Annotated in this window: 46 protein-coding genes, 9 pseudogenes and 1 riboswitch (2 of these 56 only partly in view); of the genes and pseudogenes, 43 read left to right on the top strand and 12 right to left on the bottom strand. The window is 35.2% G+C overall.

Features of this window, described 5'->3' with window-relative positions; genetic code table 11:
- The 7 genes and pseudogenes from ACU8YW_RS15810 to ACU8YW_RS15780 form a co-directional block, all read left to right on the top strand.
- On the top strand, positions 1-972 hold the 3' portion of the coding sequence (locus ACU8YW_RS15810; RefSeq protein WP_088063959.1) for a DHA2 family efflux MFS transporter permease subunit. Its footprint begins 507 nt before the window's first position; only the last 972 of its 1,479 coding nucleotides appear in the window; its start codon lies off the left edge, out of view; its stop codon occupies positions 970-972.
- A gap of 506 nt (positions 973-1,478) precedes the next feature.
- Entirely contained in the window at positions 1,479-4,676 is a 3,198-nt protein-coding gene (cypD, locus tag ACU8YW_RS15805; RefSeq protein ID WP_088063958.1) for a bifunctional P-450/NADPH--P450 reductase, read from the top strand.
- An 806-nt stretch (positions 4,677-5,482) separates the two neighbouring features.
- Positions 5,483-5,989, top strand: a complete 507-nt coding sequence (locus ACU8YW_RS15800) for a GNAT family N-acetyltransferase (protein ID WP_088063957.1) — start codon at positions 5,483-5,485, stop codon at positions 5,987-5,989.
- A gap of 4 nt (positions 5,990-5,993) precedes the next feature.
- Positions 5,994-6,359, top strand: a pseudogene (locus ACU8YW_RS15795) (zinc ribbon domain-containing protein); the annotation flags it as partial.
- A 279-nt stretch (positions 6,360-6,638) separates the two neighbouring features.
- Positions 6,639-6,857, top strand: a pseudogene (locus ACU8YW_RS15790) (hypothetical protein); the annotation flags it as partial.
- Positions 6,858-6,917: 60 nt separating this feature from the next.
- Positions 6,918-7,223: a monooxygenase gene (locus ACU8YW_RS15785; protein ID WP_073515595.1), complete on the top strand. Its 306-nt coding sequence runs from the start codon at positions 6,918-6,920 to the stop codon at positions 7,221-7,223.
- A gap of 401 nt (positions 7,224-7,624) precedes the next feature.
- A complete protein-coding gene (locus ACU8YW_RS15780; protein WP_073515594.1) occupies positions 7,625-7,996 on the top strand; it encodes a DUF1304 domain-containing protein in 372 nt (123 codons plus the stop codon).
- Positions 7,997-8,111: 115 nt separating this feature from the next.
- Here the strand turns inward: ACU8YW_RS15780 and ACU8YW_RS15775 are convergent.
- Together ACU8YW_RS15775 and ACU8YW_RS15770 are read right to left on the bottom strand one after the other, a co-directional pair.
- Positions 8,112-8,433: pseudogene (locus ACU8YW_RS15775) on the bottom strand (hypothetical protein).
- Positions 8,434-8,560: 127 nt separating this feature from the next.
- Positions 8,561-8,953 (bottom strand): VOC family protein, encoded by a 393-nt coding sequence (locus tag ACU8YW_RS15770; protein ID WP_088063956.1) that lies wholly within the window; start codon positions 8,951-8,953, stop codon positions 8,561-8,563.
- A gap of 111 nt (positions 8,954-9,064) precedes the next feature.
- On the opposite strand from ACU8YW_RS15770, the gene ACU8YW_RS15765 reads away from it, so the two are divergent.
- On the top strand, positions 9,065-11,374 hold the full coding sequence (locus ACU8YW_RS15765; RefSeq protein WP_215558931.1) for a DEAD/DEAH box helicase family protein: 2,310 nt from the start codon (positions 9,065-9,067) through the stop codon (positions 11,372-11,374).
- A 75-nt stretch (positions 11,375-11,449) separates the two neighbouring features.
- Positions 11,450-11,552, top strand: a riboswitch (SAM riboswitch).
- Between the two features lie 88 nt (positions 11,553-11,640).
- Positions 11,641-12,846 (top strand): M20 family metallopeptidase, encoded by a 1,206-nt coding sequence (locus ACU8YW_RS15760; RefSeq protein ID WP_088063955.1) that lies wholly within the window; start codon positions 11,641-11,643, stop codon positions 12,844-12,846.
- Positions 12,847-12,981: 135 nt separating this feature from the next.
- Here ACU8YW_RS15760 and ACU8YW_RS15755 read toward each other — a convergent pair.
- Positions 12,982-13,374 (bottom strand): annotated as a pseudogene (locus ACU8YW_RS15755) (Lrp/AsnC family transcriptional regulator).
- 91 nt (positions 13,375-13,465) lie between these two features.
- Between ACU8YW_RS15755 and ACU8YW_RS15750 the strand changes: the two are divergent.
- Positions 13,466-13,603 (top strand): annotated as a pseudogene (locus tag ACU8YW_RS15750) (IS6 family transposase); the annotation flags it as partial.
- A gap of 325 nt (positions 13,604-13,928) precedes the next feature.
- Here the strand turns inward: ACU8YW_RS15750 and ACU8YW_RS15745 are convergent.
- Complete coding sequence (locus tag ACU8YW_RS15745; protein WP_088063954.1) at positions 13,929-15,755, bottom strand: alpha/beta fold hydrolase; 1,827 nt, start codon at positions 15,753-15,755, stop codon at positions 13,929-13,931.
- A gap of 59 nt (positions 15,756-15,814) precedes the next feature.
- Positions 15,815-16,399 carry a TetR/AcrR family transcriptional regulator gene (locus ACU8YW_RS15740; RefSeq protein WP_223270628.1) on the bottom strand — a complete coding sequence of 195 codons (585 nt, stop codon included), beginning with the start codon at positions 16,397-16,399 and terminating at the stop codon, positions 15,815-15,817.
- 670 nt (positions 16,400-17,069) lie between these two features.
- Between ACU8YW_RS15740 and ACU8YW_RS15735 the strand changes: the two genes are divergently transcribed.
- The 18 genes and pseudogenes from ACU8YW_RS15735 (at position 17,070) to menA (ending at position 35,371) form a co-directional block, all read left to right on the top strand.
- A complete protein-coding gene (locus ACU8YW_RS15735; RefSeq protein WP_088063952.1) occupies positions 17,070-18,239 on the top strand; it encodes a serine hydrolase domain-containing protein in 1,170 nt (389 codons plus the stop codon).
- 908 nt (positions 18,240-19,147) lie between these two features.
- On the top strand, positions 19,148-20,314 hold the full coding sequence (locus tag ACU8YW_RS15730; RefSeq protein WP_088063951.1) for a serine hydrolase domain-containing protein: 1,167 nt from the start codon (positions 19,148-19,150) through the stop codon (positions 20,312-20,314).
- Between the two features lie 93 nt (positions 20,315-20,407).
- Positions 20,408-22,492 carry a serine hydrolase domain-containing protein gene (locus tag ACU8YW_RS15725; protein WP_088063950.1) on the top strand — a complete coding sequence of 695 codons (2,085 nt, stop codon included), beginning with the start codon at positions 20,408-20,410 and terminating at the stop codon, positions 22,490-22,492.
- A 228-nt stretch (positions 22,493-22,720) separates the two neighbouring features.
- Positions 22,721-22,891: pseudogene (locus tag ACU8YW_RS15720) on the top strand (hypothetical protein); the annotation flags it as partial.
- A gap of 966 nt (positions 22,892-23,857) precedes the next feature.
- Positions 23,858-24,478: a DsbA family protein gene (locus ACU8YW_RS15715; protein WP_060486498.1), complete on the top strand. Its 621-nt coding sequence runs from the start codon at positions 23,858-23,860 to the stop codon at positions 24,476-24,478.
- 294 nt (positions 24,479-24,772) lie between these two features.
- Positions 24,773-25,594: an MBL fold metallo-hydrolase gene (locus tag ACU8YW_RS15710; protein WP_060486499.1), complete on the top strand. Its 822-nt coding sequence runs from the start codon at positions 24,773-24,775 to the stop codon at positions 25,592-25,594.
- Positions 25,595-25,598: 4 nt separating this feature from the next.
- Entirely contained in the window at positions 25,599-25,991 is a 393-nt protein-coding gene (locus tag ACU8YW_RS15705) for a nuclear transport factor 2 family protein (protein WP_426933997.1), read from the top strand.
- Between the two features lie 141 nt (positions 25,992-26,132).
- Positions 26,133-26,657, top strand: a complete 525-nt coding sequence (locus ACU8YW_RS15700) for a nuclear transport factor 2 family protein (protein ID WP_087984491.1) — start codon at positions 26,133-26,135, stop codon at positions 26,655-26,657.
- A 372-nt stretch (positions 26,658-27,029) separates the two neighbouring features.
- Positions 27,030-27,335: an arsenical resistance operon transcriptional regulator ArsR gene (gene arsR, locus ACU8YW_RS15695; protein ID WP_000046014.1), complete on the top strand. Its 306-nt coding sequence runs from the start codon at positions 27,030-27,032 to the stop codon at positions 27,333-27,335.
- Between the two features lie 60 nt (positions 27,336-27,395).
- Positions 27,396-27,833, top strand: coding sequence for an ArsI/CadI family heavy metal resistance metalloenzyme (locus ACU8YW_RS15690; protein WP_087984492.1), 438 nt, complete (start codon positions 27,396-27,398; stop codon positions 27,831-27,833).
- Positions 27,834-27,851: 18 nt separating this feature from the next.
- Complete coding sequence (gene arsB, locus ACU8YW_RS15685) at positions 27,852-28,892, top strand: ACR3 family arsenite efflux transporter (protein WP_426933996.1); 1,041 nt, start codon at positions 27,852-27,854, stop codon at positions 28,890-28,892.
- Between the two features lie 25 nt (positions 28,893-28,917).
- Positions 28,918-29,322 carry an arsenate reductase (thioredoxin) gene (gene arsC / locus ACU8YW_RS15680; RefSeq protein WP_088063945.1) on the top strand — a complete coding sequence of 135 codons (405 nt, stop codon included), beginning with the start codon at positions 28,918-28,920 and terminating at the stop codon, positions 29,320-29,322.
- Positions 29,323-29,596: 274 nt separating this feature from the next.
- A complete protein-coding gene (locus tag ACU8YW_RS15675) occupies positions 29,597-30,580 on the top strand; it encodes a phosphotransferase enzyme family protein (RefSeq protein WP_426933995.1) in 984 nt (327 codons plus the stop codon).
- A gap of 55 nt (positions 30,581-30,635) precedes the next feature.
- Complete coding sequence (locus ACU8YW_RS15670) at positions 30,636-31,235, top strand: DJ-1/PfpI family protein (protein WP_088063944.1); 600 nt, start codon at positions 30,636-30,638, stop codon at positions 31,233-31,235.
- A 288-nt stretch (positions 31,236-31,523) separates the two neighbouring features.
- Positions 31,524-32,519, top strand: coding sequence for a CgeB family protein (locus ACU8YW_RS15665; RefSeq protein ID WP_088063943.1), 996 nt, complete (start codon positions 31,524-31,526; stop codon positions 32,517-32,519).
- A gap of 167 nt (positions 32,520-32,686) precedes the next feature.
- Complete coding sequence (locus ACU8YW_RS15660) at positions 32,687-33,571, top strand: alpha/beta fold hydrolase (protein WP_426933994.1); 885 nt, start codon at positions 32,687-32,689, stop codon at positions 33,569-33,571.
- A gap of 240 nt (positions 33,572-33,811) precedes the next feature.
- On the top strand, positions 33,812-34,087 hold the full coding sequence (locus ACU8YW_RS15655; protein ID WP_088610352.1) for a hypothetical protein: 276 nt from the start codon (positions 33,812-33,814) through the stop codon (positions 34,085-34,087).
- A gap of 372 nt (positions 34,088-34,459) precedes the next feature.
- Positions 34,460-35,371 carry a 1,4-dihydroxy-2-naphthoate polyprenyltransferase gene (gene menA / locus ACU8YW_RS15650; RefSeq protein ID WP_000536390.1) on the top strand — a complete coding sequence of 304 codons (912 nt, stop codon included), beginning with the start codon at positions 34,460-34,462 and terminating at the stop codon, positions 35,369-35,371.
- A 249-nt stretch (positions 35,372-35,620) separates the two neighbouring features.
- Here the strand turns inward: menA and ACU8YW_RS15645 are convergent.
- Positions 35,621-36,528, bottom strand: a pseudogene (locus tag ACU8YW_RS15645) (IS4 family transposase); the annotation flags it as partial.
- Positions 36,529-36,849: 321 nt separating this feature from the next.
- Between ACU8YW_RS15645 and ACU8YW_RS15640 the strand changes: the two are divergent.
- A complete protein-coding gene (locus tag ACU8YW_RS15640; RefSeq protein WP_426934599.1) occupies positions 36,850-37,746 on the top strand; it encodes an exosporium leader peptide-containing protein in 897 nt (298 codons plus the stop codon).
- Positions 37,747-37,994: 248 nt separating this feature from the next.
- Here ACU8YW_RS15640 and ACU8YW_RS15635 read toward each other — a convergent pair whose 3' ends face one another.
- Positions 37,995-38,195 carry a DUF1657 domain-containing protein gene (locus tag ACU8YW_RS15635; protein WP_000218931.1) on the bottom strand — a complete coding sequence of 67 codons (201 nt, stop codon included), beginning with the start codon at positions 38,193-38,195 and terminating at the stop codon, positions 37,995-37,997.
- Between the two features lie 211 nt (positions 38,196-38,406).
- Here ACU8YW_RS15635 and ACU8YW_RS15630 point away from each other — a divergent pair, with 211 nt between their 5' ends.
- The gene (locus ACU8YW_RS15630; RefSeq protein ID WP_097907762.1) at positions 38,407-39,633 is read left to right on the top strand and encodes a phospholipase D-like domain-containing protein; all 1,227 of its coding nucleotides are present in this window, start codon (positions 38,407-38,409) and stop codon (positions 39,631-39,633) included.
- Positions 39,621-39,930, top strand: a pseudogene (locus ACU8YW_RS15625) (MFS transporter); the annotation flags it as partial. The gene ACU8YW_RS15630 and the pseudogene ACU8YW_RS15625, both read left to right, overlap by 13 nt.
- Positions 39,931-40,022: 92 nt before the next feature.
- Here the strand turns inward: ACU8YW_RS15625 and rarD are convergent.
- From rarD to ACU8YW_RS15610, 3 genes and pseudogenes are all read right to left on the bottom strand, one after another.
- Positions 40,023-40,925, bottom strand: coding sequence for an EamA family transporter RarD (gene rarD / locus ACU8YW_RS15620; RefSeq protein ID WP_426934600.1), 903 nt, complete (start codon positions 40,923-40,925; stop codon positions 40,023-40,025).
- Positions 40,926-41,468: 543 nt separating this feature from the next.
- Positions 41,469-42,529 (bottom strand): annotated as a pseudogene (locus ACU8YW_RS15615) (IS4 family transposase).
- Between the two features lie 137 nt (positions 42,530-42,666).
- Positions 42,667-44,442 carry a M60 family metallopeptidase gene (locus tag ACU8YW_RS15610; RefSeq protein ID WP_088063916.1) on the bottom strand — a complete coding sequence of 592 codons (1,776 nt, stop codon included), beginning with the start codon at positions 44,440-44,442 and terminating at the stop codon, positions 42,667-42,669.
- A gap of 549 nt (positions 44,443-44,991) precedes the next feature.
- Between ACU8YW_RS15610 and ACU8YW_RS15605 the strand changes: the two genes are divergently transcribed.
- Both ACU8YW_RS15605 and ACU8YW_RS15600 read left to right on the top strand, forming a co-directional pair.
- A complete protein-coding gene (locus ACU8YW_RS15605) occupies positions 44,992-45,210 on the top strand; it encodes a hypothetical protein (RefSeq protein ID WP_000240392.1) in 219 nt (72 codons plus the stop codon).
- Between the two features lie 203 nt (positions 45,211-45,413).
- Entirely contained in the window at positions 45,414-46,421 is a 1,008-nt protein-coding gene (locus ACU8YW_RS15600; RefSeq protein ID WP_426934601.1) for an MBL fold metallo-hydrolase, read from the top strand.
- Between the two features lie 189 nt (positions 46,422-46,610).
- Here ACU8YW_RS15600 and ACU8YW_RS15595 read toward each other — a convergent pair whose 3' ends face one another.
- On the bottom strand, positions 46,611-46,910 hold the full coding sequence (locus ACU8YW_RS15595) for a hypothetical protein (protein WP_001191994.1): 300 nt from the start codon (positions 46,908-46,910) through the stop codon (positions 46,611-46,613).
- Between the two features lie 549 nt (positions 46,911-47,459).
- Here ACU8YW_RS15595 and ACU8YW_RS15590 point away from each other — a divergent pair.
- The 5 genes from ACU8YW_RS15590 (at position 47,460) to ACU8YW_RS15570 (ending at position 50,740) form a co-directional block, all read left to right on the top strand.
- Positions 47,460-48,368, top strand: a complete 909-nt coding sequence (locus ACU8YW_RS15590; protein ID WP_264461137.1) for an acyl-ACP desaturase — start codon at positions 47,460-47,462, stop codon at positions 48,366-48,368.
- 216 nt (positions 48,369-48,584) lie between these two features.
- Positions 48,585-49,046 (top strand): CarD family transcriptional regulator, encoded by a 462-nt coding sequence (locus ACU8YW_RS15585; RefSeq protein ID WP_000486301.1) that lies wholly within the window; start codon positions 48,585-48,587, stop codon positions 49,044-49,046.
- 546 nt (positions 49,047-49,592) lie between these two features.
- On the top strand, positions 49,593-49,739 hold the full coding sequence (locus tag ACU8YW_RS15580; RefSeq protein WP_000738548.1) for a BC1881 family protein: 147 nt from the start codon (positions 49,593-49,595) through the stop codon (positions 49,737-49,739).
- A gap of 295 nt (positions 49,740-50,034) precedes the next feature.
- A complete protein-coding gene (locus tag ACU8YW_RS15575; RefSeq protein WP_000340034.1) occupies positions 50,035-50,268 on the top strand; it encodes a hypothetical protein in 234 nt (77 codons plus the stop codon).
- A gap of 238 nt (positions 50,269-50,506) precedes the next feature.
- Positions 50,507-50,740: a YuzF family protein gene (locus tag ACU8YW_RS15570; protein WP_000120818.1), complete on the top strand. Its 234-nt coding sequence runs from the start codon at positions 50,507-50,509 to the stop codon at positions 50,738-50,740.
- A 41-nt stretch (positions 50,741-50,781) separates the two neighbouring features.
- Here the strand turns inward: ACU8YW_RS15570 and ACU8YW_RS15565 are convergent, their stop codons facing one another.
- Positions 50,782-51,057 carry a hypothetical protein gene (locus ACU8YW_RS15565; protein ID WP_001087713.1) on the bottom strand — a complete coding sequence of 92 codons (276 nt, stop codon included), beginning with the start codon at positions 51,055-51,057 and terminating at the stop codon, positions 50,782-50,784.
- Positions 51,058-51,448: 391 nt separating this feature from the next.
- On the opposite strand from ACU8YW_RS15565, the gene ACU8YW_RS15560 reads away from it, so the two are divergent.
- The 5 genes from ACU8YW_RS15560 to ACU8YW_RS15540 all read left to right on the top strand — a co-directional run.
- Positions 51,449-51,811, top strand: a complete 363-nt coding sequence (locus tag ACU8YW_RS15560; RefSeq protein WP_001968557.1) for a Na-translocating system protein MpsC family protein — start codon at positions 51,449-51,451, stop codon at positions 51,809-51,811.
- A gap of 618 nt (positions 51,812-52,429) precedes the next feature.
- Positions 52,430-53,962 carry an NADH dehydrogenase subunit 5 gene (locus ACU8YW_RS15555; protein ID WP_426934602.1) on the top strand — a complete coding sequence of 511 codons (1,533 nt, stop codon included), beginning with the start codon at positions 52,430-52,432 and terminating at the stop codon, positions 53,960-53,962.
- Positions 53,962-56,586, top strand: a complete 2,625-nt coding sequence (locus ACU8YW_RS15550; RefSeq protein ID WP_426934603.1) for a DUF2309 domain-containing protein — start codon at positions 53,962-53,964, stop codon at positions 56,584-56,586. The genes ACU8YW_RS15555 and ACU8YW_RS15550 overlap by 1 nt, the downstream gene beginning before the upstream one ends.
- Before the next feature lie 79 nt (positions 56,587-56,665).
- Complete coding sequence (locus ACU8YW_RS15545; RefSeq protein WP_088063912.1) at positions 56,666-57,178, top strand: carbonic anhydrase; 513 nt, start codon at positions 56,666-56,668, stop codon at positions 57,176-57,178.
- Between the two features lie 85 nt (positions 57,179-57,263).
- Positions 57,264-57,671, top strand: the beginning of a protein-coding gene (locus ACU8YW_RS15540; protein ID WP_098133163.1) for a cryptochrome/photolyase family protein. The gene runs 1,023 nt beyond the window's last position; the window shows 408 of its 1,431 coding nt (coding positions 1-408); its start codon is at positions 57,264-57,266; the stop codon falls past the right edge of the window.

The following is a 57,671-nucleotide window of genomic DNA, read 5'->3' as shown; positions in this document are numbered from 1 at the left end:
CTTTTTGAGATGATTTTACCGTTAGCAATCATTAGCTTACTGTTAGGGGTTTGGAAATCGGAGAATGTCATGAGACAAAACAAAAATGCAAAACTTGATTATCTCTCATTACTATTATCTTCTGTCGGTTTTGGCGGTTTGTTATATGGATTCAGTTCTGCAAGCTCCGACGGTTGGACGAATAAAGTTGTTTTAACAACCTTAATCATAGGCGCTATTGCCCTAATTACTTTCATTATCCGTCAATTAAAAATGAATGAACCGTTATTGGATTTACGTGTTTACAAGTACCCAATGTTCGCACTTGCGTCTGTAATTGCGATTGTTAATGCAGTGGCCATGTTTTCGGGTATGATTTTAACCCCAGCTTATGTACAAAACGTCCGCGGTATTTCACCGCTAAGCTCTGGGCTGATGATGCTTCCAGGTGCGGTAATAATGGGGATTATGTCACCAATTACAGGTAAACTATTTGATAAATATGGCCCTCGTATTCTTGGTATAGTAGGACTTTCCATTACAGCCGTTTCAACTTATATGCTAGCAAACCTGCAACTCGACTCTAGTCACACGCATATTATTCTTATTTACACACTGCGGATGTTTGGGATGGCGATGGTGATGATGCCACTTATGACAAATGGCCTTAATCAATTGCCAACTCGCTTAAATCCGCATGGTACAGCTGTTAATAATACAGCTCAACAAGTATCCGGTTCAATTGGTACTGCTATCCTTGTTACGATTATGAATTCGGTAACAAAAACAAAAGCTGAAAGTCTAATGGCTGATGTAGATCCAACAACCTTCACAGAAGCTACGAAGGCAATGTTAACTCAGAAGGCTTTATTATCTGGAATTCAATATTCATTCTATGTAGCGCTTGGCATGAATATTGTTGCACTACTATTAGTTTTTTTCGTTAAACGTGTAGATACAAGCGCGGAAGCTGTCGAGAGGTTAAATCGGTAGAGTAAAATAAAACCTTAGATCATGACTCCTATAAGTTTTTACTGTTTAGTTAGACTATGAAGAAATGCAAATTTCTGCTGCTAAGGCGCTGGTATTTAAATCTGGAAAAGAACCAGTGAAATAATTATATATAGTAAAAAGGATCTGATATTCATATCAGATCCTTTTTTCATTAGCAACACAGTATACTTACTTATCGTATTTGTTTGAATTGACATTAGAAACTACTGGTTTTCCCAATACTACAATCTTTAGCTCTCAATTTCTGATAAACATTATCATAATACGCTTCATTTTTATTTAGTATTTTTTCTGCAAGTTATACATGTAATAGCAACAAACAACTTAGATTAACAACCTTATAAGCAATATCATAATCGTGAATAGTTAGGGAAAAGATAAAATAAGGTAATCAATTACATATCTTTATCCCAGGCGATTCATTGCTATCTTCTTTTTATTGAATGGGATATTTTATTACATGTTTTTTTGAAAGGGTGTTTTTAATGGATAAAAAAGTATCTGCCATTCCTCAACCGAAAACATATGGATTGCTGGGGAATCTCCCATTAATCGATAAAGATAAACCGACCCTATCCTTTATCAAGATAGCGGAAGAGTATGGTCCCATTTTTCAAATTCAAACTTTAAGTGATACCATCATTGTCGTTTCTGGGCATGAACTGGTAGCAGAAGTCTGTGACGAAACAAGATTTGATAAAAGTATAGAGGGTGCTTTAGCGAAAGTTCGCGCCTTTGCTGGAGACGGATTATTTACAAGCGAGACTCATGAGCCTAACTGGAAAAAAGCTCATAATATTTTGATGCCTACATTCAGCCAACGAGCAATGAAAGATTATCATGCTATGATGGTCGATCTTGCCGTACAACTCGTTCAAAAATGGGCACGGCTTAATCCGAATGAAAGCGTAGATGTACCGGAGGATATGACTCGCCTTACATTGGATACAATTGGTCTATGTGGTTTTAATTATCGATTTAATAGCTTTTATCGTGAGACCCCTCATCCTTTTATTACTAGCATGAGCCGTGCTCTAGATGAGGCGATGCACCAATTACAGCGGCTGGATATAGAAGACAAACTCATGTGGAGAACGAAACGTCAATTTCAGCATGATATTCAATCTATGTTTTCTTTAGTGGATAATATTATTGCTGAACGTAAAAGTAGTGGAAATCAGGAAGAAAATGATTTACTTTCCCGTATGTTAAATGTGCAGGATCCGGAAACTGGTGAAAAATTAGATGATGAAAATATTCGTTTCCAAATTATCACTTTTTTAATAGCTGGGCATGAAACAACAAGTGGATTATTATCTTTTGCAATCTATTTTTTATTAAAGAATCCGGATAAATTGAAAAAAGCCTATGAAGAAGTAGATCGGGTTTTGACAGATCCTACTCCAACATACCAACAAGTTATGAAACTTAAGTATATACGGATGATTTTAAATGAATCGCTACGTCTATGGCCTACTGCTCCAGCATTCAGTCTCTATGCAAAAGAAGATACAGTGATTGGTGGGAAATATCCAATTAAGAAAGGAGAAGATCGTATTTCTGTTCTTATTCCACAGTTACATAGGGATAAAGACGCGTGGGGAGACAATGTGGAAGAATTCCAACCTGAACGATTTGAAGATCTGGATAAGGTTCCTCATCATGCTTATAAGCCATTTGGAAATGGTCAACGGGCATGTATCGGTATGCAGTTTGCACTTCATGAAGCTACACTTGTAATGGGAATGCTTCTTCAACATTTTGAATTCATTGATTATCAAGACTATCAGCTGGATGTAAAACAAACATTAACGTTAAAGCCTGGTGATTTTAAAATTAGGATTCTACCCCGAAATCAAACTATTAGCCATACTACTGTTCTTGCGCCTATAGAGGAGAAACTGAAAAACCATGAAACCAAGCAGCAAGTTCAGAAGACTCCTTCTATTATTGGGGCCGATAATCTTTCGCTTCTTGTTCTATATGGATCGGATACAGGGGTAGCAGAAGGTATTGCCAGAGAACTAGCAGATACAGCTAGTTTAGAAGGTGTTCAAACGGAAGTGGTAGCTCTTAACGATCGAATTGGAAGTCTGCCAAAAGAAGGGGCGGTTCTTATTGTAACTTCTTCTTATAATGGAAAACCACCAAGTAATGCAGGGCAGTTTGTGCAATGGTTGGAAGAATTAAAACCGGATGAGCTAAAAGGTGTTCAATACGCAGTTTTTGGTTGTGGAGATCATAATTGGGCTAGTACTTATCAGCGAATTCCAAGATACATTGATGAGCAAATGGCTCAAAAAGGAGCAACAAGATTTTCTACACGTGGAGAAGCGGATGCAAGTGGTGATTTCGAGGAACAGCTCGAGCAATGGAAACAAAGTATGTGGTCTGATGCGATGAAGGCATTTGGATTGGAACTTAACAAAAACATTGAGAGAGAACGCAGTACATTAAGTTTACAATTTGTTAGTCGTCTTGGAGGATCTCCTCTGGCGCGAACATATGAAGCAGTTTATGCGTCTATACTAGAAAATCGTGAACTTCAATCATCTAGCAGTGAAAGAAGCACGCGACATATTGAGATATCCTTGCCAGAAGGCGCTACGTATCAAGAAGGTGACCACCTTGGTGTGCTGCCAATTAATAGTGAGAAAAATGTCAACCGAATTTTAAAACGCTTTAGATTAAACGGAAAGGATCAAGTCATATTGAGCGCAAGTGGGCGCAGTGTAAATCACATACCTTTAGACAGTCCTGTTAGTTTATATGACCTTCTTAGTTATAGTGTTGAAGTGCAGGAAGCAGCCACTCGAGCACAAATACGAGAAATGGTGACATTCACAGCATGCCCTCCTCATAAAAAGGAATTGGAATCATTATTGGAAGAGGGAGTTTATCATGAACAAATATTAAAGAAACGTATGTCAATGTTGGATCTTCTTGAAAAGTATGAGGCTTGTGAAATCCGATTTGAACGCTTTTTAGAACTTCTTCCTGCGCTCAAACCGCGTTACTATTCTATTTCAAGCTCTCCACTCGTTGCACAGGATCGTCTGAGCATTACGGTTGGGGTTGTTAATGCACCTGCATGGAGTGGGGTAGGGACATATGAAGGAGTCGCTTCTAATTATTTAGCTCAGCGTCATAATAAAGATGAGATTATCTGTTTCATTCGAACGCCACAATCGAACTTTCAATTACCTGAAAATCCAGAAACGCCAATTATCATGGTTGGACCAGGTACTGGAATTGCACCATTCCGTGGATTCTTGCAAGCGCGTCGTGTTCAAAAGCAAAAAGGTATTAACTTAGGACAAGCACATCTATATTTTGGTTGTCGTCATCCTGAAAAGGATTATCTCTATCGTACAGAACTAGAAAATGATGAAAGAGATGGATTAATCTCGTTACACACAGCTTTTTCTCGCTTAGAAGGACATCCTAAAACATATGTACAGCATTTAATAAAACAAGATAGAATCAATTTAATTTCGTTATTAGATAATGGGGCGCATCTTTATATATGTGGTGATGGAAGTAAAATGGCTCCTGACGTAGAAGACACCCTTTGTCAAGCATATCAAAAAATTCATGAAGTCAGTGAACAAGAAGCAAGGAATTGGCTGGATCGTGTGCAAGATGAAGGGCGATATGGAAAAGATGTTTGGGCTGGAATCTAAATTCTTCTTAATTAGATAAGTACTATTTCATTCACGAACTTCTTTCGACTAAGTATAATTTTAAACAAAATAAACTGATTTATAAAAACCCTGTATTTTTTATTGAATATGGGGTTTTCTTATTTTTAAATAAAAGGGATGTATATGTTGATTCAAAATCCAATAATCTTTATGCTTTATATACACAACATGGTAGATTTGACTTAATAAAAAGGGGAACCATCAGGGAGAAGTAGACTTTAATTTAAACTCAACAAAATCTTCACACAAATCTGGGGGATATGATTTGAAAATGGGTTAAGAAAGGATTCATTTATGAATGAGTAAGTAAGAAAAGCAATCCAACATTTTTATGTAAATGGGGCTGTAAATGAATATTTACTTAGGTGTGAAAATGAAATTGAATTACCTAAAGAATTAACTGTATTTATTCATAATGCAGACATTCAAACAATGCCTGTCAACATTGATGATATTTGGCCAGCAGAAAAATATGTATTCGATTTTAAACCATATAAGAATGAAGTTAATAGTAAACGAAATTAAGAATAGTTAAGAAAAAGCTATTTCCACTCTTAATTGACGCAATTTTCTGAAATATACAAATGTTAATATTTGTTATATGATATATTTGTCAAAGTACTGTTCCTGTAGTTTCTATAATGAATCTGTAAGATAGTTTGTTTGTCTCATATATTCACCTTAAACTAAAAAGAACTTGCAGAGATTCCTACAAGTTCTTTTTAGTTTAAGGGTTGAATGTGGATTTGAAATAAAGAGACGATTTTTTGAGAGGAGAAAAGTAAATGTTTATAAGAGCAGAAAGATTATTAATACGAAATTTTGAGTTCAAAGATTGGCAAGCTGTCCATGAGTATACATCAGATAGCAATGTTATGAAATACATACCCGAAGGAGTTTTTACTGAAGAAGATACAAGAAACTTTGTAAATAGAAATATGGGTGAAAATGCAGAGAACTTTCCTGTGATACTGGTAGATGAAAATATTCTGATTGGTCATATTGTTTTTCATAAATATTTTGGTGAGCATACTTATGAGATTGGGTGGGTATTCAATCCTAAATATTTCAATAAAGGATATGCTTCTGAAGCAGCACAAGCTACATTAAAATATGGGTTTAAGGAAATGAAATTACATAGAATTATAGCTACATGTCAGCCACAAAATACCCCGTCATATCGAGTGATGGAGAAAATTGGAATGAGAAGAGAAGGATATTTCAGGAAGTGTATACCCCATGGAAATGAATGGTGGGATGAATATTATTACGCTATTTTAGAAGAAGAGTAGTGTCTCAGAACGCATTGTTCAAATCCCGTTTCATAAACTGATTGCAGCGATTGAGAATAAATGTATAAAAGAAGGTATACGATTTTTAAAACAAGAAGAAAGCTATACTTCAAAAGCTAGTTTTCTTGATAAAGATCCGGTTCCAGTTTGGACTAAGGATGATAAGACGTATTATCACTTTAGTGGCAAACGAATGACTCGTGGTCTGTACCAAAGTAAAGCAGGAACATGTATCCATGCTGATATTAATGGTGCGCTGAATACATTGCAAAAATCAAGAGTTGTAGAATTGGATGACAATCTCACAGTGAAAACGCCGATTCTATTAGAAGTGCAAAAACGTAAGGCTGTTGCTTCGCGCATAGCTTAGTGGGTGCGTCAACCATCCATGTGTACTCGACTTGTCGGGGCTTGTAGCACACGCCGGATTCATCTGAGTGGTGGCTTCTTCCATAAGGAAGAATTGCTCTTTTTCGAAAGGGTGGTGCAAGTGGGAAAACAATAGTTCGTTGCCAGTACCAACCAAAAACATACTTGGGGGTGCTACCATAAGGTGGCATGAATGCTAGAGCGTCAACTGTCTAGCGATAGATGAAAAGACCTAGCGTTCTAACTCAAGCCCCCACTGAAACGTGTCACCTCAGTGGAGGTAGTTGACCATAGAACTGTTGCCACATTAATAAATACTTTAATTGAACATGGGCTTTCGCTGGATAAAATAATCGAACCACAATCAAATTTGGCAGGGATAGAGAAAATGCCAGATTTAATAAACGAATCGCGAAGTCCATCTTTTATTATAATCAAGTCAAAAAAAATAATATTTAAAAATATATACCGCAATCTGGGAGCTTTTATTGAATTATGAAAACAGCCGTTAAACTGTATGCATTCGAATTGAAAATATTGAACTTAGGAGTGAGTGAAAATGGCATATTTATTACAAGTTGATTTCCCGTTTGAAGGTCCTTTTGGTGAAGAAATGGAAAAAGCATTTTGGGATTTAGCAAAAAGTATTAATGAAGAAGAAGGATTCCATTGGAAAATATGGACGGAGAATCAAGAAACGAAAGAAGCTGGAGGCATTTATGTATTTGAAAAAAAACAAGATGCTGAAAAATATGGAGAAATGCACAAAAACAGACTTCAAACATTTGGTGTTAAAGATATTAGAGTAAGAATTTTTACCATCAATGAAAAGTTAACGAAACTGAATCGTGGTTATAGTAAATAATAAGGGGAATTCAAAAAAAAGAAGGGGATAATCTCTTCTTTTTTTGAATTCTTCTTTACTAGGATTTCTAGAAATTTGAACTGTTGTTGTGAATGAATTTAAAGCTGCTGAAACAAAATAGACCCACTTGAGCAAAAAAACTTGCAAAACTAAAAAAAGAGATGTATATTAATTGACGCATCAATCATTGATATATCAACTGTTTTCAGTTAGAAAGAATTGGTGAGAAGTTTGAAGAATGCGTTGGTATTAGTCAATCTCGATTGGAATTGCTCGCTATGTACCAACTATGCTTCTATCTATCGATCAAGCAGCCGACGAAGGGAATCGTTTCCTAGTTGATAGAATTCACAGTTGAAATAATATAGAACTGATATTAAGGAGAGAGGGGGTAGAATGGTATGGAAATAATCGCAGCTATTTTAGTCGGGATTGTAGCATTAGAACATTTGTTTATCATGATCCTCGAAATGTTTTTTATTAATTCAAAAGTAGCGAAACGTGCTTTCAAATTACCGAAGCATTTAGAAGGAGATAAAAACGTAGCTGTTATGTTTGCAAACCAAGGGTTATATAATGGATTTTTAGCCGCTGGTCTCATTTGGGGACTTATAATTGGGTTTAACCCAATTGGTTATATGGTTCAATTATTTTTCGTGATTTGTGTGGTGATCGCAGCTATTTTTGGAGGTTTCACATCTAATAAATCAATTATTGTGAAACAAGGACTTCCAGCTATTTTAGCATTGGTCGCTCTTTTATCTATGATGTAGAAACAAAGTTTTTCAATAAAAGAAACAATCTTTCCTAAAAATGACTTTGCATACTCTTAACTTTCTAGGTATGTGGCGCTACCTCAGTAAGAAAAGAAATAGGAAAAACACCCTATTACATTTTATTAATATAATAAAATGTAATGACTAGATCCAAAATAATGATAATAATGAGAAGTAACAAGTGTATAAATGCATCAGTTTTACTGTGTAATAAAGACTTTATAAAGAAATCCCATTCTGTTTCATAGGGGGGACTCTATCCAATTCCGTTGCAGACCTAACACCATTCCATTTATGAAATAGACAATACTTAATAGAATTCTTCCAACAAATACGGCAACTACTTTTAAATTCCAATGCTTTATCTTGATTATATAAAGGATTGGAAAGAGTATAAGGATCCAAAAAATAATAATATAGATTGTATTAATCATTCTCTGCTCCTAACAAAATGATTGTTTTTTAATATAGGTGAGTTTTCGGATTGAAGATATGTTTCCTTGTTACTATTTAAAAACAAGGGCCGGAATTCCGGCTCTTTTTCTATCCTAAAGTCCCACTTTACCTCTCCGTTTCAAAAAACTCAATCCATTCTCCATCAGGACCAGCGAAGAATATGTAACGTGTTCCATCTGGTAATGTTTCAATTTCTTCTCCTAGTAAAAAGGTTACTTTGTGTTTCTTTAGTCTTTCGATTTCATCTTCTAATGAATCCACTTTAAAGCAAATGTGATGTACTTTTCCTTCTGCCGGAAGAGAAGAGTTGTAGCCTTCAATTAATTCAAGTATCGTTTCCTTCGATTCTTCCACACCTAAAAAAGCGAGTTTTAAGTCGGGATTCGGGTGACCCATACGTTTAATGAGCTGTAAGCCAACTACTTCTTCATAAAATGAAATAGATGCTTCTAAGTTTGCGACCATAAGACCGACGTGTTCAATTCTTCTAACTGGCATGTAGATCCCTTCTTTCTGAAAAATATATACAATATGTTATTGAAAATTAAGAAAATAAGCAAGATAAAAACCTTACAAATTTTAGCTTGTTATATGGTATAGTGAGAAAGTATGTTTGGGGAGAAGGAAGGAGATTATACGATGAATACACCTACTCAAACTCCTTCATTATCGGCAACGATGAAAGAGTGGCATTATGCATTAGCGTATGAAATTAAACATTGGAAAACGATAGGTGGTAGTAAAATTTCTATCATGAACGGTCGTTTTTTATATACAGATTATGAAAGTACAGTATACGTATTTCAGCTCATATCGGAAGTAAGCTTACCGGAAGGTTCACCAATTCGAATTGAGTTTGATGGTGAGGAAGCGACAGGAGAAGTATTATCTGTACATGGATTAGAAATAGAACTGAAATTAAATGATTATATACAAGGTGAAATACGAGAAGCTGTTTTATACAGTGAACCGTGGCAATTGTTAGAGCAACTACAAGAGCGATTGAAAGAGGCACATAAAGATAAGCTAAAACGTAATCGTATAAAGCGTCTTGTTGATGGGACGAGCAGTCCGAAACATATTGAGAAGATGAAAAATCCGAAAAATGAATTGGCATATCGTTCATTTTACAATCCGACAACGTATGTGTGGGGACCCCCTGGAACAGGGAAGTCTTACAATTTATCACGTATTATTTCGGCGCATTATCAAAAAGGAAAATCGGTACTTGTATTAGCTCATAGTAATGCGGCAGTAGACGTATTAATGAGTGAAGTAACGAAGCAAATTGAGAAGAAAAAGAAATGGAAACCTGGTGAAATTGTTCGTTACGGTTATAGTCAACATGAACATATAAGAAATCATGAAACATTACTTACGTCGAAGTTAGTTGAAACGACGAACGGATCATGGGGAGAGGAAAGACTCTATTTAGAAGAAACACGACAAGATCTTCGTGAAAAGATTTTATCATATAAAGCGACTTCTGCTGATAAGAAGCGTATACAAGAGATTGAAAGTGATCTTCGAAAGCAAAAAGCGAAAATTAAAGAAGTAGAAAAAGAATATATTGAAAATGCAAAAGTAATCGGCGCAACTTTATCGAAATGTGCCATTGATTCACTTATTTATGAGCGTACATTTGATTTAGTTGTCGTAGATGAAGTGAGTATGGCATATGTTCCGCAAATTGCATTAGCAGCTTCACTTGGAAAACGTATCGTCGTTTGTGGGGACTTTTTACAGTTACCTCCAATTGCGATGGCGAACCATGAACTCGTTCGAAAATGGCTTGGGGAAGATATGTTTTACCATGCTGGGATTGTTGATTCTGTCAATAAATCAGAAGCACATCCGAACCTATTTATGTTGCAGGAACAAAGGCGTATGCATGCGGATATATCGAAGTTTACAAACTCATTTATTTATAAAAATAGAGTATACGACCATCCGTCTGTTTCAGAGCGTAAAGAACTTGCGCGATTGCAACCGTTCGCAAATGAGGCAAGTGTTTTATTTGATACGAGCTTAATGGGAGCCTTTTCGTTAAAGGACGCTGCTTCTGGTTCTCGATTTAACATTATGTCTGGTTTAGTAGCGATGCAAATGATGTTAATCGGACTGTTAGATGGTGTTCAATCGATCGGTGTTGTTACACCTTACAGGGCACAATCCCGCTTTTTATCAACGTGTATTAGAGAAATGTTGCAGAGAACGAAATATCAAAACATACCAGTTTTAGCGGCGACGGTTCATAAGTTTCAAGGTTCTGAAAGAGATATGATGATATTTGATACGGTTGATAGTTATCCGCAAGAACGACCTGGCGTGTTATTCTTTGACCATAAAAATCATCGCCTCGTCAACGTTGCAGTGACAAGGGCAAGAGGGAAGTTCATTCAATTATCAGATTGTCATTATATGCGTAAAAACCTTTCGAGAAAACAAGCGTTATCACAATTAACAGCTCATATAGAACGTCACGGAGATGTGTATGATCGTACGACATCAAGACAATTGTGGGAGCGGAAAATTTCGAAACGTTTACGCTGGTTTATGGAAATGAATCTTGAAGAGCCGAAAGGGTTATTGAAAGATATTTTAGCCGCAAAACGAAAAATTATTATTTCACTTCCAAGTACAAAGCAAGTGGATAAGCGAGTCTGGCAAGCGTTAATGCGTACAAATGCGCAAATAACAGTGTATAGTGATGGACCAGTTCCGTTAAAAAATGTAAAGTTACAAAGACAAAATAAAGCATTCCCGTTTATCGTAATCGATGATGAAATCTTTTGGGCAGGAGCACCGCTCACATCTCAAATGATGTTTGAAGGTAGTATGGAATTTCCGTACGTATGTGCAAGATTACAAGCACCGGAAACAATTGGTGTGTTAAAAGGATTTTTAGATATTCGGTAAATTCGGATAGGAATTCCTTGACTTTTAATTGGAATGAACATAGAATGAATATAATTTAATATAATCTTATGAAAATTCTTATCACGAGAGGTTGAGGGACTGGCCCTATGACACCTCGGCAGCGGATTCTTTTATGAATACTGTGCCAATTCCAGCAAGGTAACTTGAAAGATAAGAAAGAAGCTCATTTTGACTGTAAATGCAGAAGCCTCTTTCTATCTTTTAGAAAGAGGCTTTTTTATGTGAAAATATAAGGGGGAAGAGAAATGGGAGCGACTGGAGTAACGTCACAAAGAAAAACAATTGAAGAGAGTATAGAAAGAAATAAGGAAAAGTACATAGAAACAAGTCACGATATTCATGCGAATCCGGAGATTGGTAACCAAGAGTTTTACGCATCAAGAACGTTAAGTTTATTACTAGGTAGTGCAGGGTTTCAGCTGCAGCACAATATAGCTGGACATGAAACAGGATTTATCGCGCGAAAAAGTTCAGGAAAACAAGGGCCAGTTATCGCATTTTTAGCTGAGTATGACGCTTTACCAGGACTTGGTCATGCGTGTGGTCACAATTTAATTGGCACAATTAGCGTTGCGGCCGCGATCGCATTATCAGAAACGCTTGAAGAAATTGGCGGAGAAGTTGTCGTGTTTGGTACTCCAGCCGAAGAAGGAGGACCAAATGGTAGTGCGAAAGCGAGTTATGTAAAAGCGGGGTTATTTAAAGATATTGATGCGGCACTTATGATTCATCCGAGCGGAAAAACAGCGCCAACGAGCCCTTCACTAGCAGTCGATCCACTTGATTTTCATTTTTACGGAAAAACAGCTCACGCCGCAGCTTCACCTGAAGAAGGGATTAACGCATTAGATGCGATAATTCAACTTTATAACGGTATTAACGCACTTCGCCAACAACTTCCATCAGATGTGAAAATTCATGGCGTTATTACCGAGGGGGGAAAAGCACCTAATATTATTCCTGACTACGCATCAGCAAGGTTCTTCATCCGTGCAGCAACGCGAAAAAGATGTGCAGAAGTAACAGAAAAAGTAAAAAATATCGCACAAGGAGCAGCGTTAGCAACAGGCGCAAAAGTGAAAATCCATCAATTCCAAAACGAAATCGATGAACTACTCGTAACAAAAACATATAATGACGTCGTAGCCGAAGAACTAGAATTACAAGGTGAAGACGTAAATCGGAAAGAAAGATTTGGCATCGGCTCAACAGACGCAGGAAACGTAAGTCAAGTCGTACCAACAATTCATCCGTACATTAAAATCGGTCCAGATGACTTAATTGCGCATACGAATGAATTTAGAGAAGCAGCACGTTCAGAACTTGGAGATAAAGCGTTAATTACATCCGCAAAAGCACTAGCAAATACAGCGTATCGATTAATTACGGAAGAAGGGCTGTTAGAGAAGGTGAAGGAGGAGTTTAGAGAGGCGCAGAGAAATCAGGGGTAGGTGAGAAGGAGACGTATCTCTGGATTTTCTAGTAGGAAATTGAATGAAAAAAGAACCAGCCTATGGCTGGTTCTTTTTATATTATATAAGAATTTTCCCACATACACTCGGTATCTTTATCTTAGTACCCTCTTATCAGAACGACAATTTCTCCTCAAACTCACTCTTTAAAACAATTAAAGGAGACGATAATCCAAATTGCATTAAGGAGTCTAAAAATGTAGCGAGAGAATCCATCGAATCGCTCATGACCTTCATCATATAATTAAACTCCCCGCTAATTCGATATAAATCAGTTACTTCGGGAGCGGCATTACAAAATTGGATGAAATCAGAGTATTGACTCGTTTTAAACATGATGAATGCTTGAATGTTTTTATTAATTTTAGAAGGCTCAAATTTTGTTCGGCAAGCCGCTATAACTCCTTGATCTTCAAGTTTATTAATACGCTCTTTTACAGCAGGTTGCGTCATGGATATGATCCGTCCTATTTATGAAACGGAAATTCTCGCATTTTCATATAACAAGTTTTTCTACATGAAGCTACACTCTAGAAAACAGGATTTAGGGGAATCGGACATGAGATATTTTAAAGGAAAACAATTCAAGTAAGATGTTATTTTAGTAGTTGTCGGCTACTACTGCCGTTTTTCTTTCGGTTATCGTGATGTATCTGAAATCCTGAAAGAACGTGGTATTTCAGTGAAAACAACAACCATCATGCGATGGAGTCATAAATATGGCAATCCCATCTATTGAATTTGGAAAGTAAAAAGTAAATCTGCACGCTTATGAAACCTTTCATACCCTATATAAACAAAGGCGAAGTCTTCAAAGAGACTCCGCCTTTTCAACGTACAATGAACTTCAACAATTACTAGCTACTTCCTAAACATTGTTCTGCATTTACCAACCTGTTTATGCTTTTTTCAAACTTTGCAACAGAACCAGTTTAACCATCATCATGCACATGGAACTTTAGGTTATTTAAGTTCAGTTGAGTTCAGAAAACGAGCCCTTAAAAAAGCAGTCTGAATTTGTGTTGACAATCACACCTCCATCAATACTATCAAAAGAACCTTTATACTGTTACAGCTTGAGAAATCCATTGAGCAGTTAGTTCAGGAGATTCAACAGGAAACTGATGACCGTACTGAATACGTGTAATATCCAAGTGTTCAAACTGCTTTGGGACATGATGATCCTTGTCCAAAGCTCCCCATAGTATCTTAATTTTCCTCTTATCCCATGTCTCGGGATTTAACTGGATGGATTTTGATATAGTTAAGCAAGACATGACCGTAGCGTTAGTTTTGCGTATACGGGGGGATTTTAAATCACGGACCACAGAATGAGCGTAATTACTCAATAATTGACTCGATGTTCTGAAGCTATTGGTTTGAATTAGCTCTTTTTCCAAACGGGCGGGCTCCATATATTTTAGAACGAAACTTGTAATACGTCGAAATCTATATTTAGGTTGGATAGGATGCAGTACTGGCTGCAATAAAATGAGTTGTTTGATCAGTGAGGGCAGCCGTTCCATCACTTGAGCCGCAATCAATCCGCCAAATGAATGCCCCACTAATATAACGGGTCTGTTCAACTCAGTGATCATAGTGGAAATGCTCTCTACATAGCCTTCTATCACAGAAGGATTATGGTGATAAGGGGTACGCCCAAATCCAGGTAAATCTACGAACCAAGTATTTAAACCGCTTAAAAATTGTGAGAGGGGCAAAAGGGCATCGGCATTGCTGAACGTCCCATGAAGAAAAATAATAGGTGTTTCATTCCTATCTTTCTCTAGCGAAACTAAGTTAGCCCTTCTTCGTTGACTAAAATCTTTCTGCTCATTTTGATTCAGGCCTAAATGATTTAACCGATAATCCAAATCACTAATGATAAAAGGGAGCGTGGACGGAACTACGAATGAATTTCTGCCGTTCCTTTGTTCTATTTCTAATTTACTGTAAACAGGGAATTCCGACTTAACAAGAAAACTCATGGATTCTTTAGGAATACCAAGCATCTTATCAGCACCCATTCTAAGCACAGTTTTCAATAACGGAAGCGGTATAGTTCCTAACGGCTTTGTTGTCTGTAATTCGTGTGCCATGAGTTTGATGAAAGTTCGGATCGACGGACTTTCTTGCTTAGAATCTAAAAGATAGTAGGTATTGCTTGATAACCCTTCTGTGTTAACAAGTTTTGAAATAAACGAAGCCACATGGTCAATATGAACCATTGGTAACCAATAATCGTCGCCGCCTGGAACAAGCGGCATAAGATTTCGCCTTACGGCATCGACTAAGATACTAAGGCCTCCAATCTGTTCTGTTTTCCCTGAGAAGGAGTCTCCGACGATTACACTAGGATTAACAGTAGATAAGGGAATGCTCATGTTATGAAGAGATTTTCGTATATAAGAGTCGGCTAAAAACTTCATTTTTTCATAAGGCGGTTGATTGTCCAGCAAATGATCTAGATCCAACAATGCATTTTGTTCATGATAGGGACTCATAAAGCCTGCGACATGGATAAAATGCTTTAATTCTTTTTCAGCGTGGATATCCTGTGCTAGCCGAACAAGGGATTTTGCAGGGGTGAGGAAAGACTGTTCAGCTTCAATGAGGTTCAACTCAATATTCATTGGACCTCCTGCGTGAATAATTAGATCAGTTGCAAGTAATTGTTTGTAGCTGTCATCACTTAAACCTAATCGAGGCTGCGTTAGATCACCGATAACAGGAACAATGTTGTTCTGTTGATCGGGTGCCAGTTGATTGATGATGGTAAGAAGACGATTTTTTTGACGTACAAGTACATAAATCTGATGCTGAGAAGCTAACTCAGCGATTAAATGACGTCCAATATAACCAGTTCCGCCAGTCATGAAGATATTCATAATAAAAACACTCCTTTATTATTTTATAGTACTAATTAGTACTAATGCATCTAAAAATATTACTTTAGCATGGAAGCTAAAGTAGGAAATAAATTTTTGATCATATCTTGGTTGTTAGAAGCTTGAGCCAAGAAGAGAGCACCCTCAATAGAGGAGACAATCAACATAGCTGTTTGTTTAACGGGTAGCTCTTTCTTTAGTTCTTGTCGTGCAATCCCTTGGGCTAAAATCAATTCAACACCATGCAGCTGTTTTTCAAAAAAACTCTTGATTCTATCTCTAATTTCAACCGCGTCAATAGGCGTCTGTGTATACAGAGTCAGGAAAGGACAACCGCCAAGGTAGTTATTTTGTTCAATAGTATCGCTTAAAATGTGGAGTACCGCTTCTAATTTCTCTTGAACGGTGGGCTCAGTTTGAGACACAATATAATTAATTCGCTGCTCGTAATGTTCTATCAACTGATTAACAATAGCGAGCAGCAGCTCCTCCTTGCTCTTAAAATAATAATAAATGTTCGTTTTTGAAACTTTGCTATGTGCGACTATGTCGTCCATGCTTGTTGCTAGAAAACCTTTAGTAAGAAACAATGTAAAAGCGGATTGCAGAGCAATATCTTTATTAGTAAGTGTATTTTTTTTCATATTAGTACTATACAGTACTATAAATGGAGAGTCAAGGGAATGATTGATGAAATGCATAGGGGTTCGACCGCACATCCATCAACTTAAGAAAAGTAAACATCCCAAAAACAAAAAATGAGCTACCTTCTCAAAGTAACTACCTGTAGAGAAAGAAAAAGTTCATTTAGTGGGTACTTCAAAACCTTAGCTTGATTGCGATGGGGTCACCATATCAAAAAAAAGAAAATTGTGCGTTTAGACATATTTTTCAACCGCTTCCTGTACGTTAAGGGACTCGTTATTTTTTTTACAGTTTTTATTATGAAATTCTAAATAACTAATTATAATAGGTGAAAAAAACGATCAATAGTTGGGGGACGGAAAGGATTCGAATTTACATTCTTTCTCAATACATATTATGGATAAATAAAGTAAAATATGGGTTGGGGTTATGTCTCATGTTGTGTTAATCCTAACAATAACTAAGGGTACATAATATGCTTTCATACCTTTGAATGATTTTGTTATAGGAGGGATGGAGATTTAAATGGCTCAAATTGTTGGTATTGATAGATATCTTTGTACTGGGGCTTTAATCTATATGCGTGAGGGCCTTTCCCTAAGTCTTGTCAGGAAGTAAGGAACAGTAAACAAACACTGATATAATATGAATAGAGAAGAGGAATGCCTTATGAAAATACGTAGTCAAATTACATGTGCAAGTCTGGCCCTTTTAATAGCTGGAAGTTCCCTGTTATATACAACACCAACCTCAATTGTAAAAGCAGAGCCCACTCAAAATGTATCTAGTTCGTTACAAACAAATACGCAACGAGATCGTACTTCCGTCAAGCAAGCAATGCGGGATACATTGCAACTTGGATACCCGGGGATACTTGCTAAAACTTCTGAGGGTGGAAAAACGTGGGGGTATGCCGCTGGGATAGCGGATCTGAGAACCAAGAAACCAATGAAAACAGATTTTCGCTTTCGCATTGGGAGTGTGACGAAGACGTTCACCGCAACAGTTGTACTTCAATTAGCTGGAGAGAATCGCCTGAATCTAGACGACTACATCGAAGACTGGTTGCCTGGTGTCATTCAAGGAAATGGATATGATGGTAACAAGATTACTATCCGGCATATATTGAACCATACAAGTGGTATCGCTGAATACTCAAGGTCAAAAGACGCTGATTTTACGGATACAAAAAAATCGTATACGGCTAAAGAGTTAGTGAAGATGGGGGTTTCTTTGCCCCCAGACTTTGACCCAGGAGAGGGCTGGTCTTATTCAAACACAGGATACGTATTACTGGGCATTCTTATTGAAAAAGTAACCAGAAACAGCTATGCGGAAGAGATTGAAAATCGGATTATTGAACCACTTGAATTGTCGAATACATTCCTACCAGGCAATTCAAGCGTTATTCCAGGCACTAACCATGCCCGTGGATATGACCAACCAGACGGAGCAAGTGAGCTAAAAGACGTTACTTATTATAACCCAAGTGCAGGTAGCTCGGCTGGAGATATGATTTCTACTGCTGACGACTTAAACAAATTCTTCTCTTACTTGCTCGGTGGCAAATTACTGAAAGAACAACAACTAAAACAAATGCTTACTACAGTTCCTACAGGAAGAGAAGGAATCGATGGATATGGTCTTGGAATCTATGAAACTAAGCTTCCAAGCGGTGTCTCGATATGGGGACACACAGGTGGCATTCTAGGGTTTACTACTCTTGTTGGAGGTACACTTGGAGGTAAGCATACGTTGGTTGTCAATTGGAATAGTTTGGGTAGAACTGACAGTCCTAATCCTTTTAAAAATATTTTACTTGCTGAATTTAGCAAGTAGAGAAAAAAGGAAAAATTTACCGTAGTTTTCATAGTTAAAAATATACTTTTCTGGTTCAAAAGCCCCACCTTATTTTCGAGAAAAATTTGGGGCTTTTTTTGTTTTGGTGGCGTTTATTCTCCTTAAGTTGATGGATGTGGGGTAGCCCCACATTACTATCAAGCTAAGGTTTTAATATATCTCCTAAATGAACATTTTCTTTTTCTACAGGTAGTTACTTTGAGAAGGTAGCTTATTTTTTCGTTTTGAGGGCGTTTATTTTTCTTAAGCTGATGGATATGGAGTATCCGCCCTAAGTTAAATAAATTTTGACTTAAAAACAAGTGATTTTAACAACGTTAGGAGTGTTTCATGCAGCACAATGTCATTTGTGTTGTATTGCAAGAAAAAAATTACATTAGAAAAGAGCCAGAATTCATCCTGTTAAGGGTAAATCGACTCTTAATATTTAAAAGGATGGTAAAAAGAAACACAGAAGTAAAAAAACTGTGTTTCTTTTTGATTAATATATTTACTGAACTTTACGGCACAGATGCTCCTTCTATCCTATTATAAAAGCGATTTTGAAAGTAAGTAATTTGTAAGAAATGGGTAAGAAAAAAGAAATTTTCATTGTGTATGATAAAAATATAAAGAAGCGTGAAAGGCGGAACAGATATGATTTATATATGAAAAACAGACCAGTAACAAGACTGTTTCAAGGAAAAGAAGTAATTTATGTGGTTAACATATACGTGGAAAAAGAGGGATTTACCCAGGACAGAATGGCGTTTGTAAAAATAATAAATATGAAGATGATTACGAATTCAATGTTGACCTTTTTTCATTGGTGGAGATGGTAGTTGTGTGGTTAATACGAAATAGCAAGAAACCACCTATACAATATGAATAGAGGAGAGGGATGCCCTATGAAAACACGTAGTCAAATTACATGTGCAAGTCTGGCCCTTTTAATAGCTGGAAGTTCTCTGTTATACACAACGCCAACCTTAATTGTAAAAGCAGAACCTACTCAAAGTGTATCTAGTTCGGTACAAACAAGTACTCAACGAGATCGTAATTCTGTCAAGCAAGCAGTGCGGGATACATTGCAACTTGGATTCCCGGGGATACTTGCTAAAACTTCTGAGGGTGGAAAAACATGGAGTTATGCCGCTGGGGTAGCGAATCTGAGCAGCAAGAAACCAATGAAAACAGATTTTCGCTTTCGCATTGGTAGCGTGACGAAGACGTTCACGGCAACAGTTGTACTTCAATTAGCCGAAGAGAACCGCTTGAATCTAGACGACTCTATTGAAAAATGGTTGCCTGGTGTCATTCAAGGAAACGGATATGATGATAAACAGTTTACTATCCGGCAAGTATTGAACCACACAAGTGGTATCGCTGAATACACAAGGTCAAAAAGTTTTAATCTTATGGATACAAAAAAATCGTATAGGGCTGAAGAATTAGTAAAGATGGGGATTTCGATGCCCCCAGATTTTGCTCCAGGAAAGAGCTGGTCTTATTCAAATACAGGATACGTATTACTAGGGATCCTTATTGAAACAGTAACCGGGAACAGCTATGCGGAAGAGATTGAAAATCGGATTATTGAACCGCTTGAATTATCGAATACATTCTTACCTGGCAATTCAAGCGTGATTCCAGGAACCAAGCATGCCCGTGGATATATCCAACTAGACGGAGCAAGTGAGCCAAAAGATGTTACGTATTATAACCCAAGTATGGGGAGCTCGGCTGGAGATATGATTTCTACTGCTGATGATTTAAACAAATTCTTCTCTTACTTACTTGGAGGTAAATTAATAAAAGAACAGCAACTAAAACAAATGCTTACTACAGTTCCAACAGGAGAAGTTGCACTTGGCAGATATGGTCTTGGAATCTATGAAACTAAGCTTCCAAACGGTGTCTCAATATGGGGACACGGAGGTAGCATTCCAGGGTTTGTTACTTTTGCTGGAGGTACACTTGGAGGCAAGCATACATTAGCTGTCAATTTGAACAGCCTTAATGCTGATAGTCCTGATCCTTTTAAAAATATTTTACTTGCTGAATTTAGCAAGTAGGCCAAAAGGAAGAACGGATAAATTTTATCATATTTTCATAGTTAAACAAACAAATGATGAAATTGATCACTTATCTAAGGAGGCAATTCCCTCATGAAAAATAAACTAACTGGTGTATTAGCCGCTACATTAGCGCTAACTATGATTCTACCAACAGGGGCGAAAGCATTTTCTGATAGTAAGACTACAGTTGTATCTAACGTAGAAGTAGCTAGCCAAGAGCTGAAGAAGATTGCAGCAGAGAAGGCTGCGCTACTCACGAAGTCCCATGGGACGACTAGCGTGCAGTATGCGCTAATTGATAATGGCAAGCTTACTTTGTCGGGGCAGGCTGGAAAGAACGATATGGAAGGGGAACAGCCACTAACCAAAGATACTCTATACGGGATTGGTTCAGTCAGTAAAATGTATGCAACAGCGGCTGTAATGAAATTGGTCGACGAAGGAAAAGTCGATTTGGATGCTCCTGTGGTTAACTATGTTCCTGATTTTAAGATGAAAGATGGGCGGTACAAACGCATTACCCCGCGTATGTTGTTGAATCACTCCTCCGGCTTGCAAGGTTCCACGTTAAGTAATGCATTTTTATTTAACGATAATGATACCTATTCCCATGATTTCTTGTTGCAGCAATTGTCCAACCAGAGCCTGAAAGCAGACCCTGGCGCGTTCTCGGTATACTGCAACGATGGTTTTACGCTGGCCGAAATTTTGGTGGAAAGAGTCAGCGGTATGAGCTTTACCGAATTTCTACATCAACGGTTTACAGAACCCTTAAAGATGAATCATACAAAAACGCCGCAGGACAAATGGAGAGACGAAAAGCGGGCTGGACTTTATTTTCCGGCGTACCAAGGGCAGCTTCCAATTGAATCGGTGAATGTGATTGGTACGGGAGGGGTCTCTTCCACGGCAGAAGATATGGTACGATTCTCACAATTATTTATGGGACAGGGAAAAGGGATTCTCTCTGATAAGGTAGTCAAGGCGATGGAGCAAGAGGAATATAAAAAAGGAATGTGGCCGGGGGATGGAGATAATATTTTTAACTATGGTCTTGGCTGGGATAGTGTGAAACTATACCCATTCAGTGAATATGGGATAAAAGGCTTGGCTAAGGGCGGCGACACGGCACTGCAACATGCTATACTGGTCGTGCTTCCGGAACAGAAAATGGCAGCGGCTGTGTTGTCATCCGGTGGACGAAGCTCTACAAATCAACTGCTGGCAACTGAATTGCTGCTCGCCGTGCTTAAAGAGAAGGGGACAATTAAGAACATCAAGCCGAACAAATCTTTTGGCAAGCCGGTCAAGGTCAAGATGCCTCAAGACGTGGCAAAGAAAGCGGGCTTTTATGGCAATAGCGAAACTCATTTCAAAATTGAAATTACGAAGAATGGAGAACTGTTCTTACCATCTAATCGAGAAGAAAAATATGTATATACTGTGGATGGAAGCTTTATTAATGAGAAGGGTACTTCTAAGCTCAACTTTGTCACCGAGAAGAATGGAAGAACTTATTTGAGGGAGAGCACATATAAATCGACACCAGACTTAGGGCAAGGTGCGATGACTCACTATTTAGCCGAGAAACTAGAAGACAATGTGCTATCGAAGAAAACCGCTGCCGCATGGGCGAAGCGGGAAGGTGTCAAGTTCTATCTCGTGAATGAGAAATTTAGTTCTATTGAATATCTCGTACAACCGAAACTTATTACCACACAAATTATTCGTAAGGAAGGCCTGGCGGGCTATTGGGAGGGCAGAAAAATTACAGGTCCGAACACCGCGGCGCATCAGCTCCAGATCCCCGTGATGAATGGCCGTGATACGACGGAAACGCATTTCTATACAGAAGGCGGCAATGAATATATGGAAATGGCCGGGTTGTTATACGTAAGTGGAAACAACGTAAAACCACTTGATGCTGGCCAATCATCCAAAGTTACTCTGCAAGCAAATGGGCATGCTAAATGGTTTACGATCCCGCAAGCGGCAGCAGGAAAAAGGATGACCGTGACATTGCCATCGAAGGGTGCGTTCGCGGTGTATGATGAGAATGGAGTATGTGTCAACTTTACCATCGTGAGCGGCAATAACAAAGTAAAACTGCCGAAGAATGGAACGGTTGTAATTGCTGGGGCACCGAACTCAGAATTTGCAATTACGTTGAACTAGCTACAATTCAAAATGGACTTCAACAAAACCAGTACGACATAGGAACGTTGTTTTGCTGGTTTTGTTTGTATTTACGTATTATCTTTAAGAAGAGAATTTCAAAGAATAATATCACGCTCAAACTTTGCAAAAACAGCTATCAAACCAATTTAGGGCAATCATCATTTGCTCCATTAATCTTCTTGATGTAAATACGTTCGCAGCCGGTATTGTGATGTACAAGCCCTATACGATACAGGAATTATCCGAGGTGTTTCAGCTACTAAGTTTACGCCATATGGCACACTCACACGTCAACAGGCAGCACTTATGTTAGAACGAACTCTAGAATATCTAGGTGTAGAAAAAGAGTCAAATATAGGGCCCTACCACATCGCTATCAAGCTAAGAAAAGCATAAATCCCCAAATAATAAAATTGAGATCCCCAGAGTAAAAATCATTGTTTTTGGGTAGCATAAAACCTTAGTATGTTAGCGATGTGATGCTAACCCAAATTTGAACCCTATTCCTCAATGAATCAAACAATTTAACATGGTAAAAGTATATTTGGATGAGAGTCCAATACTTACTATTGAAATTGTGATGGTTCACATTGAAAGAAGGCACTTTAGGGTGTCTTTTCTTTATGAAAAAAATTCCCGCACAATGTACAGGGATAAAAAATTATAAGTCATGGTGGGACAGTTCCTGTTTTAGTTAATCAGGTAGTTTCTATTAAAGGTAAAAACAAAATGTAATGCTTTGAAAAAAACCATGTACTAGAACTGGTACTCTGTCGGTAAGCCATGAAAGAGGTACTTATATTATTTGTTTTGTAAATTATCTTGAATTTGTTGTTCCATATTTACTAGTGATGTTTTTAGGGAATTACTAAGCTTTTTAACAAATTTAAGAACAAGAAGTCAGTTTTTAATAATAGAATTCTAAAAGCGTTAGGGTAGAAATTTATTGTTTTTGTTAAAAAAGAATTGACTTCTACTATAGTTGTAACTAATATGGTTACATAAGGTTGTAATTGAGTTAGTTACAACTTATGGATATTTAAAGTGAAAATAAGGTTTATATATTTAATTAAGGATGGTAGTCCACATGTTATCGCCCGGTGTAGAAAGTTACTAACATATTTAAATCAAGATATATTCCGAATTTTAGTATCTTCTATTTTGGAGCAATGATGTGCAGCGCTATCTTTCATTAGAAATCTTATCTAATCTTTTTGGGAAAGGTTAGTTTTGAAAAATATAGTAAGGTAACTCAAAAAAGAACAAGATATAAAAAAGATGTACTTATATAAACCAAAAAGTTAGCTGAGAATTTTAAGTGATAGCTGGACTGGTTAATAAAAATAAAGGTAGGGGATTTAAATGAAGACGAAACAAGATAATCTTATATACGTATGGGACGCATATTGTGGATGGTGCTATGGATTTTCAGAAAGTATTAAAGGATTTTACAAAGAACACACTGAAATGCCGTTAACGGTTTTATGTGGAGGATTATTTTTAGATGATTTACCAATAAAAAATTTCTCATATATAGAAGAGGGGAATAAAAGAATTAATCAACTTACAGGTGCAGAATTTGGTCCTTCATATCAAAAATTGGTGGAAGAAGGGACTTTTAAAATGAATTCGAAAGATGCTGCAATTGGCTTTTCAGCTTTACGCTCATTAGCACCAGACCGTTTGTTAGAATTCACTGCGGCTATGCAAAAAGCGTTTTATTATGAGGGCCAAAGTCTGAGTGATCCTGAAACATATCGTAAGATTGCAATCGAGCATGGTTTGGACCCTGAACAAGTATTAGAACGTTTAAACGCTCAAGAAACAATAATAGATGTCCAAAACGATTTCAATAAAGTGCGACAGCTTGGTGTTAATAGTTATCCTTCATTACTTTTACAAAAGGATAATCAAATTATCCCTATTGGTGGTGGGGTAATGACGCCGGATAAAATTGAAGCGCGTTTTAAAAATTTATATTAATGAATTTTAAGTTACAGTATATAACATTTAACGTTTTAAAAAAGGCTAGAAGTGGATGGACTTAAACCTTTTTATAACAGTCATAGTTTCAACTTATTTTTAAAAAGAGTCCAATTTTAATGTTTCTATTGACTATAGTAGCAAACATGTTAGCTTACACCAACCGACATTCATCTCTCGCCTATTTGCTGGTGCTATCACACTTTCAGGTAAATTGAAGAGGGAGCTTCTGTCGGAACAAGATAAAAATATGTTAACTAGAAAATAAATTTAACAAAAGGAGAATAACATTCTATGTTTAAAACAATTGATACAAATCAAAAAGATGTGAAATTGACGGTGTTTAGTTCAGACGAAAAAAGTTTTATGGTCACTGCAACCTTAGTTGAGAAAGCGGGACATGCATTTTTAATAAACTCAAAATTTACTCAATCTGATTCGAAAGAAATTGTTGAGTATCTGAAAAAAAACGACTTATCTTTAGATAAAATCTTTATTATTCATGGGGATCCTGATTACTACTTTGGATTAGAAGTTATTAAGGCTGCTTACCCAGAAGCTATAGCGTATGCTACAGAGTCTACTGTTGAACATATTGTTCATTCTGTCTTAGGTAAATTAAAAGTTTGGAAAGGTGCCCTAGGAGAAAACGCACCAAGCAACGTAGTATTACCTCAAGTGTTTAAAGAAAAAACGATTGATTTTCAGGGGTTAACATTTGAACTAGTAGGCTTAGATCATTACAGAACTAGCTTATTTAATAAAGAGCTAAAAGTATTAATTGGTGGTATTGATGTATTTAACGAAATACATGTATTCTTAGCGGATACTAGCTCAAAAGCGGCTATGGAGGCATGGATTGAGAACTTGAAAGTATTACAAGCATTAAATGCTGACATAATTGTACCTAGCCATGGATCAATTGAAAAATCCTTAGATAATCAAGCGATTATTGCAACTATGGATTACCTAAGAACTGCGGTTCAAGCTTCTGAGGAAAGTAAAACTTCAAAAGATTTTGTAGCGAAACTTGAAGCAGCATATCCAGACTATGCAAATAAAGGTGTATTAGAATTAAGTGCAAAAGTTGTAACAAAAGAAATGCCTTGGGGTTAATGCTATGAATAAATATCAAAAACTATTACATGAAACGTATGTGTTAACTGGCGAGGGGAAAATGGATGCTTTCAAAACGTATTTAAGTGAAAATGTATCTTGGACAGAAGCTGCTGGGTTTCCATATGCGGGCACTTATACAGGTCCTGATGCAGTAGTGAAAAATGTACATGAACGTCTTGGCACGGAATGGGATAACTATAACGCTAAAGATGAAATTTATGCTTTTAATAACGATACTGTTATCGTGTATGGAAAATATAGTGGAACATATAAAGTAACAGGGAAATCATTCATAGCAGATTTCTGTCATCTTTATGAGTTTGATGAGAACGATAAGGTTAAGAAGTTTATTCAAATTGTGGACAGTGCAACTGTTAATGAGGTATTAAGTTAGAGTTATTAGTTTCTAACATGCCTTGTATAAGGGGGAGTGTAATTTCCTAACATTCCCCCTCACATTACATTTTTGGGAAGGTTTCTACTTCTCAAGCGTGTTATGGAAGATAACTTATACGATTAGAAGAGGTAGGCATAAATGAAATTAGAGAAAAATTTAATAGTAATAATTATTTCTGTGTTTATTTTAGGAATTGTGTCGACTTTGATATTTCAAGCTTCAACTGGTAATACCAAAGGTCACTCAATAAAGAGTGAGAATGTTGCATCGGTATCGAAAGAAGCGACAGAAAATGAAAAGAATAAAAAGATGGTAGTTGATTTCTATAATGAAGTTTTTAACAAACATGATATCGATATTATCCCTAAATATGTAAGTGAAGATTATAAGCAACATAATCCTTTTGTTGCTGACGGACGAAAAGCCTTCATGGATTTCTTTAAGGAGGACTTTGTTAAAAATCCTAATTCTTCTGCAGAGATTAAACGAGTAGTAGTAGAAGGAGATACAGTTGCTCTTCATGTACATTCTCGTACTAATTCTCAAGATAAGGGAGTTGCTATAGTCGATATATTTCGTATAAAGAATGGTAAGATTGTTGAACACTGGGATGTAATTCAAGAGATTCCAAATGAGGCAGCTAATGATAATACTATGTTTTAGACAGAAGGTATATTCAATTGTTAGTGATGTATAGAATCTAGAAATTATAAAATGAAGGGGATGTCCTAGGTATACTACTAGGACATATCTTTTTGTTTTAACGAGATTTAATATATTATCATTTGTAGAGTGCTTACTTCATATGTTTTCTGATAACTTACCCCTGAAACTGCACCATGTTAATATTAAATTATCGTATTAATTTGTAAGAAAGCTATTTTATATTGAGCAAGAAAAAGTATTCAAGTATAGATTTTGAAGAGGAAGTTTTTTTGATAAATCAAAAAAAATTGATTAATAAGTTGCATAAAGAACTCAACAGCGTATATACTATAAATATCAAAAAAAATTGATGAAGGGAGAGTGACTACAGTGGCACAAGATTTTCAGCTCTATGAGAAAAAATTCAAAGCATTAGCGGATCAGAAGCGTTTAGAGATTATGTATGAACTTTGCCAGCGAGGCCAGACTTGTGTATGTGATTTAACAGAGATTTTTGAAATGACGCAATCTAAGTTGTCATATCATTTAAAGATCTTATTAGATGCAGGTTTAATTGTAAAAGAAACAAAAGGTACGTGGAGTTATTATGATTTAAATGATGCGGAAGTAAATAATTTATTATCAGAAGAATTATGCTGTATCTTTAGAAAAACAGGCAAAGGTAGTTGCTGTTAAAATTTTGCGCCATTAATCAAAAAAAATTGATTAATGAAATATAAAGAGGAGGAATTAGCTATGAGATATGTTCACGTTGGTATAAATGTTACGGATTTAGAGAAGTCTATTGAATTTTACGAAAAGGTATTTGGTGTGTCACCAGTTAAGGTGAAAGTGGATTATGCAAAATTTTTATTAGAGACGCCAGGACTTAATTTCACACTGAATGTAAGAGATGAAGTGAAGGGAAATCAGGTAAATCATTTCGGTTTCCAAGTGGATACAGCTGAAGAAATTACATTACATAAAGAAAGGTTAGAAAAAGAAGGTTTCTTTGCGCGTGATGAGATGGATACGACTTGTTGCTATGCAGTTCAAGATAAGTTTTGGGTAACAGATCCTGATGGGAACGAGTGGGAATTCTTTTATACGAAAGCACATAGTGATGTTCATAAAATTGAAGAGCCTTCTTGTTGCACGACTTCTAACGTAGTAGAAAAAAATTCTTGTTGTTAATAGGAGATGGAAAATAAAATGAAACGTTTATCTTTTCTAGATCGATATTTAACGCTATGGATTTTTCTAGCTATGGCTGTTGGGATTGGTTTAGGGTTTGTGTTTCCTAGTGTAGTAGACGGACTAAATAAATTACAAGTTGGAACGACGTCTATTCCACTCGCTGTCGGTTTAATTGTCATGATGTATCCACCATTAGCGAAAGTTCGTTACGAGGAAATGGGCCGTGTATTTAAAGATGTAAAAGTATTGGTTTTATCTTTAGTACAAAACTGGATTATCGGACCTGTACTTATGTTTGTTTTAGCAATTATTTTTCTTTCTGATAAGCCAGAATACATGGTCGGGCTCATTATGATTGGTTTAGCACGCTGTATTGCAATGGTAATTGTTTGGAACGACCTTGCAGATGGGGATAAAGAGTATGCTGCAGGTTTAGTAGCTTTTAACTCAGTATTTCAAATGTTATTCTTCTCCGTTTATGCATACGTGTTTGTAACAGTCATTCCAGAATGGTTAGGGATTGAAGGGGCTATTGTTGATATTACAATGATAGAAGTAGCGAAATCCGTATTTATCTATTTGGGAATTCCTTTTATAGCAGGTATGTTGACACGCTTTGTACTCGTTAAGTTAAAAGGAAGACAGTGGTATGAAAAGGTGTTTATACCGAAGATTAGTCCACTTACATTGCTGGCACTACTATTTACAATCATCATTATGTTCTCTTTAAAAGGGGAAATGATTGTTAGCGTACCATTAGATGTAGTAAGAATAGCAATTCCGTTATTAATCTATTTTATTGTCATGTTTTTTGTTTCTTTCTTTATGGGAAGAAAAATTGGTGCAAACTATCCGGTGACTACAACGTTAGCATTTACAGCAGGTAGTAATAACTTTGAGTTAGCAATTGCTGTAGCAGTTGGTGTGTTTGGTATTCATTCAGGCGCAGCATTTGCAGCTGTTATTGGTCCGTTAGTGGAAGTACCTGTAATGATTGCACTTGTAAATGTCGCTTTTTGGTTTAAGCGTAAATATTTTAATGATCAACCAGTATAATTTAAAAACAAAGGCGGAAAACAACATGGAAAACAAAAAGACAGTCTATTTCTTATGCACAGGAAATTCATGCCGAAGCCAAATGGCAGAAGCATGGGGCAAACAATATGTAGGTGATAAGTGGAATGTATATTCTGCAGGAATTGAAGCACACGGAGTAAATCCAAATGCTATTAAAGCAATGAATGAAGTAAATATTGATATAACGAATCAAACATCGGATATAATCGATTCAAATATTTTAAATAACGCTGATTTAGTTGTTACCCTTTGTAGTCATGCAGATTCTGTTTGTCCTTCCACACCTCCGCACGTTAATCGTGTACACTGGGGATTCGATGATCCAGCAGGAAAAGAGTGGTCTGAATTTCAACGTGTTCGCGATGAAATTGGAGAACGTATAAAACGATTTTCTGAAACAGGGGAGTAAATAAAGGAAAGAGCCAATCTTCTATTGTATAGGGGATTGGCTCTTTTTTCTATAGATAGTCACCACTACATTGGTTTACAACAACTATCTCAACAAATGTAGAATATTATGTAAGGATGATATAGTTAGAATAGTCATCCCCTTTTATTAAATTTATACATATAAAACACTATTGATAGTTAATAATAAATAAAATTTGGTTTTTATAATAATCGAGATAGTGGTTATAAAAAGTAGTTTGTAATAAAAAATTTTCACATGAAAGGAAAAAAGGATGAAACATATAATTAAAGATGTATTAATGAACTATTTTAAAGAAATCCGTACATTAATAGTTGAAGAAGAACTACATACGAACAGTTGGCATACCGATCTACACTATAAAATCATCGTAAATGGAGATCGGTACTCAGCACGGTTTATAAATAGCGATCGAACAATCAATCCGGCCTTTGGGACGTTATCAAATGAACAATTGAAAGAGCAAGTGCGGTTTACGTATTATTTACGAGAGCATGGAATTCCATTTATGCAGATTAAGGAGAATAGGGCGGGAGAGTCCTTTACATTACTCACTTGGAATGAGGAACAGTACCGGTTTGTATTGTCTACTTGGATGGAAGGGGAACATGTCACTTATTGTACAGAAACGATGGCAGAAGTCTTTGGAAAGGAAGCAAGAAAGATACATGATATTTCTAGTACGTTTCAAAGCCCGATTTTTCAAAAGAAATCTCATTTAGATGGATATGGTGAGTTTATAAGATTATTAGAAAATAAGGGTGGTACACGCAAGGAATTGCAGAGATATATGGATTTAGCTAAGTATCATATAGAATGCGCACATACGAATGATCTAGAGTATATAGTACAAACTGATTTAAATCCTTTAAATGTCATATGGGATTCGAATCAATGTGTAAAAGGGATTGTAGATTTTGAATCGATTGGATATGTAGATCGTATTGAAGGTTTAGCCTTTTTAATAAAATGGTATTCCCGGACAGAAGGAATAGAGTCGCATGAAGTATGTTCGAAAGTTGCTAGAGCATTTTTAGAAGGGTATAAGGCCCATAATATTTTAACATCAAATGATTATAAAAGGCTTTCTTCATTATTATGGTTATCCGGTAGTTTAAATTGGAACTTTGTGAAGAAAACGCTACTTGTAATAAGTGATGAGAGGGAATTGGAAAAACATTTGGAAGTTTATAGAGTGAGAGGAGAAAGACAATCTTCATTGTTAATTTGTAGATAACATTTATTCTCTTAATTTTGGATGCGAAAAAGAAAGCATATGAGGTGTTCAAAAAATGAAAATACAAATTGTATTGTTTGACGGTTTCGGAGAACTTGTCTCCTTTGCACCTTTTGAAGTACTGAAAAGAGCGATAGAAGAAGGGGCTCCATTTACGGTTGAACTCGTATCAAGTGAACGAAAACAAGAAGTTACTACTTCGTTCGGAGTTACGATCAAACTACATGATTTTTTACGAATGGATAATCGTCCAGATTTATTAATTGTGCCTGGTGGTGGCTGGAATCATAAAGCTGAACATGGGGCGCGAAAGGAAGCTGAGCTTGGTACTTTGACTAAAATAATTAGAGAGATGCACAATGAAGGAACGATCGTTGCTGGAGTTTGTACTGGAGGTATGTTACTAGCTGCATCCGGTATATTGAATGATAAAAAGGCGACAATGCATCATTTGGCGCAGAATGAAATGAGTGAATATGGAGCAGAACTGCTTCCTTACAGAATTGTGGATCAAGGGAATGTTATTAACGCAAGAGGAGTTACTTCAGGAGTTGATTTAGGACTTTGGATCACGGAAAGATTCGCAAGTTCTAAAATTGCAGCTGCTGTTGAATATAGAATGGAATATGAGCGGCGAGGTGTTGTTTGGAAGTAATTTGACCGTAATCATAGTTTTTTTGCTGTATAGCGTATTAGATATTGTAAAAGAGAAAGAGCCAACTTATACGAGCAGGCTCTTTTTTTTTTATGTATTCATTCTCTATGTTTAATAATTGGGCTGAATATAACCTAATTTTATTCCTTTCGTGACAGCTTCTAAAATGAGGGAAGTGCAACATAATGGACATAAACGTTGCTTATACATGTAAAGTAAGATGTCATAAAATGAATAAAGACTGCTAATTTTCGTGCACTTTGATTATGTAGAAATAGGGGGGATGACATGAAAGACAATACGCCTAAGAAAATTTTATTTATTCAATCAGGAATTCCTTTTTATTACCCAATGATCGAAGCAGCAATTTTGAATAGTTTACAAAAGGTAAACAGTAATACAATTATGGTGAACCCAGAAAGAGCGATAGAAACCGCATTAAAAATGAAACCGGATTTTATTTTGGTACTCGGTGGTTTAAACGAGGGAATTATTAGTGTCATGCCAGTACTAAAGAGTGCGGGTTTTACTACTGGACTTTGGCTGACAGATGATCCGTATTATACGGATGTAACACAACATCTTGTGCCGTATTATGATTACATATTTACGCAAGATTTAAATTGTATCAAGTTTTATAGAGGGTTAGGATGTAAGAATGTGTTTCATCTTCCGTTAGCAGCAAATCAAGATGTGTTTAAACCTTCTCAGAAAGAAGATACATATAAGTATGATCTTAGTTTTATAGGCACAGCATTTGAAAATAGACTTACCTTTGTTGATTCTATTTCAGAGTATTTAGCAGAAAAAAATATAAAAATTGTGGGGTTCGGTTGGGAGAAGTTAAAGAATTATGAAAGATTAAAGGATAAAATACAACTATTGCCACTTGCGAAGTATGAGGATGCATTGCAATTTTACGTATCGACTAAAATCAATATAAATTTACACCGTTCACCAAATGATAAAGAATTGAATTGTAATGCCGCAAACATCCAAGCATATTCAGTAAATAATAGGACTTTTGAAATCAATGCTGTAGGTTCTTTTCAATTAACTGATATACGACCAGATGTAGCAAAGCATTACATACCAGGTGTTGAAATAGAAACTTTTAATAGTGCACGGGAGTTTATACAAAAAGCGGAGTATTATTTGGAACATGTACAAGAAAGAAAACAAATAGCAAAAAATGGACTGGATAAAACTTTGAAAAATCACACTTACGATAGACGTATAGTACAATTATTAAACTATATTAATTTCATAGGCGTGAAGATGTAGTCTAACCATTAACTGAAATGATAAGCATTTGGTGCTTTCTAACTCTCGTATTCTATAAAAATTATTTACGAAAAATGGATTTGGATAATTTTGTTGAATTTATTTATTATGAAAAAACAATTTTACATTCAAACTAATTTATATCTAACAATTAGAGGAGATTAAAAATGAATCACTTTTTTGTAGAATTTGGTGAATATGAAGCAAGTGTTTGTGAATGGGGAGATAAAAGTAATCCTCAAATCATTTGTTTTCATGGTCTAGGAAGTACAAAATTAAGTTTTATAGAAATAGCGGAACTTTTAAAAGATAAATTTCATATTGTATCGTTTGATCTACCTGGACATGGGAAAACACCAAGTTTCGGGAAGGATGAAGATTACGGTGCATCTCATTTAACAAAATGGGTAGTAGCATTACTTGAGCAGCTAGGAAAAGAAACATTTCATATAGTAGCACATTCATGGGGAGCAAGCGTTGCGCTTCACTATGCAGCAGAATGTCCAGAAAAAGTGAATAAAATGGTATTGTTAGATGGTGGTTATCATCATGGCAAAATGAATGCAGATTATTTTGCGAAGCTATATAAAGGTGCGAAAGAAGGAGAGTGTCCACCGCGATCATTAGAAGAAGAAATCACCCATTACGAAAAAGATTTTGATGAATACATTTTTGACAGTAAAGAAGCATTCATCCAATCAGAAAAAATGGTTTACAGCAGGTGGTCACCATTAATAGAATGTGCGGTTTATGACTTAATGCGAGAAGAAGATAATAAAGTGAAATGGCATGCTACTGGCGATACCGCTAGAAGTGTAATTAAGTTTCAATATACGGTGTATAAAACGTTGAAACCGCATGAAATTAAAAATGATATTTTATTATTGTATTGTGATCTCCCACATAATTATTTAGAAATAAGGGAATTGCAAATTGCAGAATTTAGGAAGCATATTGATATTACGACTAAGCTCTATAGAGATACAGGGCACTTAATGCATTGGGATAGACCGGAAGAGATTGCTGAGGATGTTTTACATTGGTTCATATAAAGAAGGTCCGTTGTTCGCATTTGAGCAACGGATTTTCTTGATACGTTACCTGAAAAAGAAACAAGTATCTCTAAACTAGAGGAAAGTAAAAAATAAAGAAAAGAGGTTGCCAAAAAGTAACTATTCAGCGACTTTTTGGGACAACCTCTTCTTTTTGTTGTATATTTTCAAGAAAATTTAGAATAAAATAAAAATAATAGCCACCTACCTATTATTCACTAATGAAAAGAGGCTAGCGAAATGCAACTGAAGTATGGGAAGCACATTAATATATTATCTATTGTTCTAACTTTGTTCTCTTTTTCTGTAATTGTAAGTTTCTCTACCTGGTTGAGTGGATATTCAATTCCCAACCTTTCTACAATGCTTAAGGTAACAATGTTGAGTGCATTTATTCTTGGAATTATAGGGTTTAGACAAGAGAAAAGCGCACTAGCGATTATAATTATGGGAATATGTGCCTTTGCTCTAGTCGTTCTATATACTTATGCGATTATAAGTTTTCTTGAGCATTAAGCACGATAAAAAAGAAACGAACATATATGTTCGTTTCTTTTTTGGGGATGATTATTATAAAATAGCCTCTTCTAATGATTGGGTGCTGAATCCAAGAATTAATTTTTGAATGTTATTTTCATGATCTTTTACAATGATATATGGAACGCCCTGTACGTTAAAGGATTCAAACTCTTCTTTTTCTTCTGGGGTATTAGGGGTACCACCTCATATTAGAAAAAATGATATTTAGATGCAAAGTTATCGTGCAAGCAAGAGCATTAAAGTTCTATCGCCAATTCTTTTTTTGATATAATAGATGTGAAGCAGAAAATAGATAGAAAGATACTGCTAGTAATTTATACTTAAAATGTAGGGAGATTGAACAGATTTATGGGGACAGAAAAAGAAATTAGTTCCGCTAAATTAATATGGAAGATGACGCGCCCGCATACATTAACGGCGACGTTTTCTCCTGTAATTTTAGGAACAGTAGCATCACTTTATGTTACAGACATTCATTGGCTTTTATTTATTGCGATGATGGTTGCATGTTTAGCATTGCAAATCGCAACGAACTTATTTAATGAGTACTATGATTTCAAACGTGGATTAGATACCGCTGATTCTGTTGGCATCGGTGGTGGAATTGTCCGTCACGGATTGAAACCAAAAAATGTGTTAACAGTTGCGCTTTTATTGTATGTAGTAGCAGCAATTATTGGAGTTTATATTTGTATGAATAGCAGTTGGTGGTTAGTCGTCATTGGTTTAATTGGGATGGCGGTTGGCTATTTATATACAGGTGGTCCATTACCAATTGCGTACACTCCATTTGGAGAATTAGTTTCTGGATTGTTAATGGGGACATGTTTTGTACTCATCGCTTTCTTTATTCAAACGAATACGATAACAATTGAAAGTGTATTGATTTCCATTCCAATTGGAATTTTAGTCGGTGCAATCAACATGTCGAATAACATCCGAGATATCGAAGAGGATATTAAAGGTGGAAGAAAGACATTAGTAATCCTCCTCGGTAGAGAAAAAGCAATAGTAACACTAGCTGTAGCCTTTTTCATTGCTTATTTATGGATCGCGGTGATTGTATTGATGGGTTATATAAGCCCTTGGGCATTAGTTATGTTCCTAGGTTTGAGAAAACCAATCTCTGCAATTCAAAGTTTCCAAAAAGGAGCAAAGGATCCTGGGTATATGCGCATCGCAATGAAATCAACAGCGATGACAAATACGATTTTTGGCTTCTTATTATCGGCAGGATTATTAATTAGTTATCTGTTTTAAATAAAAACTATTGTTTCGTGACTAAACCCCGATTTCTCGATTTTAATATAGAGATATTGGGGTTTTATTTTTATAGTGTATATTTTCCCTTTTAATCAAAAGCAAAATTTAAAAACAAATAAAAATATCAAGCATGTGAGCATCAAGAACGGAAGTGCATGGAATATACATCTTTAGCTTGATGGGTATGTGGCGGTACCCCATCGCTATCAAGCTAAGCCCGTGTTACGTCAATGATAAGCAAGATTGTTTCTTTTTTTCTCTTACAACTTGATCTTGTAATCGTTTTTTTTGTTGTTCTTTTGTTAGTCGATGAACAATCACACGAGTTGGGACTTTATCAAAGGATCAGCTATTTCCCATGTTTTTCCTGGTTGAAGGGAGCTCATTAACGTCTCCATATCTATCTGTATATACTCTGTACCTTTCTTAATTCTTCCGTCTTGAAAATAATCAGGATTAGGATTTTTTTGATAAATACGTGTATTCGACTTGATACGAGAGATATAGTAGGCCTCTTTATCTGGTATATATTGAAGGTCTTTTAAATGAAAATAACCTAAATTTCGGATACATAAATCATTCGCTGTCACAGTTGGGGCACACAGAGAGCCGTAAGTGCAATCATGTTGTTTACCTGGACCTGTATGAATATGTAGAAACTGTCCACTTAACAAATCATACTCAAGTTGAATTTTTATCCCAGCTGTATGGCTGTATCCTCCTGCACCTGGATAAACCGATGAAAATATATCCGGGAGTTGAAATGCAGTTGAATCTAAAATACGAATACGCTTGAAAACAGAAGTGTATGGAGAAGAAATCTGCATAGATGCGGCCAATTTTTTGCTTAGTAGTTCGGCTAGTAGGTGTTGTAAAAGTTGGACGGCCGCCTTATTAAACCGTTGATTCAGTCCCTCAGGACTGATGAGTACTTCTGTTGATGCTTCTAAACAGCTAGATAACTGAGTTAAAGAAGTCATAGCTATATTTTGGCTCAACCATACACATAAAGCTACTAAATCTTTTGCTTGGTACTTACTGGTTCGTTGTACAAAGCCAACATCTTTTGCAAGATCCCGTAAGGTATTTGGAGATAAAAAACTTTGAATCTCTTGAGCAAATAGTTGTAATTCGTCATACACAGAAACAGACATAAAAAACGCCATCCTTTCCTATGATTCTACAGAAAGAATAGCGTATTTTTTCTACTTAGGGCTATTAAAGTCGCTTAATTTGATAGGCATGTTGTGAAATACCCACAAGAACAGGCTTCATTAAAATTCTATATACCTCTTTCGAATGGGTGCACTCTTTGCGCCAGAACCAAATTTACTATTAATACACAAATACTATCATTGGATCATCACAAAACACACAATAGTAAAGATATAGCATATTATATGGTGATAAATAAATTTTATGAAGGCTAATTGTATATATTCCTATAATAAAGTATATCTGTAGGAGGTAGTTACATGTTTGATAAAAACAAAATACTTCAAGCTAATGCATTTAATTCAAATTTAATTGGTCCTACACTTCCACCAATTCCACCATTTACTCTACCAACAGGCCCAACGGGAGGGACAGGCCCTACAGGCCCTACAGGAGCAACAGGGGCAACAGGAGTAACAGGAGCAACAGGAGTAACAGGAGCAACAGGAGTAACAGGTTCAACAGGTCCAACAGGAGCAACAGGTCCAACAGGAGTAACAGGAGTAACAGGAGTAACAGGTTCAACAGGTCCAACAGGAGCAACAGGTCCAACAGGAGTAACAGGAGTAACAGGTCCAACAGGTCCAACAGGTTCAACAGGAGTAACAGGTTTAACAGGTCCAACAGGTCCAACAGGAGTAACAGGTTTAACAGGTCCAACAGGAGCAACTGAAGGTTGCCTTTGTGATTGCTGTGTTTTACCTATGCAGAATGTTTTACAACAACTTATTGGGGAAACAGTGCTTCTTGGCACTATTGCAGATGCACCAAACGCTCCACCACTTTTCTTTTTATTTACTATTACTTCTGTAAATGATTTTTTAGTTACAGTTACAGATGGTTCCACATCCTTTGTAGTCAATATTTCTGATGTAACAGGGGTAGGTTTTTTACCGCCGGGGCCATCTATAACATTACTTCCACCTGTAGACTTAGGATGTGAATGTGATTGTCGCGAACGACCAATTAGGGAATTACTAGATACGCTTATTGGTTCTACAGTGAATCTTTTAGCAAGTACTGGTTCTACTGCAGTAGATTTTAACGTGGAACAAACAGGTCTTGGTATAGTTCTAGGTACTTTACCTATAAATCCAACTACAATCGTTAGGTTTGCTATTTCAACCTGCAAAATTACAGCTGTAAACATTCTCTAAAATTTAGAGATGCATAATAAAAAATAGTATCAAATGCCCATCAACCCAACATTTTGAAGTACCCCAAAAACAAAAAAATGTACATTTTCACCTGAGGATGCCAATTTTTTCGTTTTGGGGTAATTTTGAATTCTTAAATTGATGGCAATATGGTGAGACCCTTTAATCGTAATTAGCATTATGATAATCGTTATTTAAGCTGGGCACTCTTCCATGGGACGATATTCTATGTGAAAGGTATTATGTTATTACTTGTACTGAGGCTCTTCATGTTCAATTTGTTGAAGACGAGGATTTAAAGATTCAATAATTTCTTGAGCTTGTTGTGCTGCACCTTTATATAATTGTTTTGCTTGCTTGTTATCAGTATCAAGAACAAATCCTTCTAGGCATGCTTGAGCACTCTTTAATCCAGCGATAGTTTGTTTAAGTTTAGTACTTACTGTCATGTAGTATTCCTCCTTGTAAATGTACTTCAAAATATAGAGTGCCTATTTTGTTATCGTCGTACGAATTCCAATTTTAGGGTTATGCGAATGAGAAATTTTATAGTTAATCATTCAAAGAAGGATTTTTTTAGCTAATAGATGCATGGAATAGTTTTGTCCCAATAACAAAAACTAACAGAAATAAAACGATAATATATAAAGGAGATTAAATATGCTGAAAAAGATAGGAAGAATTTTCCGAGTATTCCTCTTTTTATTTATCGGTGGATGTTTAGTTCTGTTTGTTTGGGGTGAAATTGACAGAACGATAGCCGAAAAAAATGAGGTATTTAGCCAGAATTCTAGTCAATACCCTATGCGTCAAAGTGATATTACTTTGTATACAGATGGGAAACAGTTAAACAATCAACTATTCTCAGATATAGAGAAAGCAAAGCATTACGTGCATGTTAACTTTTTTTCTATTGCTGATGATAAAGTAAGCCATCAGTTTCTAGAGTTATTGCGGAAAAAAAGTCAAGAAGGTGTAGAAGTATACTATGCTTTGGACAGGTTAGGTGGAATTTTACTAAAGAAAAAGGAAAGAGAATTATTAGTTAAAAAAGGAGTTCATTTTACATATTACAATAAACCTGCTTTCCCTTATCTTTTTTCTTCTTTGGATCATCGGAATCATCGTCGTATTTCAGTTATTGATGGAAAGGTTGGTTACATTGGTGGATTCAACATCGGAAAGAAGTATTTGGGGGAAAAAGAAAAACTTGGTTATTGGAGAGATTATCATCTTCAAATACGAGGAGAAGGAGTTCAAGATTTAGAACAACAATTTGTATTAGACTGGAAGAGAAACTCAGAGAAACCGATTCCGATACACAATGCGGTAAAGGAAAAGGGAGCAACCTCGCAACGATTTACTGCATATTATAGTGGAGAAAAACTTGGGCAAGATTATAAAATGCTGTTTCAACAAGCAAAAGAATCCATTATTATATTAACACCTTATTTTATACCAAAAGACAGAACTATTTGGAACGCATTAGTAGATGCAAGAAAGAGGGGAGTCCGTGTCAAAATTCTATTCTCACCTCATTCGGATGCACTATTAGTTAAAGAAGCAGCATATCCATATATCCGAAAAGCATTAAAACAGGGGATGGAAGTATATGGTTACAAAAATGGGGTGTTACACGGTAAAGTATTTTTGATTGATGAAAAAGTATTGATGGTTGGGACCGTGAATTTTGATTCACGCTCGTTTCATTTAAATGAAGAAATGAACTGTTATATTCATGACCCTATCTATATTTCGAGAATAAAACCAGTGATTAATGCAGACTTACAAAATTCAAAGCAAGTAACATCCTCTGACGTCAACCAATTATCTATAAAAGAAAAAATAAAAGAAAAGGTTGCAAAAATGTTTGAGTATTATTTGTAAAGACAATGTATTTGTATACTTGGATAACAGGGGCTATATGCTTAGTGATTTTACATATTTTCCATGGAATCAGCTGGGCAGTTGCTACAAGTTCGATAGAAAAGGCTGTGATTGATGTATTCCACGATCTCTTCGTGGAGAAGCAATGACATGGCTTTAGGACCAGTATTAGATCTTTGGGTAATAAAATCATTTTCATTCTATTATCTATTTCTTCTATGTTCAGGATTAGCACTTGTTGCATTCATACTTGTACTTGGTACAAAAATACCATCAATTCAACATGCATCAAAAAAACGCTAAGCAAAAATACAATAAGCTGCCCATATGGACAGCTTATTTACATAATTTTCGTTACAGGTAGTTCATTATTTATAAGTTAAACTCATTTATTTTTTACTCTCTTTACTTGACTTTGTTATGGAAGAAAAAGTATAAATCACAAGGGCTAACCAAATAAAGGTAAAAGTTATAAAATGAGCTTTTGTTAACGTTTCGTTATAAAGAAAAACACCGGCTATTAGTGACAGAGTTGGTGAAATATATTGGAGAATACCAAGCATAGATAATGAAACTTTTTTAGCACTGTTTGTAAATAATAAAAGTGGTAGAGCTGTTACTATGCCACTCCCTATTAATAATAAACTGGTTGAAACAGAATTGAAAAATTGTATTTGAGATTGAAACATCAAGTAAGTCAAATATACTAACGCAATAGGCGAAATTACCATCGTTTCAAGTGTTAATCCAATGACTGAATCTGTTTTAATCATTTTTTTGGCTAAACCATAAAATCCAAAGGTAAGCGCCAAACTAAGAGAAATCCAAGGAATCACACCATAATGGAACGTTAGTGTTAATACACCAATGCCTGCTAATATAAATGCAAGAATTTGAGAACCACTTAACTTTTCTTTTAATGCGATTACACCGATTAACATACTTGTTAAAGGATTAATGTATTGACCAAGACTTGCTTCTAATATTTTTCCATTAAGCACTGCCCACATAAAGATACCCCAGTTTGAACTAATCAGTACAGAAGCAATAATAAGTGACCAAACTAATTTTGGATTTTTAACAATTTCTTTCATGAATTCAACATATGTAGACCATTTCTTCATGAAAAATAAAAGTACAAGCATAAAAATAAAGGACCAAAAGACTCGTTGTGCTAGAATTTCTCCTGAAGATACGTGTTGAATAAGCTTCCAGTAAATTGGAGTAATACCCCACATAATATAAGAAAGTACTGCAAACACAATGCCATCTTTTTCATTATTTAATTTCATTCTGAGCCTTCTTCCTAAATATTTAAGTGTTAAATTACCTGGTTTGTTTTAAATAACTATTAGTAGTAGGGTAGTAGGGTAGTAGGGAAAGTACTGGTGTAATCCATTTTATTACAAATCACGATTTTAACATCAATGATTGGTAAAGTAAAATGTTTTATTATCTTATGTTTTTAGTAGAAAAATACATATTGTATACATGTGGGGTTAACATAATGTCCTATTATTAGTAGCAAGAAAAAAGCGAATCCACACTCTCAAAAGAAATCCACTTTTTCTTTTTCGATAACTCTATTCATTTTTTATACATTCCTATCCTGGTATGGTTTTTGGGTTACTGGATTAGCAGAAAAACTGTATAAAATCTAGTATACTCCTTAGCATGTTGTTTTCTTAGGTTGCTGGCGGTACCCCATCGCTATCAAGCTAAGGTTATGTAAAATTAATTTCAGGTGAGAAAATCCCTATGTTCTAATGACTAATTGTATATTATTTAAAGAATTGCATACGAAATAAACCCTAATGGGTTTTGCTTTTTTAAAATTAAGCTGCATGAGTATGAGACATGGAATAATTGTATACGATGCCTAAAATATCAAAGACTGTTTTTTTCTCATACCTATGGGATTTTCGCCCGTTTTGCTGTAGGAGATTGAACAAGCGAATTAGAATACTTCATTCCTTTCTTTTTTTCTCTTACAGTTTGATCTTGTAATCGTTTTTGTTGTTGTTCTTTTGTTAGTCGATGAACAATCACACGAGTTGGGACTTTATCAGTCATTCCTACATAAGCGTTGGATATTTCACATGTTTGTCCTGGTTGAAGAGAGTTCATTACAACCTCCACATCTATCTGGATATACTCTGTACCTTTCTTGATTCTGCCATCTTGAAAATAATCAGGATTAGGATTTTTTTGATAAATACGTGTATTCGATTTGATACGTGAGAGATAATAAGCCTTCTTATCTTGTATGTGTTGAAGATTTTTCAAATGAAAATACCCTAAATCTCGGATACATAAATCATTCGCTGTCACAGTTGGAACACACAGGGAACCGTAGGTTCGATCATGTTGTTTCCCTGGACCTGTATGAATATGAAGAAACTGTCCACTTAATAAATCATACTCAAGCTGAATCTTTACTCCCGCTGTATGACTGCATCCTCCTGCACCTGGATAAACGGATGAAAAAGGATCTGGAAGTTGAAATGCAGTTGAATCTAAAATACGAATACGCTTGAAAACAGAAGTATATGGTGAAGAAATGGGCATAGATGAGGTCAATTTTTTGTTTAATAGTTCGGCTAGTAGGTGTTGTAAAAGTTGGACGGCCGCCTTATTAAATCGTTGATTCAGTCCCTCAGGACTGATAAGTACTGCTGTTGATGCTTCTAAACAGCTAGATAATTGAGTTAAAGAAGTCATAGCTACATTTTGGCTCACCCATACACATAAAGCTATTAAATCTTTTGCTTGGTACTTACTGGTTCGTTGTACGAAACCAACATCTCTAGCAAGATTCCGTAAGGTATTTGGAGATAAAAAAACTTTGAATCTCTTGAGCAAATAGTTGTAATTCATCAGACACAGAAACAGACATAAAAAACGCCATCCTTTTCTATGATTCTACAAAAAGAATAGCATTTTTTTTTGCTTTACGGATACACTTTTTTAGCTTGATACCGATGTTTTATGTCTCTCAATCAATTGAAGAACCTCAGCCATTTGTTTAAATAATTAATATCCCAAAATATCTACTTCAGCTGCTGAAGCAAATCCATTTTGTCCATTTGTTACTTCTACTTTTACATATTTTGCAGTAACAGGATTAAATGTTGCATGTTTCTTATTACTATTATTTTCCCATGTTCCTGATGATATTTTGTCATACTTAACGCCATCTACACTCGTATAAATATTGTAAGTTAAAATACGGCCATTTTCTGACCCATCTTGCCTTGGAAGATATGCCAATTGTGAAATGGTACGTGTATCGCCAAGTTCTAGTGTCAAATTGTAAGGATATTGATTTGGTGTCCAACTACAATGCCAAAATGTATCTGTTTTTCCATCTATCGCCTTACTAGCTGAACCCGTTGATTCCTCACTATTTGCACTTGCCTTCATTATTTTTTTAGACAATACAGCAAGTGGTTTAACAGGTTTAGCATCCGTTGCTTCCCATATAGGTGCAATTAATGTTGGGTTATTTAAAGCTTCTACTTTTTGTCTCGTTTCTTGGGTCGCCTTTAATCCCCACTGATCAAAAAATGGAAGTAAGTTTTGTTTTGCTACCTTTGATGTATTGTAAATAAATGCTTGTATTTTATCTTCGTCTGTTTTTGGAAGTTGATCTTCTGGTATCTCACGATATAATTTGTGAAGGTTTGGATAAAACTCATCCCCATATGCCAAATGAAGCTGCCAAAGCATAACAAGTTTTACAAACAGGTCGTCTATATTTTTATATTCTTTATTCGTTTGTTTCAAATAAGCAAAGGCTCTATTATAATCTCCCTCTGATTCTAAACGTGTTGGTTTATTTGGATATAATTTCTTGTCTGCAGCTAAAGAATATAGATTAACAGTTACTTCACCCATACCTCTTAAATCATTCCAAGTCCATGGATATTGTTGTCGTGCATGTCCCGCTTCATGCATTTGTCCCCATCCAAACTCATTGACATTTAAAGTACTTTTGATTGCTTCACCAGCAGTCGTAAAGACGGCTCCATCCCAACTTGCATACATGCCCCAACTTTGTGCGTTAGGGTTTTCTACAAAGGCCCAAATACGACGAGTTGAACGATGTAAAGGATTAGGATCTGTTTCAGATAACCCCGATATCCGATCTTGTGCCCGAATCATTTCATCATATTTATTTAAGAGAGGAACAGGATCTTGATTTACAATATATTTATTGGCACTATCACGAGTTACAGTTAGTACTGCTCGTTCTGATTTCAATTGTACCGCATGTGCATCTGGATATTTGTTCATCATGGCAATCCAGTCATCTTTCGTGTGTTTCCCTAATTCAAAAAATGGAATAGGACTACCGCCTTGTGTTACCTGCACCTTAACTGTTCCTGTACCTTGATAATTATCAAACCCTAATACGCCGCCGTTTGGAGAAGAGATGGTATTAGAGCCAGGAGAAAGATCAATTTCTTTTCCCCATTCTTTATCATATTGATGTGTCCCAATAATGGCTCTAATCTTTTGCGTTCCTGATACTGTAATAGTAACCTGTTCGTTAGGTTTTATATAAATTCCAGTTGGCATATAATTTTTTTGCTCACCTCTTTTTTCTCTTTTTGCTTCATCCCAAAAACTACCTGTACCTGGCAAGTCAAACTCTCTTTGTTCATATTGAGTTGCAGTTTGTGCAGTTTCAGCATGTACATCTAAATTGTTTGTCATAATAGGTGCAAATAACGTGGTTGCTAAAATAGCGGATGTCGCAAACACCTTTATTGACTTTTGTAACCTGCCGCTCTTTTTTTTATTCATATAAATCAATCCTTTCTCATTCCCGTTTTTTTAAATAAATATTTTAGATGAATTAAGATATCATCTGTATAAAATATACATTTTTTAGCAAAAAATAGGTATTGAGAAAAAATTTATTTTAAGGGCTTTTTAATGGAGGAATAATTTGATTTTGACTATGAACTGTAAAGAAAAAACGTTTTCTATTCTAATAATCTAGTTTGTTTAAAAGTAATAATGATTTTTACTTTTAGAGGGAGTTAGTATTCTTAAGTTGGTAGATATGGGGTACCGTCATATAATCATCAAATTGAGATATCAGTTGTTTCAAAAAGAGCCGAACTTACATAAATAACTATCAATAGATAGAGATTTCATTTTGGGGGTACTGCAAAATATTAGCTTGATGGGCATGTAGCGCTACCTCATCGCTATCAAGCTAAAAAATAGGTTACCCCCAAAACGAAAAAAATATGTTAAATTCCCATAGATAACTATCTTATATTAATTACATAACCTAGTGTGTGATATAATAATATAAAGATATTGTGTTTAAAGGGGGGATTCAAATTGGTTAAAAACTTACCTTTACTAATAGTGATTTTAATACTAGGTGTAAGTTCTTCCACATTAAGTACGAACGGATACTTTTCTCCAGTTATAGAATGGTCTTTAATGATTATAAGTATTATTTTAAACATTACTGCAGTGATAGGTTTATCACTACACGTCCTTGTATATCAACCTATGAAAAGATTTGAAAAAAATTTAAAAGAGACCTTCAAATAAAATAATTATATTTGAGGTAACACCACATCGCCATCGAGCTAAAAAAATGTATCCATAAAAAGAACAAATACGCTATTCTTTCTGTAGAATCATAGGAAAGGATGGCGTTTTTTTAATTTTATAGATACTTTGTGGTAACCTCAAGTAGGAGGATTTAGCACAGTCAAATAATAATATCTTTTGTCTAGAAAGGAGAATGTTTTTTGAAATACACATTAAGAAAAAAATTAAGAGTGTTTTTTATAGGATTATTAGTACTAGTAATAATCGCTTCTATTTTCGTTTATTATAAGTTTTTAACACCTTCAGCAGATATTCAACAATACAAGGCGTATTATGCTCCAAAAACAACACAAAAAGTATTGAATCAGGGCGAGGTAAAGGTCACATTTTTAGGAACATCATCTTTACTATTTGATGATGGAAATACACAATTAATGATTGATGGTTTTATCTCTAGGCCATCCTTACTAAAAATGTTGTTCAGCAATATAAAAACAGATGAAGATACTGTGGATAAAGTTTTTAATCAAATAGGGGCAGATAATAATAAACTTAAGGGATTATTTATTGCACATACACATTATGATCATGCGTTTGATTTAGCTTATATAGCTAAACGAACTGGAACACATGTATATGGTTCAGAATCAGCAATTAACATAGGTATTGTTGGTGATATAAATAAGAACCAGATGTCTGTATATGAAGTAAATAAGGCTATGAAGTTTGGTGATTTTACTGTTACTGTCCTTCCATCAAAACATTCACCAACCTTTGATGAAGGAGAAAAAATAAAAAAGCCACTTAAACAACCAGCTAAAGCCCTAGATTATCATGAAGACTCTTCATATGATTACTTGATTATGTATAATAATAAAACTTTCCTTGTTAAACCAAGTGCTAACTATATAGAAGGGGTATTAGATGATATTCGAGCTGATGTCTTGTTTTTAGGAATAGGGGTATTAGGAAAGCAGGAAAGTACTTTCCAAAATACGTATTACGAGCAAACTGTACGAAAAGTACAACCGAAGCTTGTTATTCCAATACATTGGGACGATTTCAACAAACCGTTGACAGATACTCTTGAAGCAATGCCTAAATATGCGGACAATACCAAAAATGGATTAGATTTTATAATTCAAAGGACAAAAGCAGATAAAATTGATTTTCAAATACTTCAAGGTTTTAGAAGTATTTACTTCTAAAAAAAGGGATCCACCACACCTCTATCAAGTTAAGAAACATAAAAAACGATAATAATGAACTTCCGCGCTAAAAAAGCCACAAAATTTTCGTTTAGGGGGCAATCTGTTCTGTTAGCTTGATAGCGATGGGGCGGTACCCCTGGTTTTAAGTTAAAAAACCCCCCGGAAATAAACCTTTTATAAATATGATTATTTTATTTCGAGGGGCTCCTTATAAATCTTAGCTATATATTTTACGAAATCAATGACGGGATAATGTATGAGTGAACGGTGCTGCGTAAAACGGATCCCTTCTTTTTCCATTTTCGAAATGAGTTGTTCAATTTCCAACTCTTTTTGTTGTATCCTATTATAATTTTGATATACAATGTTTTTCCATTGATAGGAAGAACCGTGAAAAAAATTCTCTCCTTTTACCCTGTGACTAAATATAATTTCTATTTTTTCTCTACGTTGTTTTTCCTTCATATGCGCTTCCGTTGACTGCATGTTTATCGCCTCTTCCCTTTTTTTGTATACTGTTTCACAAAATTTGGTCGAACTCATCATAGCCAATGTGCATTAAGCTTGTTGGGAATTGTCGTTTAAGGCTATCTCATCAACTATATTTTTTTCAAGCGCTTAATCTAATATATTGAATTATAATCTTACGTCTAAATAAGTTGATAGTGTATATAAAACACTATCAATCTTTATTATAAAACGATTCTTTATAGGCATGCACCTTTTTACACTCACCAAAATTTACAACATGACGATTATCTTTATCCATGAATGTTATTCTGTATTTACTGAGGTTAGTTTTTATTTTGACTAACTAACATATTGTTTGCCTCAATATCTATTTTATAAAAAAGAAAATAGGTGTAACGGTCCCTCTTTTGATAAAAAAATCCTATGAAAATATAGCGCTCTTAAAGAGTTTTGTTACAAGTTTGTTATGTTTGATTTAAAAAAAGGAAAGTAATATTTATTTGTAGAAAATTTTTAGAGATAAAAATAAGCTGAATATTCATGGTAAGAAAAGGGGGCACTTATATGCTAACAAATGATTTAGATTTCCGATTAGAACCACGTTTAAAAGAACTGTATGAACAACATAAAATAAGAGCGCAGAAGATAGACTGGGGTTATCATGAGTTTTTACCATGGGATAAGGGAATGGACTTTAAAAGAGTTCCTTGGGATGAAAGTCAAGTTACTCTCCCTTCTGGTGTAATTACCGCCATTGAAACAGCTTTATTAACAGAAGTGAATTTACCATGGTTTACAACGTATTTATCTGCGACTTTTAAAGGTTCCCTTTCTGTTATTACAGACTTTATTCATACTTGGACCTCAGAAGAGGATCAACATTCGAATTTATTAGAGACATATTTACTACTCACTCGAAGTGTAAACCCTAAACGTATACATGAATTAAGAAAATCAGTCGTTGAGTGTGGATTTGAGCCTGATTTTCATACACCAATCGAAGCCATGACGTATACGACGCTACAAGAACTTGCAACAATGGTGTTTTACAATAATGTAGCTAAGGTGGCAAGTAAGCATGATCCAGATCTTGCTACATTATTACGCCGTCTTGCAAAAGATGAAACACTTCATTATGCGTTTTATCGAGACGTTATTCGAACACATTTAGAATTGGAACCAAATTATTGCTACCATATTGCCAATGTGATTAGGAATTTTAAAATGCCAGGTGCCGTCATGCCTGATTTTGAAAATAGAATGGCTGTGATTGCAAAAGAAGCAAACTATGGGCCACTACAATATTTTGATCAAGTACTTGATGTAGTGGTTGAGTATTGGGGGTTAAAAGACTTACGACCAATGGCCCCTCTAGCAGAAAAAGCAAGAATTGAGATTTTGGAGTATCATATAAGATTGAAAAAAATACGGGATCGATTTGGCCGTTTTCAAGGAAAAACTGATCTACGTTAATGAGTAGAGATTTCAGAATATACGCGTGGGAATTCCCTTTTCTTTTATTTGAAATCTAGAACGCTCTCTATTATTTTGCGGCTGTTTTCCTTAATTTAACTTCCGAAGAAAAAAGTGATTGACACTAAAAATAAACTCATGATATTATTGAATATTTGATAAAAAATAACATATGTGTTAAGCTTGAGAAGGTTACCACATATGGAGGTGGGTTATATGTTTCAAATTGGCGATAACATTGTTTATCCAATGCACGGAGCAGGTATAATTGAAGCCATAGAAGAAAAAGAGTTCTCAGGGAAAAAGCAACTTTATTATGTCATAAAAATGTCCCTTAGTAATATGCAAATCATGATTCCTAAGGGCAAAATATTGAGTTCGAATATACGCCCAGTTATTGATATACTTACATTAACGCGCATTATACACATTTTTCAGCATGGAGAATCAGGCGAATTAATGCCTTGGAAACAAAGGTATAAAGTAAACACAGATAAAATAAAAACGGGTGAAATACAAGAAGGTGCTGAAGTTATACGTGATTTAATCCGTATAAAGAAGGAAAAAGCACTGAATACAAGCGAAAAAAAATTGTTGGATGATGCATATAAATTTTTGGTCAGTGAGCTAGAATTAATTAAAGGAATCACTGAAAAACAAATAAAAAGTTTCTGTTGAGATTTATTATAAATACTGTATGACATCCCTCGGAAATATCCTGAATTTTCTGGGTATATGATGATTATTAAAAGGAAAGTATTTCAAAGATATTCAATTTCTTCAACTCACTTTTAGAGTAGATACCTCTTTTGTTATTACTTCAATCTAATCCATTTTTATTTTTAAATTTCTTTTACGAACGTTTGAAGTTTCATCAAATAACTCGATTAAATAGTCACTTGATTTTTACAATCCTGATTCACACTGGCACGGACAAGGAGCCGTAAGGATGAAAGAGAGGTAGGGCTTTCAGTGTTTTAGGTAATATACTATCTAAGTCATTATTTCTAGAAGAAAAAACAATCAATCTCACCACTATCTGTAAGAGTCCTTATATCTACTGAGACGGTGAATAGTAATTGTTTATCTTCTTTACGTAAAATTGATAAACGAACTGGTAACACCATATGGTCAACTACAAAAAATTGGTTTCCAGACCAGGAAACCAATTTAAATTTTATTTACATACCAATAGTAAATTAAGCAGTAAGAAGGAGTACACACATGAAAAAAATGTTAACAAAAGAATTAAGTAATGAATTAAAGAAGCGAGAAGGGATCATCTCTATTACAGTTGAGTCTTATGAAAAAATCGAAGTTGGTGGAATTCGTGTAGATGGACCAGCTATTATTCTAATTAATCAAGAATAGGTAAAAATAGTTGCATACAAGGAGAAAAGGATCGGCCTTTAAGAGAAGGGGGATCCTTTTTGCTTGTTGCAGTTAATATGGGATATACATAACTTTTATCTGATTTGTTGGGATTAAAAGGAAGGAGAGGGTCGGGATTATCATGGTGGAGAGCTTAATATTGGTAGGATTTCTTTTTACGTTATATAAATTAGTTGATAAAAAACAAACTAATTATTTAAAACGATAGATTGTTTCCTTTTTAAGGGCTAGATTTATTTGAGAGTGAAATGGATTATTTAAAGGAGGAATTTAGATGGATGCAAGGAAAGAACGCATAAAATACGAGAAGATGTCAAAGAATTATGATCGTATTTATTTAGTTTCGTTTATCCTATTAATTGTACTTGTTTGTAGTAGTGTGATTATCATAGGAGCTACAGGGGGAAAATATGGAGTATTTTTATTGTTAGCAATTTTACTTAACGCACGTATTACGAAAGAATCTCAAAAAAAGTATGAGTACTATTCTAATAAAGGGCGTATTTAAAATGATACATATCCTGAAAGGAACAACCTAGATGTACATTCAAAATATCCCTATATCATCACCTATTAACTAGTAAAAGTAACTTTATATAAATAATTTTTTAGCAATGTAGAAATAGAAACCGTATCTTATTAAAATGTTATTTCCGTTCATATAATGAATTATCCTTCTAGCATATTTATAAGATTTACATCATATATTAGGAGAAAGAATGCGAGTTAGAAAGGAGTCTTATAGAATGAGTTATTTGGAGGGAAATGACTTTAGTAAACAAAATATGGTAAGTGTGCCTAATCCCTATGTATATCAGACATTACAATCAGTAATTGGTAAACATGTGGTTATTGAAACTGTAAGAGGAAATATAAGAGGTAAATTAAAGGATGTGAAACCCGATCATTTGCTCATTGAAGATACAGTGCCATATATTGTACGCATTCAACAAATTGTATGGATTATGCCAAAACAATAATCAAATTAGCGTCATAGAGCATCAAATAAAAACACAGGGTTTTATCTCTGTGTTTCTTCAAATTTTCGTTTTTGGATATATGCTTGAGCATGGATAATTTCTTTCTGAAGTTCTTTTAATTCTTTCGTAGATCCAGATTCAATCCTCATGTACGTAGTAACTAGACTAATCATCATATCCATCTTCTCTACTATATTTTGAATGACCTGTTCAGATTGCTCTTTTTTAGGGTGTTGTATTGCTATTAAAGCATTTTCTATATAATTGTTTTTTCGTTGCTGGATATCATAAATAAACTGTTTTGTGTTTGAGTTCATTTGTTATTCCTCCGTTTTGGATATACTTCTATTCTATCATATTTGAATGGAAAATATTAGATTACCCTAAATTCACACCTGTCTCGTACATCTCCTCAAATATACAACCTAATCTCTTAACGTACAGGGGTCCTGTCCCATCGCTATCAAGCTAAGAAAATACAACTCCCCCACAATGACCTTTTTAGAAAACTATGCAACAGAGCCTTTATAGTAAGAGTATCTTGTTGGGAATGATGAAAAAATCTATATTGTAATATAAAAAATCACTATGATATGAAAGGATACCTTACAACAATCCCAATAAATTCTTCTCAATAATTGAAAATAAAATCAATCCAGATTATTATATTGTTATTGTAAATTTATTTTATTGAAGGAGGATACATAGATGAAAAGCTCAAAAGGCTCTATTGAATCAGAGATAAGCAAAGCAATTACTCATTGGGAAAAGGACTACTTAGGACGCGGGTCTATATCAGTTAAGACAGATATATTACGGGATATGATTATCGTAAATTTACAAGGTATTTTAACGCCGGCTGAATATACTGTTTGCGAAACAAAAGACGGTATGTTAACGATAAAGAAAAATCGTTCGGAGCTAGTTGAATCTGGAATTGATGATTTGAAAGAGATTATACTAGAATTAACTGGAGAGAAAGTGAAAAGTTTTCATACGGATATAAGCTCCCGTACAGGCGAACGAGTAATGATTTTTAAATTGCTTCATAATCTTGAGGAAAAATTTTAAAAATAAAAAATACCTTAAGGTTAGTGGGAGGATTAAGAAACCTACAAGTTTTGCACTTTATTTAACTTTATTAACATGCTAATAATTAAAAACTTGAAGTTATTTAGGTATAATAAATCGTAATTCAAATAACTCTTAAAAAACTGATAAAGAAATTGACAAACTGCTTAATATGGTTTATCTTATAATTGTTTTAAAAAATTGATAGATGCTCATTTTAACAGTTTGCTATAATTAAGGCTTTAGCATTTTTTTATATGTAATATTGACTAAATGAAAAAGTTTCTTAATGAAAATATAGCACATAACATAAATTGATATATTGATTGCATAATCTAGGAGATCAGAAATATACTTTTCTTTTTAACAGGAGTAATACATACATTATTATCCTCTATAAAATGGGAGCTCTTCAAAAAACTTTATTGAAGTTAGTTGAAGTGAAACCGACAATCTCCATAATTCAATGATGATATAAAATCATTGAATTATGGAAGTTGTCGGTTTTTTTTATGGGAAAAAACGATGCACTGAAAAGAGTGAATGGAAATTGAAATTAAAAAACTGTCTTAAAAGAAATTTTTATAGGTTATTTTCGTTTAGAAGGGGGTATTGTACATGTTAATTTCGCTGAGTTCATCAACACTGTTAACATTATTTTTTATGGCGCTTAGCGCTTCTTGGCTAAGTGGATTATTGTTTTTACATGCAAGGATGCCTTTACGTTTTGTTCATATCCATATTGGTATCGCTGCTTTGCCTTCATTGGTTTCTTTACTCGCACTTGTTAATCACAATGGAGAGAGAGTTGTTGGGCCTTGGCATTTAGATACTTTAGCTTGGTTCATGGCTTTCTTTGTTCTTACAATTGGTTTAGTCATTCAGCGTTTTTCTATACGTTACTTACTGGGAGATCGCTCATATCGAAAATACTTTGCACTTTTTACATTTACTACAGGTGTATCTTCGGTTGCATGGTTAAGTGATGATCTTCGTTTCATGATTATTTGTTGGGGAGCAACTCTTATAGGATTGGTTCTACTCATAGGGCTAAATAAAGGGTGGAAAGTAGTTAGTGAAGCAACAAAAATTTCTAGTTATTTATTTACAATAAGCTGGATTGCCTTGCTAGCAGCTAGCATTTGGCTTTTTCAAATTACTGGACAGTGGCAGTTAACATCAGTTTTAACGAATGAAAATGTAGCTCAATTTGGAACGTTGGAAAAAACGGGGGTCAACTTATTGATTATAGTAGCTGTGATGATTCCAGCAGCACAATGGCCTTTTCAAAGGTGGTTAATTGAGTCAGCTGTTGCTCCAACGCCTGTTTCTGCTGTTATGCATGCGGGGTTAGTAAATGCTGGCGGTATCATGTTAACTAGATTTTCACCTCTTTTTCATGATGATATGGCACAAATCATTTTACTAATTTTCTCTAGTATTTCTGTCTTAATCGGAACAGGAATTAGCCTAGTTCAGGTTGATTATAAACGTCAGCTAGTGGGGTCAACTATTGCACAAATGGGGTTTATGCTTATTCAATGCGCATTAGGAGCTTATTTGGCGGCTGTTATTCATTTAATTTTACATGGTTTGTTTAAAGCTACATTGTTTTTACAAGCTGGTTCTTCCGTACAACGTTTTGGGGCAGTGAAGCAGTCTAATGAAAAGATATCTGATTTATGGATTATGGTCGGACGTGTTTTCGGATTATTTATAGCGATTGCTTTTTGGTTTACGACTTCTGGAGAAGGGTATGAATTAGTTAGTGCGTTCATCTTAGGGTGGTCATTATACTTTTCATGGAAACAACTTGTTGTTTTTGGAGAGGGAAGAATGGGACGAATTGTTGGCGTATTTATTTTAGTTGGATTTTCTCTCATTTACTTTACCGTTCATAATTCTCTTTATAAATGGTTGCATACTGACATGTATCAAAATGTTCAACCTTCAGTTTCAGCCGTTATTTTTGTTATATGTCTCTTATTATTTGGTAGTGCTATTAGTACTCTCGTTACTCGTAATCAATCCTCTACAATATTTGCTGTAATGTATCTTTGGTTCGTTCGAGTAGGTGAGGCGAGACAAAAGTCAGTAGAAAGTCATCCGAGCTATCTTAAACATTATGTATCAAAGGGAGGTAATCAGTGATGAGCATACCGTCAATCGTAACGAAAGAAACTTTAAAAAAGAAAGAGACAAACATTGAAGTACAAGAAAATAATATGAATGATTTAGTTGAATCTGCTAGCCGAGTGATTGCACCACTTTGGCCGATTGCTACATTTGCAGCTCATCACCCTTGGATGGGACTTGAAAAACAATCATTTGAACAAGTTGCAGATTGGTTAAAAGAAATTCGTAATGTGGATATATATCCTAGTGCTGCTATGATTCATTGGGCAAAGGCGAAAGGGGAGATTAAGGAATCATTTTTACAAAGTGGCTTGTCTCATTGGCTTGATTCACAATCTTTTCATATCCCGCGAAAGAAAGCGGAGCAGTTTTGCCAAGCAGCTTTAAAGTTAGAGAAATTACCTTCTAGCTTATTATCATCGCCACAATTAAATAAACTGGCAGAAGAAATGAGTTATATAAATACAGGAAGTATGAAAGACTCTCCTATGCAACCTGTAAGTTCACTTATAGAGAATCAAAAGGGTGAAAACCTATCTGATATTCTTAATTATCATATCATTAAATGGTGTAAATTATATTTGGATGACTCCGGATCAAGTTGGACGATGCCAAATCGAGAGAAAGGTTTGTATCGTGCATGGCATCACCTTATTAAATTTGATCCAGCGCTCAGTAAAAATGAGCGTAGCATTTTAAAAGATTGGCCAGAGGATGCCGAGGTAGCTTTAACAAGAGCTTTATCTGAATTAGGAATTTCTGAATCTAACAAGCAAGCTTACCTTGAAGGGCACTTGCTTGCTTTGCCTGGGTGGGCAGGAATGATACTATGGCGTTCCCAACAATCAATTCAGGAACAGGAACTTATGATTGAATATTTAGCAGTTCGAATTTCTATGGAGCTGGCCATTGTCAAACCTTATTTACCTACAAAAAATCAAAAGGCTGAGAAGAAAGTTGCGATTGTCCCACTTATAGCTTCTTGGATCTATTGGGGGAATATTTCAACCCTGGAATGGTCACAAATGTCTGCAGCTGAACAAAGCGAATTATTAGCATTTGCATATCGTTTTGATGAAAATATTCGCAGGAAACTTTGGCTAGAAGCTTGGGAACAGACGCATGCAGAGCAATTAAGGGAAAAGATTGTTTCTAAGCAACGTGCAACTAATGATAAAAAACGTGTATTAGCTCAATTAGCATTTTGTATTGATGTACGTTCAGAACTGTTTCGTCGCCACCTAGAAAAATTAGGTCCGTTCGAAACGTTTGGAATAGCTGGTTTCTTTGGGTTACCAATTGCGACTAGTGAACTAGGTAGTAATGACAGTCATCCTTCTTTGCCAGTTATATTAAAACCGAAACATCAAATAAAAGAGCTCACGGATGAAAATGAATATAAATCTTATCAACAACGTAAGAAGATAGACAGCTCAGTAAGTTATACGTTTAAAACGATGAAACAAAATGTACTTACAAGTATGTTACTACCTGAGATAAGTGGCCCTTTACTTGGTCTACAAATGATGACAAGAAGTTTTGTGCCAAGAAGAGTAGGTAGTTTCATTCGTAACCTTCGCAAAACAATGTTACAAAAACCTGATACGACATTCTCACTTAATCATGTTCATGATACAAAATGTGAGCTGCCTATCGGTTTTACTAAAGAAGAAAAAGTGAACTATGTGCGTCAAGCTTTAAAAATGGTGGGATTAACAGAAAAATTCGCGCCTTTAGTTGTAATGTGCGGACATAGTAGTCAAAGTACGAACAACCCTTATGATGCAGCGCTTGAGTGTGGTGCTTGTGGCGGAGCAGCAGGGGGATTCAATGCAAGAGTTTTTGCTACTTTATGTAATCTTCCAGAAGTCAGAGAGGCTTTGTCTGCTGAAGGCATTAAAATTCCGGAGGACACCATTTTTGCAGCAGCTGAACATAAAACAACAGTGGATGAATTGGAATGGATTTACGTCCCAGAACTTTCGGAAACTGCGCAAGAAGCATTTGATAGTATTGAGTCGGTTATGCCAAGTGTGAGCCAACATGCAAATAGAGAGCGTTTAACACAATTACCTAATTTTAAAACGAAAATAAAAAATCCGAGTAAAGAGGCACATCGATTTGCAGAAGATTGGAGTGAAATACGTCCGGAATGGGGATTAGCCCGTAATGCATCTTTTATTATCGGAAAACGAGAATTAACTCAGGATTGTGACTTGGAAGGAAGGGCTTTCCTTCATAATTATGATTGGAAACAGGATGGAAGTGGAGATATATTAGCTAGCATCATTGCAGGGCCAGGAACAGTAGCTCAGTGGATAAATTTACAATATTACGCTTCAACTGTAGCTCCTCATTATTATGGTAGTGGAAACAAAACAACCCAAACCGTAACGGCAGGTCTCGGTGTTATGCAAGGAAATGCAAGTGACTTGTTGCCAGGCTTACCTTGGCAATCCGTTATGCAGTCAGATAGTGAGACGTATCATTCACCACTTCGTTTACTAATTGTAATTCAAGCGCCTATTGAATATATAGAACGTTTGCTAAATAATGATTTCACATTTCGAGAAAAATTTCAAAATGGATGGGTCAGACTTGCAAGTATTGATCCAGAAGGACAATGGAAAAACTGGTAACAATCATGTAATGAATAATCAACTATCGTTACTAGTTTAAAAGTTTCATAAATACAATAATGAAGAAGGAGTGCTCCATATGAATTCAAAGAATAAAAAAGTATTATTATTAACAGACATTGAACACGGAATAGAGCCGATTATCCAACAAGTAACTAACATTCAACAAGAAAACGTGTTGACTATACACAGCTATGATTCTGTAATTGTACATCCTTATGGAGATATAATGAGATCTGTTATTATTGCTATTTATCAAGAAAAAGTTGAAGAAATTATTGTTGTCGGAATAGAGGATAAAGAAACTGATATAGTTAATCTACAAATTCAACGTGATTCCATAAAAAATAACAGAGAAATAGACTATCTCTTTAAAAATTGCATGCCTGAATTTTCAAGTGGTAGCCTGAATGCATGGCTAAGTGGACAAGAAAATGTTAGTGAAAATATTGAGAAGAGTATAGATATGATTCGTCATCATCCGTTAGTACCTTCTGATATTAAAGTTCATGGTTTCATGATTGATAGAACAGGTGAAAAAGAAACGGTTGTTAAAATTGCTACTAATAAAATAGTTGAAAAAGTTAATTAATCTATTAAAGACAAATAAATTCTTATGTATAAATTACTGTTATATAATAAAATTTAATATGTTTTAAGAATTAGAAGGGATAGTTATGCAAAAAAAAATTATTGTTATGTTTCAAAAAGATTTTCGTTTATATGATAACCCAGCTCTATTTGAGGCTGTTCAGTCTGGTGAGGTTCTTCCGGTATATGTACAAGATGAAACTTTTTCAATAGGAAGTGCATCAAAGTGGTGGTTACACCATGCTATAATAGATGTCCAAAAGCAACTTGAGGCATTGGGATCTACTTTAATAATTCGCAAAGGAAATACACTGGAAGAAATACTTTCTCTCATAGAACAATTAGGTATAACGGCTGTATATTGGAATATTTGTTATGATCCGGACAGATTACAATCTAATCAAAAAATGAAAATAATGTTAGAAGGTAAAGGTATTATCTGTAAGGAATTTAATTCGCATTTATTATTAGAACCGTGGATTATTAAAAAGAAA

This window comes from Bacillus pretiosus (genome assembly GCF_052947655.1).
Note: the sequence above shows the minus strand (reverse complement) of the source record. Positions and strands in the feature narration are given on the sequence as shown.

Bases quoted from the DNA above. Each gene is read 5' to 3' on its own strand.
- ACU8YW_RS15590 (WP_264461137.1), top strand. From the start codon at position 47,460: ATGCTAACAAATGATTTAGATTTCCGATTAGAACCACGTTTAAAAGAA.
- ACU8YW_RS15800 (WP_088063957.1), top strand. From the start codon at position 5,483: ATGTTTATAAGAGCAGAAAGATTATTAATACGAAATTTTGAGTTCAAA.
- ACU8YW_RS15560 (WP_001968557.1), top strand. From the start codon at position 51,449: ATGAAAAGCTCAAAAGGCTCTATTGAATCAGAGATAAGCAAAGCAATT.
- ACU8YW_RS15725 (WP_088063950.1), top strand. From the start codon at position 20,408: ATGAAAAATAAACTAACTGGTGTATTAGCCGCTACATTAGCGCTAACT.
- ACU8YW_RS15710 (WP_060486499.1), top strand. From the start codon at position 24,773: ATGTTTAAAACAATTGATACAAATCAAAAAGATGTGAAATTGACGGTG.
- ACU8YW_RS15580 (WP_000738548.1), top strand. From the start codon at position 49,593: ATGAAAAAAATGTTAACAAAAGAATTAAGTAATGAATTAAAGAAGCGA.
- ACU8YW_RS15785 (WP_073515595.1), top strand. From the start codon at position 6,918: ATGGCATATTTATTACAAGTTGATTTCCCGTTTGAAGGTCCTTTTGGT.
- ACU8YW_RS15665 (WP_088063943.1), top strand. From the start codon at position 31,524: ATGAAAGACAATACGCCTAAGAAAATTTTATTTATTCAATCAGGAATT.
- ACU8YW_RS15640 (WP_426934599.1), top strand. From the start codon at position 36,850: ATGTTTGATAAAAACAAAATACTTCAAGCTAATGCATTTAATTCAAAT.
- ACU8YW_RS15740 (WP_223270628.1), bottom strand. From the start codon at position 16,399: ATGAAAAAAAATACACTTACTAATAAAGATATTGCTCTGCAATCCGCT.
- ACU8YW_RS15660 (WP_426933994.1), top strand. From the start codon at position 32,687: ATGAATCACTTTTTTGTAGAATTTGGTGAATATGAAGCAAGTGTTTGT.
- ACU8YW_RS15770 (WP_088063956.1), bottom strand. From the start codon at position 8,953: ATGCCAGTTAGAAGAATTGAACACGTCGGTCTTATGGTCGCAAACTTA.
- ACU8YW_RS15555 (WP_426934602.1), top strand. From the start codon at position 52,430: ATGTTAATTTCGCTGAGTTCATCAACACTGTTAACATTATTTTTTATG.
- ACU8YW_RS15585 (WP_000486301.1), top strand. From the start codon at position 48,585: ATGTTTCAAATTGGCGATAACATTGTTTATCCAATGCACGGAGCAGGT.
- ACU8YW_RS15610 (WP_088063916.1), bottom strand. From the start codon at position 44,442: ATGAATAAAAAAAAGAGCGGCAGGTTACAAAAGTCAATAAAGGTGTTT.
- arsC (WP_088063945.1), top strand. From the start codon at position 28,918: ATGGAAAACAAAAAGACAGTCTATTTCTTATGCACAGGAAATTCATGC.
- ACU8YW_RS15675 (WP_426933995.1), top strand. From the start codon at position 29,597: ATGAAACATATAATTAAAGATGTATTAATGAACTATTTTAAAGAAATC.
- ACU8YW_RS15575 (WP_000340034.1), top strand. From the start codon at position 50,035: ATGGATGCAAGGAAAGAACGCATAAAATACGAGAAGATGTCAAAGAAT.
- rarD (WP_426934600.1), bottom strand. From the start codon at position 40,925: ATGAAATTAAATAATGAAAAAGATGGCATTGTGTTTGCAGTACTTTCT.
- ACU8YW_RS15715 (WP_060486498.1), top strand. From the start codon at position 23,858: ATGAAGACGAAACAAGATAATCTTATATACGTATGGGACGCATATTGT.
- ACU8YW_RS15730 (WP_088063951.1), top strand. From the start codon at position 19,148: ATGAAAACACGTAGTCAAATTACATGTGCAAGTCTGGCCCTTTTAATA.
- ACU8YW_RS15690 (WP_087984492.1), top strand. From the start codon at position 27,396: ATGAGATATGTTCACGTTGGTATAAATGTTACGGATTTAGAGAAGTCT.
- arsB (WP_426933996.1), top strand. From the start codon at position 27,852: ATGAAACGTTTATCTTTTCTAGATCGATATTTAACGCTATGGATTTTT.
- ACU8YW_RS15635 (WP_000218931.1), bottom strand. From the start codon at position 38,195: ATGACAGTAAGTACTAAACTTAAACAAACTATCGCTGGATTAAAGAGT.
- ACU8YW_RS15735 (WP_088063952.1), top strand. From the start codon at position 17,070: ATGAAAATACGTAGTCAAATTACATGTGCAAGTCTGGCCCTTTTAATA.
- ACU8YW_RS15655 (WP_088610352.1), top strand. From the start codon at position 33,812: ATGCAACTGAAGTATGGGAAGCACATTAATATATTATCTATTGTTCTA.
- ACU8YW_RS15765 (WP_215558931.1), top strand. From the start codon at position 9,065: ATGTTTGGGGAGAAGGAAGGAGATTATACGATGAATACACCTACTCAA.
- ACU8YW_RS15705 (WP_426933997.1), top strand. From the start codon at position 25,599: ATGAATAAATATCAAAAACTATTACATGAAACGTATGTGTTAACTGGC.
- ACU8YW_RS15780 (WP_073515594.1), top strand. From the start codon at position 7,625: ATGGAAATAATCGCAGCTATTTTAGTCGGGATTGTAGCATTAGAACAT.
- ACU8YW_RS15595 (WP_001191994.1), bottom strand. From the start codon at position 46,910: ATGCAGTCAACGGAAGCGCATATGAAGGAAAAACAACGTAGAGAAAAA.
- menA (WP_000536390.1), top strand. From the start codon at position 34,460: ATGGGGACAGAAAAAGAAATTAGTTCCGCTAAATTAATATGGAAGATG.
- ACU8YW_RS15700 (WP_087984491.1), top strand. From the start codon at position 26,133: ATGAAATTAGAGAAAAATTTAATAGTAATAATTATTTCTGTGTTTATT.
- ACU8YW_RS15745 (WP_088063954.1), bottom strand. From the start codon at position 15,755: ATGAATATCTTCATGACTGGCGGAACTGGTTATATTGGACGTCATTTA.
- cypD (WP_088063958.1), top strand. From the start codon at position 1,479: ATGGATAAAAAAGTATCTGCCATTCCTCAACCGAAAACATATGGATTG.
- ACU8YW_RS15545 (WP_088063912.1), top strand. From the start codon at position 56,666: ATGAATTCAAAGAATAAAAAAGTATTATTATTAACAGACATTGAACAC.
- ACU8YW_RS15760 (WP_088063955.1), top strand. From the start codon at position 11,641: ATGGGAGCGACTGGAGTAACGTCACAAAGAAAAACAATTGAAGAGAGT.
- ACU8YW_RS15630 (WP_097907762.1), top strand. From the start codon at position 38,407: ATGCTGAAAAAGATAGGAAGAATTTTCCGAGTATTCCTCTTTTTATTT.
- ACU8YW_RS15565 (WP_001087713.1), bottom strand. From the start codon at position 51,057: ATGAACTCAAACACAAAACAGTTTATTTATGATATCCAGCAACGAAAA.
- ACU8YW_RS15570 (WP_000120818.1), top strand. From the start codon at position 50,507: ATGAGTTATTTGGAGGGAAATGACTTTAGTAAACAAAATATGGTAAGT.
- ACU8YW_RS15670 (WP_088063944.1), top strand. From the start codon at position 30,636: ATGAAAATACAAATTGTATTGTTTGACGGTTTCGGAGAACTTGTCTCC.
- ACU8YW_RS15550 (WP_426934603.1), top strand. From the start codon at position 53,962: ATGAGCATACCGTCAATCGTAACGAAAGAAACTTTAAAAAAGAAAGAG.